The sequence below is a fragment of the Ruegeria arenilitoris genome (genome assembly GCF_013030985.1).
Taxonomy (GTDB): domain Bacteria; phylum Pseudomonadota; class Alphaproteobacteria; order Rhodobacterales; family Rhodobacteraceae; genus Ruegeria; species Ruegeria arenilitoris_B.
The window spans coordinates 1-57,671 of sequence record NZ_WPYP01000007.1 but is presented as its reverse complement, the minus strand read 5'-3'; the positions used below and the strand labels follow the sequence as shown (position 1 = coordinate 57,671).

Sequence of the window (57,671 nt, the reverse complement as noted above, 5' to 3'; positions counted from 1 at the left end):
GGCATCCCTCCGAAAATTGTCGCTTCAACCGCTACGATCAGACGAGCGGCCGACCAATGCAGTGCGCTTTATAATCGCGAAGCTTTCGAATATCCCCCGCAGGGCAACCAAGCCAACGATAGTTACTTTGCTCAGCAAAATGACGATGCCCCAGGGCGTCTTTACATTGGCTTTCTCGGAAGCGCTCTTTCCTCGCACCAAACAGCTTTGGTGCGTGTTACAGGACCACTACTGCAGTTCCCCAACCGTTTTGATCCCAACGACGAAAAGACGGCCGAACATCTCAATCCCTACGGAACCTTGGTTTGGTATTTCAATACGCTGCGCGAGCTCGGCCATGCAGCAACCCTGTGTGCTGGCGACATCCCGGAATACTTAAAACAGCTGTGCGGTCTCGAGAACATTCCTCCTGAAAACCGACGAATGCTCGATGAGCCCGCAGAACTGACCAGCCGCCGCAAAGCTGAAGAGATTCCGGAAATTCTCGATCAGCTTGCAATCGATTGGCGTCGAGGTCAGCGGAACCCTGCCCCGGTGGATATTCTGCTCGCAACCAATATGATTGCGGTTGGTGTTGATATCGACCGGCTCGGTCTCATGCTCGTGAACGGCCAGCCAAAAGGAACGTCGGAATACATCCAAGCCACCTCACGGGTTGGTCGCAAATATCCTGGATTGGTCGTCGTTGCGTATACTCAGACAAAGAACCGAGATCGGTCCCACTACGAGCGTTTCGTCGGGTACCACCAAAGCCTCTATCGTCACGTCGAGCCGACCAGTGTGACACCCTTTTCACCGCAAGCTCGTAGCCGCGGGATGCGGGGCCTTTTGGTTGCTGTAGCGAGACATTTGTGCGGTTTCAGCAACCCAAAAGACATCTTGAACGCAGCCAAGGCATCAAAACTGGATGATGAGCTGAATTGGGTCCTCAGTCGAATCCGAGACATCAACGAAGACGAATTTGAGGATTCTAAAGATCAATTGGAGGAGTGGAGAGAGCTCTGGCGCAAACGTTCCCCGTCAGCCTGGGGAAAAATGGCCGGAAACGTTGAAGAAGCGTCATTGATGTACCCTTTCGGCGGGACATCAGATGATGAGTTGCTGAAGGACGCTTGGCCGGTGATGACATCCATGCGGAATGTGGACGGTAGCAGTTCGGCCAGCATTCTTTCGATTTACCCGGAGCCGGATAAGTAAAATGGCCAAGAATGAATTCAGAACATCCCAAGGGATTGTCCCGTTCGGTGTCGGTGCAATCGTTGATTTTCTTGATGACACGCTGATGATGGCGGGCCTCGATGCTTGGCCCGTGGCGCAACCCGGTACCGCTCTGGACCTGGAGAGATCGACGAAAGTTGTGGACAGTCGCTTGGCACAACGGTTGAGCGCCGAAATGGGGCGTAGAATTTCCCACTTCTACACACCATCGCTTGCGCATGAATCTAACGCGCGAGGTATGGCACCCCAGGAAGACCGCGCACCTATGCCATTTGTTCGATTTCCGCGCTGGCACTATTGCCCGCGTTGTCGGCGGATGAAGGAACTTGATTGGAATACCCAATCAAAAGACGAAAATATGCGATGCAGCAACAAGGAGCGACTTGCGGGAGGACGGGGCAAGACCTGTGGGGAATTGCAAAAGTACGGGCGGCCACGGTTGATACCCGTTCGCTTCGTAGTCGCCTGTGAAAGTGGTCACATTTTTGATTTCCCGTGGGAACGATGGGTTCACCGAGGTCACAACTGTTCTGAAGGAGCAGCGGAACTCTATTTTACATCAACAACCCAACCTGGCACCGCTGGTATCCGTATCGTTTGTCGTACTTGTGGGGAACAGCGGTCTATGGTTGGAGCCTTCAATCGCGGGGTGTTGGCTGACACCTTGAGTGAAGGTTGCCCAGGTGAGAGACCATGGCTTGGCCCCGGCAGCGCAGAGTCCTGCCAACACAGCGCAATGCAAACTATCCAACGCGGTGCTTCAAACGCGTATTTCGCCAAAGTGGCAAAATCAATCCTCATCCCGCCCCATTCTCAACGTGTCATGAAGGTGTTGTCTGACAAGGGGGTATACAACATCCTCGAAGCGCTTCTACCGGATCCGCCACAACCAACCTTAGAGTATCTGGCTAAGAAGAACGGCGTTGAACCGGATGAACTCCTGAAAGGTGCGCTGGCACTTAAGGACGGAACATCGGCCAAAACCGTGGTAACGGAAAATGCCTTTCGCCGAGCCGAATATGATGCGTTCACTGGTCCAAGACCTTCGCCCAGGGACAGGGAAGACTTTGACCTCCGCCCGGTACAGCTAAGGGATTATGGCACTTGGTTTGACGATCACTTTGAGGAGGTTGCTCTTGTAACACGTCTCAGAGAAACACGTGTCTTGCAAGGATTCACCCGATTGCTTCCGCCAGGCGCAAATGAGAATGACCTCGCCCCATTGTCTCTTGGAAGACCAGAATGGCTACCGGGTGTTTCAGTTCGCGGTGAAGGCATTTTTCTGCGGCTTCGGAAAAGCCGGCTTGATGAATGGGCGTCGAGTGAGACGGTGCAGGAACGATTTGAGCAGCTGCGTATTGCCCACAATGCGATTGAAGCAGGAATGGCTCGGGTTGATTTGGAAGGAGGTGTGACCAAGGTACTACTGCACACTTTCGCTCATCTCCTCATCAGGCAACTTGCCTTCGACTCCGGTTATGACAGTTCCAGCATATGTGAGCGCATCTATGCATCGGATGGGCCCGATGGCATGGCTGGTGTGTTGCTCTATACAGCCAGTGGGGACTCGGAAGGAACACTTGGAGGCCTTGTTCGACAAGGTCGACCTGAGTACCTACCTTCAACGGTCGCTGCAGCATTGGAGAACGGAAGATATTGTTCGTCCGATCCGCTTTGTATCGAGAGTGCTGGACAAGGCCTGAATTCCCTGAACTTAGCCGCTTGCCACGCCTGCTCGCTCTTGCCTGAAACAAGCTGTGAAATGTCAAACATGTTGCTCGATCGAGCGATTGTCGTTGGTCACCCCAGTATTTCAAAGCTGGCCTATTTCGAGGAATAGGGCCGAGCATAAACTGGTGGAGAGGCGGGCCTTTCAGTTCTCTGGTTCATTTAGCAGCTCTCGCTATGCTCGATGCCTCAACACTTGCGGTAACCCGACACTGCGGGAGCCGTCGCGCGAAACGAAGTACTACGGGCCTGAAATACCTTGGGCGAGCGCTGTGGCGGCTGCTGACCGGATATCACCGCCGAAGCCGCGCAGAAACCAAGACGAACTGCGTCAAACTGCTTGGCCAAGTCGCCGATACGGCCAGGCCCTTTTGAAAGGGAAGTAAAAACTTTGCAAATCTATTTGGACATCTGGATTTGTGACCCGAGCCAGCGGAGTCAGTAGCTGGCAGCGACATGTTCATGGGTCCAAGCCACATTGTGACTTCCCAAAAACAAGTCATTTCTTCTTTTCAGGATTTCTATAATTCCAGATTTCCAGGGACATTTGCTGCGCTCTTTCAGATGCTTAAGAGGCTTCTTCCGCGTGAATTGCAGATTCCAAGCAATCTTTTGCAGACGAAAAGTAGCTTCTTGCAGCTATTTCTACTGTAGCGGCAGGAGGATCGAGGATGCTTGCAGAATTTTTTGCTCCCTTTCTTTCCCGCTGCACTTAGGCACCACCAACTCCTTTCCACAACGAAAGGAGAGGCATTTTGCAATCACCTAACCAGAAATTCCGTATCTCCGCCTATGCTGCCGAGATAATCAAAATGCACCAGTTTTCCGCAACGACGGCAAAGCTTCTATTTGCGCTGATTTTTCTCCAAAATGAGACGGCAGAGTCTTGGCCAACCATCTTGTTGGAAGGCGAGAAGCCGACAGAACACTTTGTTTTTGTTAATCAACTAAGGGAGCTGTGTTTTCCGGCCAAAACCGGATCAAGCCGTTTCTTGAGGAAGCCAGTTTTTGAATTGGCTACGATGCCTGAATTCTTCGATAACCTGCAGATCTCCGAAAATGGCCGCTTTCTCACGTGGAGATTTACCGAAGTTTTCTTCCACATTATGTCCGACATGGAAGTTTATGCGCTTATCGACGCGAGTGAGATTGGTCACTGTAAGCGAAAGTTCGATGGCGCGCTTTTAGCGCAGATTGCTTTGCATCGAAAGAAACGCAAACCGGCATTTAGCCTGATAGCGCCGAACAAAGATTTCGAAATCGACCCTGATGCAGTGATGCCCAACCTCATACCCAACGAAATCAAACGACAGTTGGGTCCGTCGCTTCAAAATTGGTCAAACGTGACGGGTATCTCGTTCACCGTGCTGCTTGTTCAAGGTGGATCGCGCCCGGGCTACACTGATGTCGTTATCAGAATGCGTCACAAAAAGACCGAGTGGCCCGACGGGCAGTTCCTGAAACAGCCTCCAGGATCTCTTCGGTGGGCTGTTGAACCGCTGCCCCAGGAAACACGCTGACATCGGATTGATTTCGTTTGGAACGGACCGACATAGTCGCGGTTGAAGCCTATCGATACTACTCCCCACCCCCGGAGGGGCCGCCTTTTTTTCTAAAAAAGGGTTAGCGGGTTAACCAATTTTTTCAAAATCCGCACGAAGGCCCTACCTGCATCATATGACAAACAAAAAAGGATATGTCGGTGCGATCAGACAGGTCGCCTTGAAGTGGCCTGACTTTGCAGCGATGGAGCGGCACGGTAACAGAACAGATCGTAGCGGTAGACAACGCAGCATCCGCGATGAAGCACCACTCGTCTGGAATACTCTGGATCTGAAGTCTGCGCGTGAAGTTCACATGTCAAATGTTGCACAGCAAGGGCAAACGGCTGCTCTTCATGTGCTGTGCCAGTTTCCAACCGAATTAGTGAAAGCGGACGAACACGGGCAATACAAGATGCTTATCCACGCCGTTCAGTTCGTGAATAAATTCCATGGTGGTCGTGCTGTCTTTGCAGCCAGAATTGATAGAGACGAAGCTGGCAGACATGTCGTCGATGTTTTTGCGATGCCGACATACGAGCGCACCTACAAAGACGGACGAACCGCGATGCGTGCAAGTGTCTCGAAATTTACGAAAGCGGAAGCAAAGCGGCGCTTCGGTAGAGATGACAGACGTGCTCAGGGAAGCGCACTTCAAGATGCCTGGTTTGAGTATTTGCGTGATGAACTGGGAATTGATGTTCAACGACCGGAACGCAAGAAAACAACAACGAAAGACCGATTGGAACCTGAAGTCTACGGACTCATTCAGGATCGTGAGAAAATTGCCGCTGACGCGCGAAAAGCCGCGCGTCTTGTCAAAGGCGCAGAGCGTCTGGCAGCCAGGTCAGGGCATTTGTTTTCACGCTCTGCCAACAGACTGCAAAAAGAGATTCAGGACTTCGTATTTGATGAAGAAAGGTAACAATGGCACTTATTTTCGGTCGTTTTGACAAAGCCCCAACCGATGTCAGAGAAGCACTGCTTGATTTTGTGGCTGCGGCCACAAAAGACGAGCGCAGGGCCGCGGCGATGTCTATTCTTGACATCGCTGTCGACAAGGAGCCGAACGTCACATCCAAAGATTTAAAACGCGTCGTCAGTGACCTCTTACAAGAGGCAATCATTCTCGGGTTCATCGGAAGAAACGTAAATTTTGTGCAATTATCAGTGCAATTCGAGCACTTCATCACGCCGCGCCCCGGTTGGAACGGTATGCCTCAGGGCTCCGATAAAATTATGACACTGGCTGAGATCAGCGCTCTGCATGTTACTGACAGTCAGAACCAAAGCCGCCACCGTCGACGAGACTTCAACCGTTGAACTTCGGCTTCGGCCTCCTCAGCTCGTCGCTCTGCCTCCTCAGCTCTCTGCTGTAGTTGTTGGATTTTTTCGGCTATTTTCTCTTGTCCCCCGATTTCTTCTGCAAGGAGAACGAGGCTTTCATGAAGCCAATCTTTTTTGAACCCGGCATCCTTCTTTCGCTGCACGAATTCGCGCTGTCTTTCCTTTGCTGACTTTGCTTCTTTCACGTCCTGCTCGGCTTTGATTTTCGGAGGGAGAAGATCTCGAGCCCTCAGAGACAGCACGCCGCCGACCAGTTTCATTCTCGCTTCGGTTACTTCAATCGTTGTCAACCTTCCGTCGCGGATGGCTGCTTCAACTTCTGGCTCCATGTGAATGATTTGTGCAGTCATTGTTGTGTCTCCGTTAGAATAACGCGTTTGGCTAACGGAAGATGGGTCCAACTTTGATTTTCAAAGCGGGTTTGAGTGTTCTTTGAAGGTGTTGGCAACGTGGCACTAAGGAATTCCTTCTTCCAACTTGGTGCGAAAGTTCCTGGCTGCCAAAAATGCTAACAAACCCGTTTTCTGTGATTTTAACTGCGGACCTATTTCCCGACCTCCTGTGAATTGAGGTCGAAAAATGAGCAAAGTGTATGCCAGTCTTTCTCGTGTAAAAAAGATTGAAGCGGTCGAGCAAGCACTTGATTTTGTAGGGGCGATGGTAACTCAGAGAGCGGATGGAGAAACCTACATTGGACTTTATGAAACCCTGGAGCAAGAACTGGATGCGCTGAAGACACAAGACGACACCAAGGCGCGTATCCGTCTGCGATTGGCATCCAAATCTGTCAAGCTGGCGGCTTGACCATGATTTTCTTGTGATAGAGCACTTTTTTCTCCAGTGGCATTTTGTCCCCGTATTCTTCGCGGCCACGGGCTTTCTTAATGGAATGACCCATCAATGCGGCACGCTCGTCATTTGGAATGCCTGCATTTATCATGCGGGTTTCGAAGCTGTGGCGAAGCCCCACAACGGTAATGTCATCGGGCAAAATCTTGTGGGCGTGCAATGCCTTGTTCGCAGCTGCAGAATAAGTTCCCTTGTAACGGTATCTTGGGAAACCTTCAGGGTGCCTAAGGAATGCTTCGAGCGCCACTCCAACCAAAGGGATTTTTCTCTTGCTTGGTTTGTTTTTTATCTCTCTTGCCCACTCACCGGTTTCTTTTCTTATCCAGATGTGAGGTATGGAGGCATTCAGAAAAATTGAATGAGGGGGCAAATCCGTGATTTCCGATTGGCGGGCGCCCGTTTCCACGATCACAAGTGTGATGTCTCTTAGTTCGTCGTTCATGAAATGTAGTGCGTCCGGTGCAATCATTTTTTGACTGATGATTTCGGTCGGCACCTCGAGTTTTCGGCTGTCTTCATCGTCCAATTTTGCAAAGCCTTTCCCCAGATTGTAGAAGGGGGAGTGGGGCATTTCTCGCTCATCAACTCCAATTGAATCATGAAACCGATCCCAAAGGGTATTCAGCAGCCGAAGCTCTTTCTGTGCCGACCTCCCCTTCATATCGCCTTCGAGAACTCGATCTTTCAGCGCGTCTCTGAGGGCGACAGCGTCTTGCCGTAGAATTTCCTGAAAGATCGGGTCATGCCCAAGCAGCTCGACAACCTTTGAAGCTGGGCGTGTCCATTGCGCACACCAAGATTTCTTGGCCCTATGGGCTTTATTGACTACGTCTTCCGGGAAGCGTGTCTCCATGGATGCCGCAACTTCCGTGATGGTCAGCTTTTGCCTCTCAACTCCGCCCAACAAGGAGGTGGCCGCTTCAGAAGTTGGAGTGTCATTGTGTGATATCAGGCTTATCATTCGATCCATTATTGTTTCGGCACCTGACGCGACAAGCTCATCAGCGGTTCGGTATGAAAATGAGCGAGACGTTGATAGTTCTGCTATAGCTTCATAGTGACTACTCTTTTCCGGTGACCTGCCGACGAGACGCGCATCCAGTTCAGCCAAGATTTTCTTTTTCACAAGAGGAAGGCGTGCCTGGGCTTCGTTCTGATCCCCGGTAAACAGACTCCGATGAACTTCCTTCTTTTCTTCGATGTAAGCGTATCGTTTCGGCACACGCATGCGCAGGTGCCATATTCCACCACGTTGGCACATATTCGGTGGGTTTTTGTTCGCTTTTCGTGTCAAATTTACGCTCCACAATTTGCTACACAGAATGCTGCGCCTTGTTTTAGCGAGTAGCCTCAAAAGTGTTTTTAATCAATGACTTATTTCGTTTGCTATATAGTCGCATATTCCGCCCCCGGGCACCATTTTTCAAGTTTAGCATGCTTCGCGTTTGCCTGCCGCGCTGGTCGTATGGCGGTGTTTTCTCTTAGGGCTCTGATTTTGAACTGCAGTGATTTGGTGAGGCAAAACTACTGAGCTCAGCAACGCTAAAAAAGACCAAAGCGTTGAATTCGCCCTGGTCTTGCTAATTTCGTCGGGATGATTGTCAGAATTTCGCTGATAGAAAATCTATGCGGCTGACGCGTTGTAATCGTTTCCTAGAACCGAAGACGGATCGTCTCTCCATTCAGCTATTATATCTCTGATGCCGACGGCCTGCTGTTCGGTCAGGCATTCGTACACAATTGAAATCCTTTCCGCGCCATAGTCGGCGGTTACCGAAAAGCCGATCTTACCTTTTTCTTCGGCAGCCTGCTTTTTAGATTTGTAGTCAGTGGTGTATTTTCCGGATTTGTAAGTGAAAGAAGTGTCCGGCGCTTGGGAATAGAGTGTTCCCAAGTCTGCGTGGCCATATGACGTATGCTTGGGCCAGCCAGGGGCGTCAATTCTGTCACTGTGTAGTGCAATTGTCGTCGCAGGAGACCCTTTTCCAGTATGTTTTTTGTCTATCTTCACACCCCAAGCCAATATTGCGATGAAAGGAATGATCCAAACAGCCCAGAAAATTGGCCAATTATATGATGTTCCGCCATATGGTTCTTTTGTAATCGCGAAAAGAAAGCCTGGTATCCATCCGCCAAGGGTCCAAATGACTAACATTCGTGTAGAAAACTGCATGAGCCCTGTTTCAAAACGGGTGCTTGGCTCAAAGTGGATAATTGCGTGGTCGCCTTTGTTTTCGAGCTCAAACGCCTTTTTTGCCTTCACTGTACCCATCGTATTTCCTTCAGTTACCTGCTTCTCGAAAAGCAAAACACAGCTCATAAGTCAATGAAAGCAATGTGTTAAGAGTGTGTTAATATTCTGTTGTGTAAGTCGCTCTCATGGCCCTGAAGCTCAGTTTCAGTGATCGCTTCAACGCAAGGCCTGGGCGTTCCAATTTGCAAAAAAGCGAAACTAATCTACGATAATGTCGCATAGCGGGGATTGTCGCACGTAGTTCTTGAAGGGCGGCGTTCCGGCATGGTTCAATTTTCGGGCCAACCCGGCGCTGCAAGCCGTTGGCCAAGGAAACGGGGAAGTTTCGCCTTCCCGCTACTGTTCGCAAGGTGCGTCAGTGCCCAGTAGGGTCGCTAAAAAAACAAGCACCACGAATGACCAACATGGAGATATCAGATGAAAAAACTTGCAACGCTTTTGGGAGGTGTATCGATGGCGGTCGCCGGGCCAGCAATGGCTGCGGATATCGTGATCGGTGTGCCGAACTGGCCGTCGGTGAACGCTACGGCGCATATTCTGAAGGTGGCCATCGAACAGAACCTCGGGCTTGAGGTCGAGCTGCAGAACGGGACTAATCCGATCGTATTCGAGGCGATGGATTCCGGCGCCATGCATGTTCACCCCGAGGTCTGGATGCCGAACCAGCAGAACCTGCATGATACCTATGTCACCGACAAAGGCACTGTTGCTTTCAACCCCAACGGCGTTGAGGCGTTTCAGGGCATGTGTGTCGACAAGGCGACTGCGGATGCCAACGATATCCGCTCGATTGAAGATCTGACCAACCCCGATATTGCCGCGCTGTTCGACAGCAATGGCGACGGTCAGGGTGAGGTGTGGATCGGCGCCCCGGGCTGGGCCTCGACCAATGTCGAAAAAATCCGGGCCAAGTCTTATGGGTACGATCAGGTCATGGAACTGACCGAGATTGACGAGACGGTGGCCTATGCCAACCTGGACAACGCGATCAAGGCGGGCGATCCGTGGGTCGGGTTCTGCTATACGCCGCATTACGTGTTTGCCCTGCATGACATGCAGATTCTGGAAGAGCCGGCCTATGACGCGTCCAAGTGGAACGTGTTGCAGCCGACCGACGATCCGGACTGGCTTGAGAAATCCGAGGCCGGTGTGGCCTGGGATCTGGCCTATCTGCACCTGCATTATGCAAAATCCCTTGAGGATGAGTTCCCGGAAGTTGCCCAGTTGCTGGCCAATATGAAGCTGGACACCGACACGGTCTCGGCCATGACCTATGCGCTGGTGATCGAAGGCAAAGAGCCCGCCGCCTATGCCGAGGAATGGGTGGCAGCCAACGAAGATGCTGTTCTGAATTGGATGTCTCAGTGATTGACGCCGACCGGAATTGAAAACCGGACAGGCCGTCGGACATGTCCGGCGGCCTGTTTTGCATCAAAGGGACAAAAATGACCGAAACAGTCGTAAAACTGACGGATGTGTGGAAGATCTTTGGCGCGCGGGCCGAAGAAGCCATGGAAGCCGTGCGGAACGAAGGCATTGGAAAGCCGGAAGTTCTGGAAAGATTCAATTGCGTCGTGGGTGTTCAGGGGGCCACCTTCGAAGTGCCGCGGGGTGAGATTTTCTGCATCATGGGCCTGTCGGGCTCAGGCAAATCCACGCTGGTGCGGCACGTTAACCGCCTGATCGAGCCGACCTCGGGCAAGATCGAGATTCTGGGCCATGACGTGTCGCAGATATCCGAGGCCGAATTGCGCCGCATCCGGGCGCAGCAGATCGGGATGGTGTTCCAGCACATGGCACTGATGCCGCATCGCTCGGTGCGTGACAACGTGGCCTATCCGCTGGAAATTCGCAAAGTATCCAAGTCCAAGCGCTGGGCGGTTTCGGATCACGCTCTGGGTTTGGTGGACCTGACCGGCTATGAAGACCGCCTGCCCAAGGAACTGTCGGGCGGAATGCAGCAGCGGGTGGGGATTGCCCGCGCGCTGGCCTCTGACCCTGAAATCCTGCTGATGGACGAGCCGTTCTCGGCCCTTGATCCGCTGATCCGTCTGCAACTGCAGGATCAGTTCAAGGCGCTGGTGGCACAGCTTCAGAAAACCACTCTGTTCATCACCCACGATCTGGACGAGGCCATCCGCATCGGTCACCGCATCGCCATCATGAAAGACGGGGTGATTGTGCAGATTGGCACGCCGGAAGACATCGTCATGAACCCGGCGGACGATTATGTGCGCGAGTTCGTGCAGGGCATTTCGAAACTGAAACTGGTCAAGGCGCATTCGATCATGGAGCCGATGGGAAGCTATTCTGGTCCGCTCGACGGAGCGCCGCGCGCGGATGAGGGCGCGGATTTGGATCAACTGATCGATCTGGCCGTGAATACCGATATGCCGGTCGTCATCACCGATTCGGGCAGTGACGTCGGCATTGTGACCAAGCCGCGTCTGCTGCGCGGAATTCAGGGGGGCAAAAATGACTGATGCAGCAATGGAAATGAAAGTCACGGCCGCCTCTGATATCGAGGTCGACCGCGAGGCACTGGACCAATCCATTCACGAGTTTACCGGTCCGAACGGAGACTATTACGTCACCGCATTCCACAAGATCCACGATGCCACCAGCGCAATGCCCAACACGTTCAACATCTGGGCGGCGGCGCTGGGTCCGTTCTGGTCGGCGTCGCGGGCGATCTGGGGGATGTTCTGGACCTTTCTGATCCTTGAGATCATCGCCTGGGTCCAGATCGGGCGTGGGGCCTGGGGCAATCCCGGCGCTGATCTGGCCGAACGCGCCGAACGTCAGCAGACACGAGCCAACGAATTATTGGAACGCGCAGCAGCCGCAACCGAACAGGCCGACATAGACCGGTTCAACCGGCTGGCCGAGAATATCCAGAAGGCGGCGGACAGCAGTCTGGCGCAAGCGCAGGCGGCTCAGGCCGAGGCGTCGGGGATCCTGATCACCGGACTTCTGATGCTGCTCGTGTTCAAACTGGCTCAGGGGTTCTACGCAGACCGGGTCTATGAAAAGCAGTATTCGAAATGGCGGATCGATCCGACCAGCACCGAAAGCGGCCGATCCACGCGCAATACGGTTCTGGGCGCGGTTCTGGTGGCCGCGATTGCACCGCTCATCATCTACAAGTTCACGGTGAATGCGTCGCTGGCGATGCTGGATGCCTTTCCGGAACAAGAGGTGTCTGCGTTGATACTGGGTGAGGGCGAGGGCACAATCTTCTCGAACCTCGCCAGTTGGATGGAGGCGCAGATCGACGCCGCCGCCGCGGCAGGGGGCGATGTTTTTGACGGCATTGTCGCCGGTGTCCGATCGGTTCTGGATGCTTTGACGATCGCTCTGATCGGCTCTCCGTGGCCGGTGGTGATGTTGGTTATCTGCGTGACTGCATGGCGGGCAGCAGGTCCGCGCGTGGCGATCTTCACCGCGTCCTCGCTCGCCTATATTGCCCTGCTGGGCTATTGGGATGTGGCGATGGAGACAGTCGCGTTGGTCGGTGCAGCGGTGTTGCTATGTGTGGTGTTCGGCATCCCTCTGGGCATCTGGTTCGGGAAATCACAGCGGGCTTATCGCGCGGCAGAGCCGGTGCTGGACCTGATGCAGACGCTACCGGCCTTCGTCTACCTGATCCCGATCATCGCCTTCTTTGGCACCGGTAACCCGCCGGGCATTCTGGCCACGATCATCTTTGGCATGCCGCCGGTGATCCGTTTGACCGCGCTGGGGATGCGCGGTGTGCCCGAAAGCATCAAAGAGGCGGCGGTCGCCTTTGGTGCTTCCAAATGGCAGTTGCTGAAGGATGTGGAAATTCCGCTGGCCTTGCCCTCGATCATGACCGGGGTGAACCAGACCATCCTGATGTGTCTGTCGATGGTGGTGATTATCTCGCTGATCGGTGGCGGTGGTCTGGGTAAGGAAATCCTCGAGGCACTGCAATACGCCGCCAAGGGGCCGGGTCTGCTGGGTGGTTTTGCTATCCTCTTCTGCGCGATGGTCATTGACCGGATCGTACAGGGGGCCTTCCGGCGGGAAGACGAGAAAATCTGAACATGCACGCCTCCGGTTGTCGCCGGGGGCGTTTTTCTTTGACCGGGGAAGACAATGACCGATCGTTATGAACAGTCCATGATGGACAATCTCTATTGGTGGGGTGTGCCCACCTTGTTCCGCTGCCCCAACGAAGGCCCCGAGGGGCAGGACATCGCGCTGGTGGGTGTGCCGCATTCTACCGGCAACGGCACGACCGAGCGGGATCAGCATCTGGGCCCGCGTGCCCTGCGTCACGTCTCGGCGGTCCAACGCCGGGTGCATTCGGTGTTCGGGATCGATCCGTGGAACAGCGCGCGGATTGCCGATGTGGGCGACGTGCCGTTTCCGCGTGCGAACGACAACGAGGACTGCATCGAACGCATCACCGCCTTTTACAAGGATATCGACGCGGCGGGGGCGAGGCCAGTGTCCGTCGGGGGCGATCATTCGATCACCGGCGGGATCGTACAGGCGTTGGGCAATGGCAAGCTGGCGGGCGGAGGACCAGTCAGCTTTCTGCATCTGGACGCGCATACGGATGTGTTCACCAAGGTTGATCACTTTCTGGGCGCCAAAAAATCGGCGGCTCATTGGGGGGCCTATCTGGCCGATCAGGGGCAAGTCGACCCGACGCGGTCGATGCAGATTGGGCTGCGGGGCCATCCGCGCAGCCTCGATTGGCTGCAGCCCTCTTATGACTATGGCTACAACATCGTCACCATGCGCGAATTCCGCCAGCGTGGGCTACAGGATGTGGTGGCGCAGACGCGCGAGGTTCTGGGCGACCGTCCGGTCTATATCACCTTCGATCTGGATTGCCTCGACCCAACCGTCGCGCCCGCTGTGTCCAATCTGGAACCCGGCGAGAAGGGCTTCGACATTGATGAGGCGGTCGGCATTCTGCGGGCCGCGCGGGGCCTGAATATCGTGGGCGGAGATGTTGTCTGCATGATGCCCACGAAGGATAGTCCGAACAACATCACCGCCCTGACAGCAGCGGCGGTGATGTTCGAGATGATCTCGATGATCGCGGAAAACGTCGGTTAGCGTCGCGCATCCACTGCCTGTGCCAGCACACACAGCAGTTCGAACATCAATGAGATGCCCAGCCACGCAGTGCCGCCCTCGGGGTCGAAGGGCGGTGCGACCTCGACCAGATCGGCGCCGGCCAGATTGATGCCCGCCATCTGGCGAATGACCTGCTGCGCCTGAAAGCTGTTCGGCCCGCCTATTTCGGGCGTGCCGGTTCCGGGGGCATAGGTTGGGTCAACGAAGTCGATGTCATAGGTGCAATAGGTGGGTGCGGTACCCACGATGCTGCGCACTTCGGCCATGACGTCGTTGATGCCGCGGTCGAACAGTTCCTCGATGCGGATGATGCGGATACCCTGCGCCTCACCCCATTCGATGTCTTCGGTGTTGTAGGCGGTGCCGCGAATGCCGACCTGAACAAAGCGTTTTGGGTCCACCAGCCCTTCCTCGACCGCGCGGCGAAACGGGGTGCCGTGGGTGAATTTGTGGCCGCCGAAATAGGTGTCGAACAGGTCGGTGTGGCTGTCGAACTGGATCAAACCCAGCGGGCCGGATTTGGCCAGCGCACGCAGGACGGGCAGGGTGGTCAGGTGGTCGCCTCCGGCCGTCAGAGGGGTGATTCCGCGCTCTGTCAGATCAGCGTAGAAACCGGTCACCCGGTCCAGAGTATCCTGAATATCCACCGGGTTCGGCGCGACATCTCCCAGATCGGCGCAATTGACCATGGAAAAAGGCGCAACCCCGGTCACCGGGTTCATCGCACGGATCATCGTCGAATAATCCCGCAACTGACGTGGTCCATGTCGGGCGCCGGGGCGGTTGGTGGTGCCGCCATCCCACGGGATGCCGACCAGGCCCAGCTCAACCTCGGCAATGCGTTCGTGATCCAGCGTCATGCTCGGCAGGCGCATGAAGGTGGGGATACCAGCAAACCGGGCAAGCTCCATTGCCGAGACCGGCTGAAAAAATGAATTGGTCATGTGGCTTCCCCTTGTTGGTTCTGGCGCGAGCCTAGCGGCAGATCTGTGACTTGGGAATGGTCCGATGGGCTCAGATCAGGATGCGAAAGCGTTTGCGGATTTCAGCGTCCTGCGCATCGCTCAGGTATTGTGGGTGATGGGTGGCCAGAACCTCTTTGGCCTTTGTGCGCGCGGCAGACCACGCGTCGGTTGCACCTTCCTCTTCCCATGTGCGCGGCTCATTCCGGTCGGCGAGGGACGGGTAGAAATAATCCCGCTCCATCGCCTCATAGGTATGGGTGCTGCCAAGAAAGTGACCGTCGCCCAGGACCGACTGGCAGATCGCGTCAAAACCCAGATTTTCCTCAGTCACTTCGATCCCACGCAAGGCCCGATAGGTGTGAGAGTGCATTTCATCGTCCAGAACAAACGCTTCGAAACTGGCCCCCAGCAGAGATGCTGTCATACCTGAACTTTCATAGATCAGGTTGCCCCCGGCCAGCGCGGCGGCCAGAGAGGTCATCCCCTTTTCGGCTCCGTATTGCGCGTCGACGGCTTTGGCGTCGGTCATTGACGCCGCCACGCCCGAGGGCAGGCCCAGCCAGTTGGTGAGCTGCGCTGAGGCGGCGTTCAGAATGGCGGTCTCACCACTACCCCCGGCGAAGGAGCCGGTGCGCAGGTCCACGATCAGGGGCCAGTTGGAGAACACCATCGGAAAACCGGGCTGGATCGCGTTGACCATGACAAGGCTGGCCAGCGTTTCGGCCAGAGACTGCGCCAGAAACCCGGCCAGGGTCGCCGGGGCAGTGGCCCCGGCCTGCGCGGCGGTGATGCAGGACATGGGAATGTTGTGGGCAACGCATTCATAGACCACGTCCACCGCATCCTCTCCATAGCGCAGCGGAGAGATCACCGGGCTGATATGAGCCTTCAAAAAGGGCCGCTTGGCGAATTCGCCCGGTCCACCGGCCACGATATCCAGCATCTCGACAATTGGGGCGACGTTTTCGGCCAGCGTGAACGAAGTGGCCACCGGTTTGGTCGTGTTGCGCACCAGCGCATAAGCCGTGTTGATGTCCAGATCGCGCACATCGGGTACATCGGTCGCCACGCAGCAGCGGGTAAACCAGCTGACATTGGCCAGAGTGTCCTGCAGCCGGGTGAAATCATGCAGATCGATCAGCGTTGAGGGGCGATAGAGCCCGCTGTCGATATCCAACGTCTGCACGGCGGCGCCTCCGGTGCCGAAGTATACGCGGTCTCCACCCACCTGAATGGAGCGTGTTTCGTCCCGGCCGTGGAAGATGAATGTCTTGGCGGCGGAATTGACCAACCGCTCCACCATTATGCGCGGAAAGACCAGCCGATCCTGTTCTCCCGGCTGCGCACCAGCAGACAGCAGATCAGCGGCCAGCCTGTCTGGAACGTTGCCCATGCCAAGCGTCTCTAGCAGGCGCAGGGCGGTGTCGTAGATTTGCTCAAGCTCAGATGGATTCAGTGGTTTGAACGCGCCTCCTTTTTGACCGGGCGGGCAGGGATCAACCACAGGCTTGGCCGCGCGCTGGGCGTGCCGTGCCCGCCGACCGCTTCGTTTGCCACCTTCCGAGGACATCCCAATCCTTTCCCGCTAATCTTCCGGGCACACTAAGCGGCAACTCTGCCCCGCCGCAAAGGGGAACTGCGAATATCAGAATCCTCAATCGCAGTTTCGATTTTGCAATACAGTCACTGCCCCTATTGTCGGCCCGGTCCATTCTTCCGCAAAACTTGTCCCGGACCAGAGGGAGCAGAGCCAATGAAGTCGCGCACCAAAGTTGTTGTGATCGGGGGCGGGATCGCCGGTTGCTCGACACTTTATCACCTGACGCAAGAGGGGTGGACGGATGTGGTTCTGGTGGAACGCAACGAGCTGACCTCGGGCACGACATGGCATTCTGCGGCGCAGGTGACGAATTTCGGCATGAACCAGACGATGGTGGGCCTGAAGTCGCACTCGATCCGGCTGTACAAGGAACTGGCCGAGGACCCGGATTACCCGATCAACTACCACCACGGGGATGGCGGCATCCGTCTGGCCAATACCGAGGCGCAGATGCAGGGTTATCACCATTTTGCCTCGATGGCGCGCGGGATGGATGTGCAGTTCGAGGTGATCGACGCCGAGGAATGCGCCCGCCGCCACCCGCTGATCTCGACCGAGAACCTGATTGGCGGTTTGTGGGACCCTATGGATGGCGACATCGACCCGGCGCAGCTGTGTCAGGCGCTGGCGCGCCGAGCGCGCAAGGCCGGGGCCGAGGTTTATCGCAACACGCCGGTTGTCGGTTTGACCCAGCACGGCGACGACACCTGGACGGTCCACACCGAACATGGCGATATCGATTGTGACATCGTGGTCAACGCCTGCGGGTATCGGGTGAACGAGGTCGGCGCGATGATGGGGGTGCATCACCCTGTCTCGTCCATGGAGCACCAGTATTTCCTGACTGAAGAGATCCCTGCCATCCGGGATGCGGGTCACAGAATGCCCCTGCTGCGGTGCCCGATCAGTGACTATTATTGCAGGCAGGAAAAGAACGGGCTGCTGCTGGGGTTTTATGAACAGGACTGCAAGACTTGGGGCATGGACGGGATCGATCCGAACTTCGTCAATGCCCTGTGCCCAGACGATCTGGACCGGGTGACCGATGTGCTGGAGGGCGCGTTTGCTCGTATGCCGGCGCTGATGGAGGTCGGCGTTCACACGGTCGTCAACGGTCCGATCACCTATACGATCGACGGTGCGCCCTTGGTCGGGCCGATACCGGGCAAACGTAACGCGTTCTGCATCATTGGCCTGCGCGCCGGGTTGGGTGAGGGCGGGGGGCATGGCTGGCTGCTGGCGCAACAGATTGTGCATGGCGAGGCATGTTACGACACGTGGTGCCTGGACCCGCGCCGGTTCACCGGTCATGCGAATGTGGAACTGACGGCGCTGAAAGCCATCGAGGACTATCAGAACGAATTCCGCTTTCACTTCCCGCACGAACACCGCCCGGCCGGGCGGCCAGCCAAAACGACGCCTCTGACCCCCGTTCTGGCCGCCGAGGGCGCGGAGTTCACAGTGGTCAACGGGTGGGAGAGGGTGGAATACATCAAGCCCACCCCTGATTTCTCACCGTCCCTCAGTTTCGATTTTGACGAAACATTCAATCTGGTCGCGGCCGAGGTGGCCAGTGTGCAAAACAGCGTCGGCTTGGCCGAAGTGAACGGGTTCAATCGGATCGAGATCACCGGCGCGGATCGGCATGCTTTTCTGGACAGGATGTTCTGCGGCACCGTCACGCGGCGCGATGGTCGGGTCGGGCTGGGCTATCTGCTCAACCGTCACGGCATGGTCAAGGCCGAGGCGACCGTCGCCAACCTGCCCGCCAGTGACCGGGGGCCGGACCGCCTGTGGTACGGGTCCGCCGCGGCCAGCGAGTTTCACGACATGGATTGGCTGACCCAGCACTTGTGGGCCGACGAGGACGTGCAGTTGCGCAGCCTGACCAATGACCAGACCATTCTGGTGCTGGCCGGGCCCAAGGCGCGCGATGTCCTGTCCGCTTGTGCGCGCGGTGATTGGTCCGCCGAGGCTTTCCCGTGGCTCAGCATGCGCGAGTGCTTCGTCGGGATCGCTCCGGCGACGGTGATGGGCGTCAGTTTCTCGGGCGAGTTGGCTTATGAAATCCATGTTCCCAACGCCTCGCTCTATGCCGCCTATCTGGCGTTGCGACAGGCCGGAGAAGCCCACGGGTTGAAACTGTTCGGTGCCCGGGCGGTGGAGTCCATGCGTATGGAAAAGAGCTTTCTGCATTGGAAGGCCGACCTGATCACAGAGTTTGACCCGTTTGAAACCTGCCTCGAACGCTTTGTAAAAATGGACAAAGGCGATTTCATTGGACGCGAAGCTTTGCTGAAAAGACAGGCTGAGGGGCCATGTAAGAAGCTGGTCGCCTTGCACATTCACGCCACGCAGCAACCTGCCCATCCCGGGGCGTCGCTGATGCAGGGGGAGAAGGTCGTGGGTACGATCACCTCGGGTGACTGGGGGCATCGTATTGGCTTGAACCTTGCGCATGGGTTCGTGCGGCCCGAACTGGCCGATGTCGGGACCGAGATGGAGTTGGATTCCTGCGGCCAGCGCGTGCGTGCGACGGTCATACCGCCATCGCCTTATGATCCAAGCTTTGGCCGTATGAAAGCTTGACCCCTCAGCCAACTTCACCATTGCCGTTTGCATCAATCTTTGCTTGGTTTGTTTCGAAGAAACCGAAACAACGGGTGCGCGGTGTCCAAATCTCTGAGCCTTCGCTGGCTGGAAGTCTTCCGGCTGGTCGCCAAATCGGGATCGATCCAGCAGGTCGCGTCTGAGACGGGGCTGTCGATCAGTACCGTCTCGAACCATCTGCGCAGTCTAGAGGCCGCGCTGGGCGTCGATCTGGTCGATCACGGGCGGCGTCCGATGGGGCTGACCCCGGCGGGCGAGGTGTTTGCGCGTTATGTCCGTGACGGGCTGACGGTGCTGAAACGGGGAGAGGCCGAAATCCGCTCGGGCAACTGGAAACATGCAACGGACCTGCGGCTGGCGCTGATCGACGATTTCGACAACCAGATTGCGCCAGACCTGTTTCGGTTTCTGGCGCACGCCCTGCCGCGTTGCAGCTTTCGCCACTATACGCGCCCCAGTCACGAGATCATCACCCATCTGCAAGAGCATAAGCTGGACGCGGGGGTCGCTACTCGCCCGTCGGATCGCACCGAGGGGTTGGTCGAATACCCGCTGATGCGCGACCCGTTTATCGTGATCCTGCCCAACACGTTCCGCGGCGAACCCGAAGATTTGTTGAAGCCGGACGCGGAATTGCCCCTGCTGCGCTATTCGCGGGACTACATGATCGGCAAGCAGATCGAAATTCAGCTGACTCGCAGCAAATACAATCTACCCAACCGGTTTGAAATGGAGTGCAACCAATCGATCATCGGTCTGGTCGCCGAGGGCAGCGGCTGGGCGATCACGACCGCCGCCTGTTTCCACCGCGCGCAAAGGTTCCATGACAGTGTCCGGGCGCTTCCGTTTCCGGGGCGCAACTTTGTGCGCACCGTGTCCCTGTTCACCACCGAGGTGTATCCCGAGACGACCTCGAAGCTGATCCAGAAGGCAATGGCAAAGCTGATCAGGCAGCATTTCACCGACCCGATGTGCGAGGCGCACTCCTGGTTGAGGGACGATTTCCGCACTATGGAGGCCGAGGCCGCCTAGGCGCTGGTCGGCGGTCCAAGGGATTGACGCTCGACGATATGCGTGGCCAGTTGCGTGCCAGTGTTCGGGGTCTGGTTTTCCAACATATCAATCAGCGCCAGCGCCGCCCGGCGGCCCATTTCCCGGTGTGGCACATGTACGGTGGTCAGCGCAGGTGAGGCGATCCGGGCCAGTTCGATATCGTCAAACCCGGTAACCGACACGTCCTTTGGTACCTTCAGCCCCATTTCGCGCGCCCGGTGCAGCGCACCGACAGCCAGCACGTCATTGCCGCACAGGATCGCTGTGGGTCGGACGTCCTGTGACATCAGCCTGGAAAACGCCTCGGCGCCGTTTTCGATCTGATAGGGGGTTTCAAGGATCGTCAGATTCGACGATGAAAGCCCGTTCTGCCGGACCGCGTCCCTTATCCCCTCGATCCGCAGACGTGCCCGATCATTGCCGGCGGTGATGCCGGAAATCACGCCGATCCGTTTGTGGCCCAGCTCGATCACGCGGTTCGCCAGCCCGGCCATCGCCGCGCGATTGTCAAAACCGACCGAGGCAACCTGTGCCTCTGCCAGAAATGACCACGCGATCATCACCGGGATGTCGCGGCGCGCGAGGTCCTTATAAACCTTCGGATCGCGGTCATGGCCGATCAGCAACACCCCATCCGCACCGCGCGCGACCAGTGTCCGTATCTGCTCTGCTTCAAGGTCGGGATCGTAGGCCGAACTCGAAACCAGCAGCGTGTAACCGTGCTGATGGAGTTCTTCCTGAAAAGCTTGCAGACCGCGCGCGAAAATTGCGTTCTCCATGGTGGGAATGATTGCGCCGATCGTCCAACTCCGCTTGGCCGCCATCACCCGCGCGGCAAAATTCGGTGTGTATCCCAGCCTGTCCACCGCCGACAAAACGCGCTGACGCGTCGCCTCAACCACCCGGTCAGGATCATTCAGACAGCGCGATACGGTCGCCGTCGAAACGCCTGCCAGCTTGGCGACATCATCCAGTGTGGGTACGGATCGAAGTTTCGACATTTTCAAACCTGAGATTTGCTTTTGCCAATAAGTGTAAGCTCAAGTGCCGCCTAAGAAAAGTGTAGATGTAAGCGCTTGCATTTTTGATGTAAGCGCTTACAAATTTCGATGAACCGAATCCGGAAAAAGGCCAGAAAATAGGAACCGCTGCCCATGCCTCGTGACTATTTGAAAAAAGCGACTTTGACGGCGCAATCCCATGCCTCTGAAGTGCACGATTCGGTAAGGACCATCCTTGCTGATATCGAGGTGGGGGGTGATGCAAAGGCGCTGGAATACGCGGCCAAGTTCGACAAGTTCGACGGCAATGTCCTGATGACTCAGGCCGAGATCGACGCCGCCATCGCCCGGGTTCCAGAGAAGCTGAAGGCCGATATCCGCTTTGCCCATGACAATGTGCGCCGCTTTGCCGAAACCCAGAAGGCAACCGTGGCCGATGTGCAGACCGAGATTGTTCCGGGTTTTGTCGCCGGTCAAAAGGCAATCCCGGTGGACGCGGCGGGCTGCTATGTGCCCGGTGGGCGCTATAGCCACACCGCCAGCGCGATTATGACTGTCACCACCGCCAAGGTCGCCGGGTGCCGCCACATCACCGCCTGTTCCCCGCCGCGCCCGGGTGAGGGGGTCGCGCCTGCGATTGTCTATGCCGCGCATATCTGCGGGGCCGACAGCATCTTGGCCATGGGCGGGGTGCAGGGCGTGGCCGCGATGACCTATGGCCTGTTCGGTCTGCCGCGCGCCAATATCCTGGTGGGTCCGGGCAACCAGTTCGTGGCCGAGGCCAAGCGCATTCTCTACGGCAAGGTTGGCATCGACATGATTGCAGGCCCCACCGACAGCCTGATCCTGGCCGACAGCAGTGCGGACGCCCTTGTGGTGGCCACCGACTTGGTCAGCCAGGCCGAACACGGCTACAACTCGCCCGTCTGGCTGGTGACCGATGACCGAAATCTGGCGCAAAAGGTGATGGAACTGGTGCCAAAGCTCATCGACGATCTGCCCGAGTTGAACCGCGAAAACGCTGCCGCCGCGTGGCGCGACTATGCCGAGGTGATCGTTTGTTCGGATCGTGAGGAAATGGCCACCTGTTCGGATGAATACGCCCCCGAGCATCTGACAGTGCAGGCCGAGGACCTGGATTGGTGGCTGGAGCGGCTGACCTGTTACGGTTCACTGTTTCTGGGGGAAGAAACCACCGTGTCTTATGGCGACAAGGCCACCGGCACCAACCACGTTCTGCCGACCTCGGGGGCGGCCAGTTATACGGGGGGGCTGAGTGTCCACAAGTATATGAAGATCGTCACCTGGCAGCGGGCCACGCGCGAAGGATCAAAGCCCGTGGCTGTTGCAACCGCCCGTATTTCCCGGCTGGAAGGCATGGAAGGTCACGCCCGCGCCGCGGATGTGCGTCTGGCAAAGTACTTCCCCGACGAACAGTTTGATCTGCAGGCAGATGGGTGAGCACCGGATGCCCTTGAACCAGACTGCAGGGGTGCCTTGGGCCGGAATCATGCCGCAATACCTTGCGGGAAATCACTTTTATCGGCACCGTATACCTTTACGGCCGAGGATTTCCGACAGACCGCGCGGGTTATTTTGAAGGCTGTCTGTGGGCCGAGGTCCGACAGAAACGGAGGGACTCATGTATAAGAAAATTCTTGTTCCCATGGCGCTGGATCACGGAATTTCGCAGCACACGCTGGAAGTGGCCCGTGCACTATCGGCGGCGGACAGCGAAATTGTTGCGCTGCATGTCTACGAGATGCCACAGGGGTCGGTCAGTGCCTATCTGGACAAGGACGCTGTAGCCGACGGGTTTCGCGCTGCGGCCAGTTTGCTGCGCGAAAAGACCGAGGAACTGGAGGGCATCCAGCCCGAGATCGTCAAGGGCCATACTGCCCGGACAATCATCGACTATGCCAACAACATGGACTTTGACTGCATTGTCATCGGCTCGCACAAGCCGGGGCTCAGCGACTATTTCCTGGGCTCGACCGCATCGCGTGTGGTGCGCCATGCCGGCTGCGCCGTGCATGTGCATCGCAGGATCTGAACCTACAATCGCGCCCCGGCGCCCCAAGCAGGATGGACAGACCGGATATGAATATAGACAAGAAGATCACGGACGATCTGGTCGCAAACGATATCTCGTTTGTTACCACTGTCCCGTGCAAACAGCTGGCCGGAGTCATCGACGAAATCGACAAGCGCGATGGCATCTATCACATCCCCTCGAACAAAGAGGACGAGGGCATGGGCCTGTGCGCGGGGGCGTGGATGGGTGGTAAGCGCCCCGCCATCATCATGCAGAACACCGCCATCGGCGTGACCATCAACACGCTGGCGACGTTGATCCAGTACTACCGGATGCCACTGCCCATGCTGATCTCTTATCGCGGAGAGCTACGTGAACCCATCGCCTGTCAGGTGGAAATGGCAGTGCATACCAAGGCTCTGCTGGCGCAACTGAACATCCCGACCTATCACTTTCACCATCAGTCGGATGTGGCCGAGCTGGATGCGATCCTGAAATACACTTTCATGTGCAACAAGCCGGTCGCCGTCCTGACCGACGCCAATTTCTGGGGAGGCTATGGCGACCAATGATCCGTTCTGAAATCCTGAAGGAAATCGCCCCGATCCTGCGTGATCAACTGGTGGTCTGCAATATCGGCATCCCCAGTCAGGAGCTGCACGCCATCGACGATCAACCGACCAATTTCTACATGTTGGGCACTATGGGTCTGGCCTCGTCTATCGGTCTTGGGCTGGCGCTGTCGCAGCCGAAGCCGGTGATCGTGATTGATGGGGACGGGTCCGTGCTGACCAACCTGGGCACGCTGCCGACCATCGCGAACAATGTGGCCGACAACTATATCCTGTTGATCATCGACAACGGCTCTTACGGGTCGACCGGGGACCAGCCGACCTATGCGGGGCGGAAGACCTCGCTGGCGAAAATGGCCGCGGCCGCAGGCTGTGACCGCGTGATCGAATGCCCCGCCGAAGACACCGGGAGGGTGCTGCAAGAGGCGCTGGACGCCCGGCAGATGACCGTGATCGTCAGCAAGTGCGAAAGCGGCAACGCCAAGATGCCGCCGATCACGATGGACCCGGTGGTGATCCGCGACCGGTTCATGAAGGCCGTTCAGGCGTGAAGAAATCAAGGCGCGGAAATGATGCTTCTTCCGCGCTTTCAGGGACGTTTACCGCGCCTGTTCCAATAGCCGACCGAACCCTAAGACGGGCTCTTTGAAGTTTGATAGCTGCAGCGCCTGAAACAGCATTGCCTGATTTGAGCTGATCACCGGTTTGCCGACCGTCTCTTCCAGCTGGGCCAGAACCTCGATGCTGCGCATGTCGGTGCAAGACAGAACCAGCGCGTCGGCCTCGGGGTGATCTGCCGCGCGGCCCAATTCGAAAACCGCCTCGGGGTCCAATGCGCCTTGGCCTTCATTGTCCAGTGCCTCGGTTACCTCGGAGCGCTGGATGGTCTCGAAACCCAGCTTGGCCAGAAATCCGACCGCCATATTATTGATTGCCGGAACATAAGGCGAGGCGAACCCGATGCGTCGGGCACCCAGCGTCGTCAATGCATGAACCAAAGCCCCGGCCGCAGTGACCGTTTTGGCCCCGCTTGCGGTACTGATCCGTGCAGCCAGTTCGCGGTCAAACTGCGGGCCGTGGGTCAGGGTGGCCGAGGTGCATCCGTAGAAGACCACGTCCGGCTTTGCCCCCATCAGCAGGCGCAGGGGCTCGTCCAGATCGGCGGCCCCAAGATCGTGCATTTGGGCCTCGTCCGGGATCTTATCTTCGTCATACCCGCCCATTCGGGCCACGTGCAGCGAAACACCCGGCGGGGCCATCAACGCCAGATCGGGTTCAAGATTGGTGTTGGTAAAGGGGACAAGTACCCCGAACCGGGCGCGGCCTCGGGACGTGCTCATGGCTGACCCTCCTGTTTCCATTGTGTCAGGATTTCTATTGCTGTGTTCATTGCATCCAGTGACCCGACGGTCATGCGCAGTGTATGCGGCAGACTCGCGCCGCCCTGTGGGCGCAGGAATACACCTTCGGAGCGTAACTTTCGGTCGGCACTTGCCGCAGCCTCGGGGCTGCCCAAGTTCAACAGCAGGAAGTTGGTGAAACTCGGATAGGTGGTGAAGCCCGCGTCCCTCAGGCCGGTAGCGGCCTGATCGTGCAGAGCAGCCGTCATCTCGCAAGTCTCACGCATATAGGCGTCGTCTCGCACCGCTGCTGCGGCGGCGATTTGAGCGCTGGCAGGGATGTTGTTGGGGTTCATCACCTTGCGCACCTCTTCGGCAATGACCGGCGGGAACAGCCCCCAACCGACGCGGAACCCGGCCATGCCGTAGGCCTTGGAAAAGGTGCGCAGAACGACCGTGTTGCCGGCCGCGATCATATCGAAACACATCTCGCCCAGATGGTCTGAGAATTCACCATAGGCCTCGTCGACAACCAGCAGGATGTCGGGCCGCAGTCCTTGCCGTAGTCGAATGAGGTCGGATTTGGGGATACGCGTTCCGGTCGGGTTGCCCGGGTTCGCGACAAAGACGATACCGGTGTCCGGCTGGACCGATGCCAACAGAGCATCAACGCTGACGGTGACATCCATTTCCCGGGCGGTGTCGAACCGCGCATCCGCCATGCGCGCCGCCGTCTGAAAGAAGGGATAGGCATGGACCGGGGCCAGCACCGCCCGATCTGGCCCCGAAAACACGCGGGCCAGGCAACCGATCAGGTCGAGCGATCCGTTGCCGCACAAGATCCCATCCGCATCGATCCCATGCAGGTCGGACAGGGCGTTTCGCAGGTCCGTCCAGTCCGGATCGGGATACAGCATCGACGTCCCCATGGCATGCGCCGCCGCCCCAATTGCCTTGGGGCTAGGTGGGCGCAGGCTCTCGTTCTGGGACAGCGAAATCAGGGTTTTGCCCTCGGGCGCGCTCAGGTCAGCCAGCGCATAAGGCGACATGCGCGCGATATGTGGGTGCGGGCGGGTCATGTCTGTCTCTGGTACTGGGCTCGGGCCATGTCCTGCGTGACCAGCCCCGCGCGCAGGTCATTCTGCACCGCGTCGTCCGAGCGTTCCTCGGGCGGACCAAACCCGCCCCCACCAGGCGTTTCGAACGTCAGCGTTTCACCGGCCTTGATCCGAACCTCGCCTTTGCCTGGCAGTTGGCGGTTGCCGGGCTGCACGGTGATACGCCCGGGCGCGCCGTCCAAACCGCCGTCACGGCCCTTGGCTGGGTTCTTGATCCGCTCGACCGACAGGAACAGCATCAGGTCCTGAGCCTTGGATGCGCTGAGTTCAATCTGCTGCCCCAGCCCGCCCCGCAAACGCCCGGCGCCACCGGAATCCGGTCGCAACTCGCGGCGGTGAAACAGTACCGGCGCGACGGCCTCTGTGGTTTCGACCTGACTGCCCCAGACGCCGCTGGGAAATGCCGTGGCCGACAGGCCATCCAGCCGGGGCCGGGCACCTGTACCGCCGTTGAACACTAGCTCAAGGGCAAAGAGATCATCGCCGCGGTCAACCGCCTCGGGCGCGTGGCGCAGAGGCAGGTCGTACATGCAGGATGCCCCCTCGGCCGGAACTCTGTCGGGCAGGGCTTGTGACAGGCAGCCATAGACCAGATCGGGTGTCATCTGCCCCAGCGTGTGCCGCATTGCAACTGGGGCCGGGGGCTGTGCGTTCAGGATACAGCCCTCGGGGCCGGTCACCCGGAACGGGTCGAGCGAGCCTGCATTGTTCGGGATATCCGCCCCGATGATGCAGCGTAGGGCAAAGACGGAATAGGCCGTGGCATAATTCAGCGGCACGTTGATCCCCTTGCCGACGCAAGCCGCGGTGCCGTCGAAATCCAGCAGCAGGTGGTCGTCTGCTATGGTGAGGGCGGCGTGCAGCTCGATCTCGTCATCATATCCATCAACCTTCAGCACGCGCCGCCACGTGCCCTTGGGCAAGGCCGCGACGGCTTCAAGGGTGCCACGTCTGGAGGTGTCGATGATATAGTCGGCCAGCGCATTCAGGTCGGTGATGCCAAACTCCTGCATCATCTGTACCAGCCGTTCGGCTCCGGCCTCGCAACAGGCGATCAGAGCATAAATGTCACCTTCATTGGCGATGGGCTCGCGCGAGTTGGCTTTGACGATGTCCAGCAGCAGCGCGTTGACTTCGCCTTGACTGACCAGTTTGCAGGGTGGGATCAGCAATCCTTCGTCATAAATATCGGACCCTTCGGGCCCCATGCCCAACCCACCCAGATCGACCAAATGCGATGTGCAGGCGGTGTAGCCAATCACCGTGTCCTGAAAAAACACCGGCATCATCAGCAGAAAGTCGTTCAGATGCCCCGAGGCGATCCACGGGTCGTTGGTCATGTAGATATCGCCGGGTTTCATCTCGCTCTGGGCAAAGCGGGCGCGCAGGGTTTTGACCGCCTCGGCCATGGTGTTGATATGCCCGGGCGTGCCGGTGACGGCCTGCGCCAGCATCCGGCCTTGCGCATCAAATATCCCGGCCGAGATGTCACCGCATTCACGCACGATCGGGCTGAAGGCGGCGCGGATCAGCGCTTGCCCCTGTTCCTCGACCACGGCCAGAAGTCGGTTCCACATCACCTGCAGGCGTGTATCTGACTGGATCATGCTTCCTCCTCCTCTTGCCGGGTCAGCCAGATATTGCCCTGGCCGTCGACGCTGGCGCTGAAATCGGCGCTGACGAATGTTGTTGTCTGGGCCTCGACGATCAGTGCCGGACCGCTGAGGGCCACTCCGGGCGTCAGGTCAGAGCGGTTGAACACGCCCGCCGGACGCCGGGCGCCGGTGACGTCGCACAGGATTTGCCGGTGTTCGGTTGCCGTGGCGGTGTGTTCCGCCGGAGCGTCAGGATAGGCCTCATGTGCGGGGGCGGGGGAGGAAACTGACAGCCCCCAGTTCAGGATTTCTACGGTCATGCCGGGCACGATCCGGCTGAATTGGCGGCTGTATTCCGTTTCAAATGCCTTTCGTAGCGCGTCAAGGTCTGAGGTGGCCAACGCGCGGTCGGGCAGGCGGATTTCGATCTCGTGACCTTGCCCGTGATACCGCATATAGGCGACCCGGCGCTGCAGCAGAGCACCTTCGGCTGCTCCGGCACGGACGACCTGTTCCGCCTCGGCCTGCATGGCGTCGAAGAACCGGTTCAGGCCCTCGATATCCAGATTGTCCAACCGGGCATAGCGTGAACGGATAACCTCGTACGACACGGGCGCGAACAGGAAGCCGACCGCCGAGCCCACACCCGGATCACGCGGGATCAACACACGTAGCATCTGGGCGCGTCGGGCCACGCGGGTGGCGTGCAGCGGACCGTTGCCTCCGAACGCGATCATCAACCGGTTGCTTAGGTCCTTGCCGGATTCGACCGCGTGCATCCGGCCTGCACTGGCCATGCTTTCATCGACAATTTCGCTGACCGCAAATGCGGCCTGATCGGGGCTGAGGTTCAGCGGATCGCCCACATCCTGCGACATCGCCTGTTGTGCCGCACCCTGATCGATCTGCAACCGCCCTTCGGCAAACCGCCCCGGTTCGATCAGGCCCAGCGTCAGGTCGGCATCGGTGACCGTTGGCTTGTCGCCGCCCTTGCCAAAGGCCGCGGGGCCGGGATCTGATCCCGCGCTGTGCGGACCGACCTGAATGCGGCCCAGGCGATCGACGCTGGCGATCGAGCCGCCCCCCGCTCCGATCTCGATCATCTCGATCACCGGAATGCGCACCGGCATTCCTGACCCCTTGATGAAACGCTCGGCCCGCGAAATTTCGAACTTGCGCGCGGTCTGGGGGTGAAAGTCGTCGATCAGGCACAGCTTGGCGGTGGTACCGCCCATGTCAAAGGACAGCACGTCGGCCTCACCCGTGGCCTCGGCGATGCGGGCGGCCAGAACGGCCCCCCCGGCCGGGCCGGATTCGACCAGTCGGATCGGCAGCCGGGCGGCGGTGTCCAGTGTGGTCATGCCGCCCCCCGCCGTCATCATCAGGATCGGGCAGGCCAGCCCCATTTGCCGGAATCGGGTTTCAAAATCCTGCAGATACCCAGCCATCAGGGGCTGCACATAAGCGTTGGCAATTGTGGTGCAGAGCCGGTCAAACTCGCGCGCTTCGGGGCTGACCTCATGGCTGAGCGAGATGACAAGATCTGGCATATGCCGCGCCAGAAGGCTGCGCAGCGCCAGCTCATGCGCCGGGTTGGCATAGGAGTGCAGCAGGCAGATGGCGACGGCCTCGACCTCAAGGGCCAGCAATTCCGAGACCAAAGGCGCGATACCGGCCTCATCCAGCGGCTCCAGCTCTTGCCCGCTGGCATCCATGCGCCCGCCGATCGTCAGTGAATGGGTGCGCGGCACGATCAGGTCGGGTTTGACCAGATCAATCGCGTACTGGCTATAGCGCCGCTCATATGCAATTTCGAGGATGTCGCGGAACCCGCGCGTGGTGACCGTGGCCGTGACGGCCCCACGGTGTTCGATCAGCGCATTGGTGGCCAGAGTGGTGCCATGGATGAACCCGGTCACCTGACGCCAGTCGGTGTCGGCAACCTCAAGCACATGCGTGGCACCGGCAACCGCGCCAAGGGCAGGGCGGTGCGGTGTGGTGGGTGTTTTGGTGGTCGCCACCACCTGAGACGCGCTGTCCAGCAGCACGGTATCGGTGAACGTGCCGCCGATGTCGATTGCCATACGCAATCCAACTGTTTGATTCATAAGGGTATCAGCCTGAAAGGGTGGAACAGACCCGAAGGCGGGTCAGGTGAAAACGGACTGTTCCCCGCGGGTCAGGCGACCAGATCGCACCCGGTTTCGCGACGCATCATCGGTTGTCGAAGGTTGGCTGTCACAGCTTCAGTTCCCCGTCGTCTGAGTGCCACGACATTGAGTGAGGAAGGACCCTTCCGTCAACACCTCATTCGAGGGATGCGCAGGTTTGGTGCAAATTCCAAGATATGATAATACATAGGGCGCGGCGCATCCCACTCTGAAATGTTTGGAAATTTCATCACAAGGGGGTAAGTCATGAAACTCAATCATTTTACACTAAGCATTCTGGTTGGTGCGGGCCTGATACTGGCGGGGCTGTCTCCGGCGCTGTCGCAGGACCGCGAGGAAAGTCAGGGCATGGTGCTGTTGCGCGGGCTTCCGACACTGGACACCCGCCACAGCATCGCAATCATCGAACTGGACCCGGAATCGGATCGGTTCGGAGAGATTCTCAGCGAGGTGGAACAGCCCGAGATGGTGCATCCGCTGCACCACCTCTACTACAGCCCCAATGGCCGGCTTTATTCCACCGGGCTTGATCCGTCCTGTAGCCTGGCCGAGGTTGGGCTGTCGCGCGATGCGGGCGGTGCGCCGGTGATTTCCGGCTTTGACTGTCTGGACACGCAGGGGCAGATGGTTGGCGAAGATATCATGTGGGCCAACTCGAACGGTCAGGAATACATGTTCGTGACCTTCCTGGGCGGAACCGGCGGGGATGACGGAGGCTCGGTCGGTGTGTTCGACGCCCAGACCAACGAGGTCGTCAAGGTTATCGAAGCGCGCAAAAGTCAGGTGGGCGAGGGCGCGCCCTACATCATGTACCCGCACGGGATATCGGCCTTTGATGACCGAATGGTGGTGACGTCGACGGTGCATCCGGACCTGGCCACCGGTGTCGGCAATGTGCTGACGATCATCGATCTGAACACGCTGGAGCCCATCGAAAACATCACGGTCGAAAAGGAAAAGCCGTTGAACTTCCCGTCCTCTCCGGTCGAGGTGCTGTTTGCGCGTCCTGACATGCACCCGGATATCAAACCGGCCATTCTGGCCAACACCATGTTTGGCTTCGAGACGTGGAAGGTGCCCTATGACGCCAGTTCCAAGACCTTTGGTGAGGCCGAGGTGATTTATAGCGGCGTTGCCAATGAAACCGCCGTTCCGCTGGAATTCTATGGCACCGAGGACGAGCTGTTCATCTCACATGCTCTGCCCGGCGTGGTAAAACGCTATGATCTGGCAGCCCTGCCCGAGCTGGTCTCCAGCGGCCCGGATATCGTGGCCGATCCGGGGGCGCATCATATGATCTTTTTCACCTCGGCCTCGGGCCGTGATCTGATTGCCATTCAGAACAACCTGCTGAACCTGGGCAATAGCGCTGACAATGACCCGACGGATGTGGATTTCATCGCCGGTCTGAACAGCCACACGATCTCGGTCCACGATCTTGAAACCGGTGAGCGTCTGGCCACGGTCAATATCAAGGATCGGTACAACAAGGGGATAGAGAACCTCGAAGGCCTGTTCGGATCGGGCTTTGTCCACCACCACTAGCGGCCCGGAGGGCGTTATGCGCTGGGTGCTTCTGATCCTCGCCGCTGCAGGTCTTGCGGTGGCGGGGTGGGCGGCTTGGGATCGCACGCGTCACCCGGTGGCGACGCCAATAGCCGATTTCTCGGCGCCGTTTGTGTTCGGTCGCTTTGCCGTACCGCCCGACAATCCACTGACCGAAGAGGCGTTCGCGCTGGGCCGACACCTGTTTTATGACCCGATCCTGTCGGGCAACAATCAGGTGTCCTGCGCCACCTGCCATGTGCAGGCGCTGGCCTTCACCGATGGGCGCGCGAAATCGCCGTCCCTGTCAGGGGGTGAGCTGGAATTCAGCGCCATGAGCCTTGCCAATCTTCTTTGGGGGCAAGAGAGGTTTTTCTGGGATGGCCGTGCGGCCTCGCTTGAGGAACAGGCGTTGATACCGATCCAGCATCCGGATGAGATGGGGCAAGATATCGACGCCCTGATGGCCGAGCTTGAGGCATCCGGCACTTATCGCCGTATGTTTCGTCAGGCCTATGGCGCAATCACGCCGGAAAACATGGCCAAGGCGCTGGCCACCTTCATGCGGATGCTGATTTCGTCCGGGTCGAAATATGACAGATATCTGCGCGGCGAAGCCCGCCTGACCGCGCAGGAGGAACACGGGCGCAAACTGTTCATGGCGCATCCCGACACCAAGGTTTCGCTGCGCGGCGGCAACTGCATCGACTGCCACAGCCAGTTTCTGACCTCGGGGTTTCGCGATGCGCTGGACGGGTTTTCCAACAACGGCTTGGACCCGGATGAGACCCTGCCTGATGGCCTGATGGCGGTGACGGGAAACCCGGCGCATAAGGGGTTTTTCAAGGTTCCGACCCTGCGCAACATTGCCGTCACCGCGCCCTACATGCATGACGGCCGGTTTGAAACGCTTGAGGACGTCATGGCCCACTACAATGACGGCATCGTGGTCAGTGACACGCTCAGCCCTCTGATCCTAGAGGCCGACAACGCACCCGAGGCCGCAAAGGGCACGGTCGGGCTGCGTATGACGCCCGAGGAAATACAGGCCATCATCGCCTTTCTGCACACGCTGACGGATGAGGCGTTTCTGACCGACCCGAAGTTTTCCGACCCGTTCGACGGAGGTTCCTGATGAGACCGATCCTTGGAGTACTGGCCGTAGCAGCCCTGATCGCGGGGTGGTTCCTTCTGAGCTCCGGACAGCGGAGAACCACTCCGGTCACGCTGACCTTTCACGCGCATATGGGGGATGAGCCTCTGGTCTATGATCAGTTTGTTTATGACAACCCGGGTGGGGAAGGGCAGTTCAGGGTTCGGGATTTCAGGTTCTACATCAGCAACCTGTCTCTGGCGCAGGGTGAAAAAACCTATGCCGAACCGGACAGCTATCACCTGTTGCGCTTTGATAATGAGGACAGGACGCACTCGATCACTCTGCCCGAGGTGCCCCTGAAATCCGTCGATACCGTGCAATTCCTGATCGGGGTTGATCCTGCGGCGAATGGCTCGATTGAGGTGCGGGGCGATCTGGATCCCAACAGCCAGATGGCGTGGAACTGGGAGGTCGGATACAAATTCGTGGTCGTGGAAGGCGCGCTTAAACAGGGGGATGACGTGTCCCCGCTGGTCTATCATGTCGGGTTTTCCGAAAACGCCCGCGAGGTCGAGTTCATGTTGCCGCCGGACGTTTCTGCGAGCGACGATCCCGAGGTGCACCTGATCGTCGATCTGGCGAAGTTCTTCGATGGGACAGCGCAGATTGACATGCAGGCTCTGCCGTCGGTCAAGTTCAACCGAACCGATGCCGAGATGCTGGCCGACAACTACGCCATCATGATCACTCTGGCCTTCTGAGGCGGGCCATTTTTAGGAAAATTCAGCAGTTCAGGTTGAAAACGCCCTCGACGGCGGGGGTGTGATCGGTGATTGTTTGGCGATTGACCGGGTGGAAAAAGACCGCTCTGTCAGAGGAATAGACTGAACGCCGTGAAGGCTGACATAAGTTGCGTCGAAAAGACCAGCGAAGGGAGATGAAGATGAAAAAGTTTCTAGCAGCCGCTGCGGTTTCCGCGCTGTGCGCCACCGGCGCTTTGGCCGAGGTCAAGGTTGGCATGATCACCACGCTTTCGGGCGGTGGTGCGGGGCTTGGCATCGACGTGCGCGATGGGTTCATGCTGGCGATCGCGCAATCGGGTCGCGATGACATCGAAGTCGTTATTGAGGACGACCAGCGCAAACCCGACATCGCCGTGCAACTGTCCGACAAGATGATCCAGTCCGAGCGGGTTGATGTGATGACCGGCATCATCTGGTCCAACCTTGCGATGGCGGTTGTGCCTGCGGCCGTGAACCAGAACGTGTTCTACCTGTCGCCCAATGCCGGCCCGTCGCCTTTGGCCGGGAAGGGCTGTCATCAGAACTATTTCAACGTCGCTTGGCAGAACGACAACCTGCACGAGGCCGCAGGTGCCTATGCCAACGGTGCGGGTTACAAGAACAGCTTCATTCTGGCCCCGAACTACCCGGCAGGCGTGGACGCGCTGACTGGGTATAAGCGGTTTTTCGAGGGTGAACTTGCCGGTGAGATCTATACCGAGCTGGGGCAAACCGACTACGCCGCCGAGATCGCGCAAATCCGCGCCAGCGATGCGGACAGTGTGTTCTTTTTTCTTCCGGGCGGCATGGGAATCTCCTTCCTGAAACAATATGCCGACAGCGGTATCGACAAGCCCGTGGTCGGCCCGGCCTTCAGCTTTGATCAGGGCATCCTGCAAGCGGTCGGTGATGCGGCGATGGGAGTGGTAAACACTTCGCAGTGGAACAAGGATATCGAAAACCCGACCAACGCGGCGTTTGTCGAAAGCTTCCAGGCGGAATACGGTCGTCTGCCCTCGCTTTACGCCAGCCAGGGCTTCGACACCGCCAACCTGCTGCTGTCTGCGCTGGACAAGGCCGATCCTTCAGATGCGAGGGCCTTCCGCAACGCGCTGCGTCTGGCCGAGTTCGACAGCACCCGCGGCGATTTCAAGTTCGGCCCGAACCACCACCCGGTTCAGACGATCTATGCCCGCGAAGTGATCAAAGAAGGTGACGTCTTCACCAACAAGATCATCGGTGTCGCTCTGGAAGACCATTTTGATGCCTACGGGGCAGAATGCAAAATGTAATTGACCATCTGCCTGCCCCGGCCAAAGGGGCGGGCAGACCGCCGGAGTTTCCATGTCCTCGATCCTGATTATCGAGCAGATCCTCAACGGGCTGCAGTTCGGCGTCATGCTGTTCCTGATGGCGGCTGGCCTGACGCTGATTTTCGGTGTGATGGGTCTGATCAATCTGGCGCACGGCTCGCTGTATATGGTGGGGGCTTTTGCGGCCGCTGCCGTGGCGGGGGCCACAGGGTCTTTCCTGTTGGCGTTGGTTGCCGCACTGGCCGCTGCGGCGCTGGCCGGGGCGATTGTCGAGATGGTGGTGATCCGACGGCTGTATAACGCGCCGCATCTGGATCAGGTGCTGGCGACCTTTGCCCTGATCCTGATCTTTTCTGAAGGAACACGCTGGGTCTTTGGTTCCTTTCCGCTGTTTCTGGACATTCCCGATGCGCTGTCGGGGCCGGTTACTCTGCCGGGTGGCATCGAATATCCTCTCTATCGCCTGACCCTGATCGGCATCGGGCTGGCCGTGGCCGTGGGCCTCTGGGCGCTGATCGAGCGCACCCGGCTGGGCATCCAGATCCGCGCAGGTGAGAATGACCGCGAGATGATTGCCGCGCTGGGCGTCGATATCTCGAAACTCTACACACTGGTCTTTGCGTTGGGTGCGGCGCTGGCCGGGCTGGCGGGCGCTCTGGTTGGCGCGATCCAGTCGGTTCAGGTGGGGATGGGCGAGCCGGTGCTGATCCTGGCCTTTGTGGTCATCGTTATCGGCGGTATTGGCTCGGTGCGCGGGGCGTTCATCGGCGCGCTGCTGGTTGGGCTGACGGATACGCTGGGCGGGGTGTTCCTGCCCGAAATGTTCAAGCTGTTCATGGACAATGGCGCGGCGCAAAAGACCGGCTCGGCGCTGGCTTCGATGGGGATCTACGTGCTGATGGGGCTGGTGTTGATCTGGCGGCCCACCGGCCTGTTCGGAGCACGCGCATGAGGTTGAACGAAAGGTACCTCAACGCGCTGGTAATCGCGGGTTTGCTGGTGTTGCCGCTTTGGGCGGTCTTGGCGGATCAACCGTTCACGATCACGCTGGTGACACGGGCGGTGATCCTTGCGCTGGCGGCGGTGGGGCTGAACATCATCCTGGGGATCGGAGGTATGGTCAGTTTCGGCCACGCCGTCTTTTTCGGGATCGGAGGCTATGCGATGGGCATCCTCGCCTATCACGCGCAGACCTATACCGCGCTTGATCTGGGGCTGTTCACTACCGATGGCACCAAATCCATGCCGGTGATCTGGCTGGTGGCCATGATCCTGTCGGCGCTGGTGGCGTTCTTCATCGGGTTGTTGTCCCTGCGGACGTCCGGCGTGTATTTCATCATGATCACGCTCGCCTTTGGGCAGATGTTCTTCTACTTCGCAATATCCTGGGCGCAATATGGCGGTGAAGACGGGCTGTCGATCTATGTACGCAACGGATTTCCCGGCCTGAACACGCTGGTGCCGATCCAGTTCTACGCCATCTGCTTCACTCTGCTGTGTGTCGTGCTGTTTCTGTTTGCGCGCCTTCAGGCGTCGCCATTTGGGCTGGCGCTGAACGCTGCCCGGCAGACGGCCACGCGGGTCGAGACCGTCGGTTTGAACCCGATGCGGCTGAAACTGCTGGCCTTCGTGATCTCGGGCGCGATCACCGGGCTGGCGGGGGCATTGTTTGCCGACCTGAACCGCTTTGTCTCGCCCTCGATGTTCAGCTGGCAGCTGTCCGGAGAGCTGATCGTGCTGATCATCATCGGCGGGGTTGGTCGCCTGATGGGGCCGGTCATCGGAGCCTGCGTCTTTGTCGCTTTGGAGCATTTCCTGGGCGAACTCACCGATTTCTGGCACGTCTATCTGGGTGTGGCCCTACTGTGCATCGTTCTGTTCGCCCGTGGTGGCCTGATCGGCCTGCTGACCGGGAAAGAGGGCGCGCATGTCTGATCCTGTTCTTGCTACGCTGAACCTGAACAAGAGCTTTGGAGCGCTCAAGGCCACCGACGATGTCTCTATTGATCTGAGGCCCGGAGAAATCCACGCCATCATCGGCCCGAACGGTGCCGGCAAGTCGACATTGATTCAGCAGGTATGCGGTGGGCTGACACCAGATTCAGGGCAGGTTCTGCTGAATGGTCAGGATGTCTCGGGCTATTCTACACAGGCACGGGCGCAGGCCGGGCTAGGGCGTACCTTCCAGATTTCGCAGCTGTGTATGGAGGATACGGTACTGGAGAACGTAGTGCTGGGCGCAATGGGCTCGGAACGCGTGGCGTGGCGGTTCTGGCGGCCCGCGCTGAAACGGCCCGAACTGCGCGACAGGGCCGAGGCCGCGCTGGAACGCGTGGGTCTCAGCGATGAGCGCGACACGCGCTGCGCCAACCTCAGCCACGGCCAACGGCGGCAGTTGGAGGTCGCGGTGGCCCTGACCCTGTCACCCAAAGCCTTTGTCATGGACGAGCCGATGGCTGGTCTTGGCGCCGAGGGATCGAAACGGCTGACAGGGTTTCTGGACGGATTGCGGCAGGAAGCGCCCATTTTGCTGGTCGAACATGACATGGATGCCGTATTCGCGCTGGCCGATCGGATCAGTGTTCTGGTTTACGGCAAGGTCATCGCCACCGGTACGGCCGATGAAATCCGCACCAGCCCCGAGGTGCGAGACGCCTATCTGGGGGATGCGGCATGACCCTGCTGCGGCTTGAAAACCTCACCGCCAGTTATGGCGACAGTCAGGCGCTGTTCGGCGTTGATCTGCAGATGGCGCAGGGCGAGGTGACTGCTCTGATGGGGCGCAACGGGATGGGCAAGACCACCACGGTCAAGGCGATCTGTCGGATGATCCGGTCGCAGGGCACGCTGATGCTGGACAGTCAGGATCTGCACACGCTGCCCAGCCATAAGGTAGCCCGCAAGGGGGTAGGGTTGGTGCCCGAAGGCCGCCGCTGCTTTGCCGATCTTACCGTGCGCGAAAACCTGACCGCCGCCGCGCGGCCCGGTGACTGGACCCTGCGCCGCGTGACTGAGCTGTTTCCCCGGCTGGGAGAGCGGAAGGGCCAGCGCGCCGCCTCGCTGTCGGGTGGAGAGCAGCAGATGTTGGCGATTGGCCGGGCGCTGATGACCAATCCACGCCTGCTGATACTGGACGAAGCCACCGAGGGCCTTGCGCCGATCGTCCGGCAGGAGATCTGGGCGGCTTTGAACCGCCTGCGGCAAGAGACAAATGTGGCGATCCTGCTGATCGACAAATCCCGCAAGGAACTGTCGGCGGTGTCTGACCGGGCCGTTATTCTTGAAAAAGGGCGAACAGTCTGGTCCGGCGCCATGACGGACCTGACCCCCGATATTTCTGAGAAGTATGTAGGCGTCTAATCGTGCGCTTCAGAACCGGTAGGTGGCCCCGATGAGTGGCCCGGACTGATCAAACGAATAGTTGCCGCCGTCAATGTCGTGATCAAATGAGATATAGCGATACCCGCCCCGCAGCAACCACCTGTCATTGATGGCATAATCCGCCGTCAGCAGAACGGACCAGGTTTCGCTGCCGCTGCGGAACCCTCCGTAATCGATATAGCCGGTTCCGGACCACGCGTCGGTGAAGAAATACCGGGCGCGTACCCCTACCACCGGATCGAACCAACTGGCATCGGCAGAGCTGGTTTGCGGGGGCGCCCCGCCCGGGGTCAGGGTGAATTCTGTGTCGGTGCTGTACCATCTGAAGCCGCCCGCCAGATCAATCTTTACGGATCGGTCATTGCGCACCCGGTATCCCAACAAAGCAGTCAGAAACTGCGTCTTGACCGAGGTCTCTAGTTCTGACCCCGCCGGACCGAGAGCCGTATTGCCGAAGGTCAGGTTGGTGTAATTGTAATCGGCCAGCACACTCCATTGCCCGTTTGTTGCGGCCATGGTGCCCATGAAGGCAAAGTCCAAATTCTCCAGCGCGTCGGAAAAGCTGAGCGTCCCCTCAAGCGTGCCGGACGCAGTTTCAATGCTCGTTTCGGTCTCGGGCATGTACAGATAGATTGTGGCCTCGTATGACCAATCGGACTGCTGCGCAGAAGCCATCGTTGCCGCTGAAACAAACACAGCCGCTGCCGCGCAGCCCTTCAATCTTTGCTTTAGTGCCATTCCGTCCCTCCGTTTTATTGTTGCCTGTGTTTCCTAGATCCTGCGGGGTCAAGCCGCTACGGTATCAGGTGTTTCCGCGCGCGAGCCCACGCGATTGATGTCGGTGTTCGGGAAGAACTCGGACCAGACGTGCCAGAAGATGCCAGCGCGCAGAGTTTCTACCCGGTGCAGTTGCCCCTGATCTGACATGCCCCAGAAATCGCAACGCGTAACGGGTTTGCCGCTGTCATTATACCAGACCCCAAGGCTTTCGTATTTTGGGTCCAGACTGACAACGACATCGCGCCCGCCGACGGTGGCATTGACGATCCAGTTGTTGTCAACGACGAAATCATCGGTCCAGCAGGCGGCGTCTTTGCCGATGGTGATCCCCCAGACAAGGGTCTTGTTCGGCAACCGGCCGTCCGAGCGGTCCATGTTGTCCATCACCGGCGCGTCTTCCTGATGCTGGCGACCGATGCCCCAGCCAAAGGTGATCTCGGTCGCCATGTCCAGCAGCCGCAGCAGAGGGTTGGAGGAAGGCATGTTCAGAAACACCTCACCCTCGGGGAAGGCCTTCTGGAATCCGCGGAAGGTCATCCGATAAGTCGGCCAGGGTTTCATCTGCGCTTCGGGACGTCTGGGGCAGGCAGGACCGTCGGCATTCGGGTTGCGGTCGGCCTCGCGGAAGCCATAGATGTGCTGGATTGGCTCGCCGGATTCATTGTCGCGCAGGATCAGGTTGTTGCCGTGCTGGGCCAGAACCTCAAGATCCAGCCGTTTGCCTTCAATCCGGGGGGCGTAGCCCTGCCCAAGATTGGCCATCGCGCAATAGGTCATGACCACATCTTCGCCGCCCAGCCCGTCCACATCGCCCGCCAGATGCGGCCGCATGATCTGCGCATCGGGGTGCGCACGGGCGTGGCCGTTGTTCTCGATAACGACGACCGGCGCGGTGGGGCCGACATATTTCTGTGCCTCGCTGATGGGAAAGAAGGCGGCATCATTCATCTGGTTGCGCAGGCCCAGATGCACCCAGACATAGGGAAAACCGTACAGAAACAGAACCAAAAGCGCAGAAACGATCCACAGCCAGAACGGCCCGCCACCCAGAATGAAATGCGCCAGTGTCGCGATGGCAAACGCGCCCAGTCCGACGCCAATCAGGCGGTACTCGTGCCGGATGAAACGCACCATGTTCTGGCGTTTCACCTTCAACAGCATCTGCGAGATGTCTCCCAGATCGCGGAAATAGACAAACCCGATCCCAAGCGAGACGATCATGCCAAGAACGAAGAGTATATTGCCGACCATATGTGCCTCCTGATCCGGGTTCTATTGCTGCGGAGAGGCGCGTTTGATCATGAACGCCTCGACCGCCTGTTGCGTTTCGGGGCGGATGTTCTCGATCCCCTCATAAGGCACGCCATAGGCGGGCGTGGTGTCGGGATATTTCTCTTTCCGCGCCATGTGACGCCCGAGGATGCGTACGAACTCCTGACCGCCCCACGCGCCGACTTCGGTGGACACCGAGTATTCCTCGCGCGTGTCGCGATAGAGGTCGAAGAATTTGGCCACGATCGCATTTTCGCCAGGCCCTGGCAGTTTCAGCTTGAGTTGGTCCTTAACGATCGCCTCGGGTTTGTTGACTGAATAGATGATCACGTGATCGCGTCGCGCCTTGGATTCATCGGCAAACAGCAAGGCGGCGGACTGGTCCACGCCGTCCACCAGCCGGTCGCGCGGGATATACTGATCCGCTCCGGCAAAGCGGGACAGGGTCGTATACAGGTCCGAGACATGGATGATGCTGTTCAGCAGGCCGTCGGCCTCAATCATGCCAGGCCAACGGATGAAGGCATCGACGCGGATACCACCCTCGGTCGTGTCGCCCTTGCCTCCTGCGTAGATCAGCGGGGTAAAGCCGGATTGCGGCGCGTATTTGGTGAAATGGCCATTGTCGCCCATCACGACGACCACCGTGTTGTCCGCCAGCCCAAGCTCATCCAGTCGCGTGAACAGATCACCCAGCCATTGATCCAAAAGCTGCATCTTGTCCACGTAGAGACCGCCATTGGCGCTTTCCGGCCCGGATCGCCCTGCGCGGGTATTGTCCAGCGGGATCATCGGCCAGTATTGCAGGAAGAACGGCGCGTCTCCACCAGCGAGGCGTTCCAGTTCCTCAAGCGTCTTGTCCTGAAACGCCTGGTTCATCTCGTCATATTTGGCGGCGTTCCAGCGTTCACCGGGTTCCATGCGGATCTCGCGGATGGGGCCACCGGTTTCGCCCTCGATCACGGTCATCATCGCGGCAGAGTCCGGTCGGAACCAACCGTCCAGTGTGTATTTGTCGTCATAGTCGCGGATCGCGACCGAAACCTGTTCCTTGATCGCGTCGTCGTTGAAGATGGTCAGCTGACCCTGTTGGTGAACCGCGTGTTGGGCATAATCAAAGCCCTGGTTCATGGCCCAGCTTTCAGCAATGTCGCCCATATGCCATTTGCCCACATGGCTGGTGGCATAGCCTGCCTGTTTCAGCACTTCGGCCAGTGTCACCTCATTACCGGGCAAGCCAAAGCCCGCAATATCGACGGTGGTGTCGCCCATGCCCATCCGCACCGGCAACCGCCCGGTCATCTGCGCCACACGGGTCGGCGTGCAGGAGGGTTCGGTATACATCCGCACCATCCGCATGGCCTGGTCCGAGAAATCGTTGATATTCGGCGTCTCATATCCCCGCACCGCGTTTAACTCGGGGATGCCCATGTCGCCAAACCCCATATCGTCAATCAGCACGCTGATGATGTTCGGGGACTTGCCCCCATTGCTGTCCCGAAACGCGGCCAGGGCCTCATCAACGGCTGCGTCATCCTGTGCCCATTGTTCACCGTGCTGGGCCTGAAGGATGTAAAACTCCGCATCGTGCTGAATGGGATTTTCCTGTGTCAGGGCCGGTGCGGCCGCAAGACTCGTCGAAAGCGCAATCCACCAGTTCAATTTCATTCCGTGTCCCTCCCCATTGTCAGACCGGCTCGCTGATGCCGCAAGATGATCTCACATTGAAACATTATGATGTTTACAGGAAAATTTCTACGGAAACTGCAGCGTTGCCGGCTTCCAAGCCTGTTGCGGGCCCGAAGGAGGACCACAACCGCGACGTGAAACCGCGCGGTTGTGGAAAGGTTGGTGGGAAGGGGTCGCTTAGGCGGCGACCTCTTCCATTGGCAGTTTGCGTGGATATGGATCGCCGCTCTTGTACGACCCTGCGGCCGTGAACAGCACATCGGTGGACGAGTTCAGCCCGGTTTCCGCGGAGTCTTGCAGAACGCCGATGATAAAGCCGATGCTGACCACCTGCATGGCGGTTGCGTTGTCGATGCCAAACAGGCTGGCGGCCATCGGGATCAGCAACAGCGACCCGCCTGCTACGCCCGAGGCTCCGGTCGCGGCAATCGATGCGATGACGCTCAGGAACAGGGCGGACAGGAAATCGACCTGAATGCCCATGGTGTGCACAGTCGCCAGTGTCATCACCGTGATGGTGATCGCGGCACCGGCCATGTTGATCGTGGCGCCGATGGGAATGGTGACCGAATAGGTCTCCTCATCCAGGTTCATGCGGCGGCACAGTTCCATGTTGACCGGAATGTTGGCGGCCGAACTGCGCATGAAGAACGCGGTAATGCCGGATTCCCTGAGGCAGGTGAAGACCAGCGGATAGGGGTTTTTGCGGATACGCAGGAACACAATCAACGGGTTCACGACCAGCGCCATGAACGCCATGCAGCCGATCAGAACCAACAGCAGATGACCATAGCTGGCAAGGGTCACAAAGCCGGTTTCGGCAATGGTCGAGGCCACGATGCCAAAGATACCGATGGGTGCGATCCGGATGATAACAGACACGATCTTGGTGATCGCGCTGTCCAGATCCGACATCAGCGTTTTGGTCGAGTCGCTTGCGTGGCGGAAGACCAGCCCAAGGCCGACGGCCCAGGCGAGAATGCCGATATAGTTGGCCTGGGCCAGTGCATTCACCGGGTTGTCCACGATTTTCAGAAGGATGTTCTTCACCACCTCGGCCAGACCGTCAGGGGCGTCCATCAGCTCGGGCGTGCCGGTCAGATGCAGGGTGACCGGGAACATATAACTGGCCACCACCGCAACCAGCGCAGCTGCAAAAGTGCCGAGGATGTACAGCAGAACTACAGGCCCCATGCGGGCCTGACTGTCTTTCTTGTGGTTGGTGATTGCAGCGCAGACAAGGATCAGCACCAGCACGGGCGCGACGGCTTTCAGCGCGTCGACAAAGAAATCACCCAACAGACCAACAGCCGAACCAGCAGCAGGCCAAAGGGTGGCGAGAAGGGCACCGGCCACAAGGCCGATGATGATTTGCGTAACCAGGCTACCGCGTAGAATAAAATTCATCGGGACCATCCTGTTTGACTGAGGGCCTGCCGGGGAATGGATTCTCCCGATCAGGCACGGTTAAGTTGCAAGATTGGGCGCTATATGGGCACTTTGGATCCAATTTAAACATCTGGACTTAACAAATAAGTCCAGATGAGGTTTTGAACCTAGCGTTCAGCCGTTTCGCACGGCCTGACTTTGGGGGATTCCGTGGACACCCGTTTCAGACTCCATGTGCAGGTCTGTACGGTCAGGCCGGGAAGGTTTGGCACCTGATCCGAGGCCCAAACGCTGGTGACCGAAAAACTGAAAGGTGTATCCGTGGCGGCGGGAAATATTCGGGCCAGTTCCTTTGATGGGAAGGTACCTCCGCAGGCTTCGAAATACCCGCTGACCAGTGTGCCATCAGGTGCCAGCGCAACCGAACCGGTGTAGAGCGAATACTCGGCCCCAAGCTCTTGCTTGTCGGTGTAGAGCAGGTCGATCGAAATGCGATCCCCGTCCTGAACTATTCCGGCGCGCATCGGGTCAGCCCAGCTAGACGGCACGCCGCCCGTGGTGCTGTCGCAGGCATACATGCCTTCATACTGGCCGGTCAGCGAAAAACTGTCTGCATGTGCCGGTGCAAACCCGCTGGCCACAAGAAGGGTGATGGCTGTTCTTCCAAGAATGTGTTCCGAGGGCATAATAGGCTCTCCTCTCCGATGCGGACAGGGATTGCGCCGTCACAAAATATCCGAGTGCTTCTCAATCACCTGGCCAAAATGATGCCGCCAGAGGTCCACGCCAAGCGTGCCGCTGCGATCCAGCGAAGATCCGACGACCGTATCCGCAATTATGGTCGGTTGCAGGCCCGCGTCAAACAGGGCGAACCCTGCGGCCAGAACACAGGTGTCGGCCTGAATGCCGCAGACCAGAACGCGGTCGACCTTCCAGCTGTGAAACTGATCGATCACTTCGGGCGGCGGGCCGTAGCCGTATTTCAGAACGGTGCGATCCGCCTGAACAAGGCCGTCATCGACCGAGCGGGGCTTCCATCCCAACTGTCTGAAAAAGGGCACTTTCGCTTCGTCATTGCGTTCAACCGTGGCGATGGACGGAAAATGTGATGCCAACAGCTGGCTGCGTTCGACCAGCCAATCCGGCGGGTCAAAGCTGGGTTGAACATCGACGACCAGTACTGCCTGTTTCAATGCGTGCCTCCGACGTTACTTACACCGCCTGATGAACCTCGATGATATTACCCTCGGGGTCGTGGAAGAAGAGCTGATGCCATTCTTTTGCGAAGGCGGTGCCATAGTCCGAATAGGGAATGCCATTGTCGTCCAGCAGCTTCTTGAACGCCTCAATGTCGTCGGTGCGAAAGGCGATATGGCCGCGCTCGACCGGGTTGATCGTCTCACCGTGTTTGAAGGCAACGTCGAGGTTTCTTTCGGCCAGATGCATCTGCATTCCGCCATCGGTCGCGAAGCGGATTTTACCGCTATAGCCCTTGTCTTCGGTTGCATCGGGGCGGGGGAAATTCTCAATCGGGACATCGGCCAGCCCAAGGACCTGCGTGTAAAACCGGTGCAGCCGGTCGACATCCTCGGACACAAAGTTGATGTGGTGGAATTCGAGCTTCATGCGAGTCCGGCCTTTTGGTTGATGTGTGGCGTCAGAAAATCCCAAGAACCCGCGACAGGCAAGCCCTGCGTCAAAGGGTTTGATATGGCAGGGAAATGCGCAGGTGGACGTGCCCAGAAAACCGTTGCGCCAGTGCAGGGATGCGGGGATAGTTAAGGTATTACAAGCTCCCGAGGGTCTCATGAAACCTTCTGCTCTGTTTGTTTGCGCATTTATCCCCCTGTTTCTGCCGGCCCCGGCAGCGGCCCAGTCCGACGCGCCGCCCAGTGTAATGGTCGCGCCGGTGACACTGCAGGACCTGCAGAAACAGGACCGGCTCGTTGGCCGTGTCGTGGCGGATCAAAGTGTCGATCTGCAAGCCCGGGTCGAAGGGTTTCTGGAAGAGGTCAATTTTACCGAAGGCGGGACGGTCGCCAAAGGCGATATTCTATTCCGGATCGAAAAGAAGAAATACGCCGCCAGTGTGACCAGTGCGCAAGCGGCGCTGAAAAGCGCGCAGGCCAGCGCGCAGTTGGACAAGGCGGCGTTGGACCGGCAGCAGGAGTTGTTCAACAAGGGCGATATTCCGCAGGCTGTTTTGGATACCGCTCTGGCGACCTATGCCGCCGGACAGGCCGCTGTGGATGAGGCGCAGGCCGATCTGAAGATCGCGCAGATTGATCTGGACTATACTGAAATCCTCAGCCCGCTTGACGGACGTATCGGGTTGTCGGCAGTGGATGCGGGTAATCTGGTCAGCTCGGATACCGGCGTTCTGGCAACGGTCTCCAGCATTGATCCGATACTGGTCAGCTTTTACGTCAGTGAGCCGGTTCTGCTGCAAGAACGTCGCAAAGGGCGGATCACGCCGGGTGACATCAAGCTGACCACGGGCATCGAACTGGCCGACGGCGAGGCCTATCCCACCCCGGGCAAGGTGACCTTTGTCGGTGACAGCGTCAGTCAGGACACCGACACGATCGAGCTGCGCGCCAGCTTCGCCAACCCTGACGGAGTGCTGATCCCCGGCCAGTTCGTGACCGTCCGCCTGACGGGGTCCGAAGACCCCAAGGTGCTGACCGTGCCGCGCAACGCGGTGCAGTTCGACAAACAGGGGTATTTTGTCTTCACAGTCGACGGCGACGGCAAGGTCCATCGGCAGAATATCGAGATCGGCACCCAGACCGCGATCCGGACGCAAGTCACATCCGGGCTGTCCGAGGGCGACCGCGTGGTGGTGCAGGGGCTTCAGAAAATACATGAAGGGCTGGTCGTGAAAGCGGTCGACAGTCAGGGTTAGGGGCCGGTTTGATCGCGCGCTATTTCATCAACAGGCCACATTTCGCAGCTGTCATTGCGATCCTGATGGTTCTGTTCGGTGCGGTCTGCGTGCGCCTGATCCCGATCACCGAATACCCCCATATCACGCCGCCGCAGATCTACGTCGATACTTCGTATCCAGGGGCGGACGCGCAGGTCATTCTGGAATCCGTCGCGACCCCGATCGAAGAGCGTGTGAACGGCATTCCGGGCATGTTGTCCCTGTCCTCCAAAAGCTCGAATGACGGCAGCTATATGCTGAACGTGTCCTTTGAGCTGGGCACCGATCCCGACGTGGCGGCTGTTGAGGTGCAAAACCGTATCGCGCTGGCCAGTTCCGAGTTGCCCTCGGCGGTGTTGCAGCAGGGGGTCGAGGTGACCAAACGGTCGGGCAACATGATCATGGTGATCAACCTGACCTCGCCCGACGGGTCGCGGGATGAGCTGTTTCTCAGCAATTTCGCCGCCGATTTCCTGCATGACCCGTTGCAAAGGTTGCCGGGCGTGGGGTCGGTCTCGCAATTTGGTCAGTTGGAATACAGCATGCGGGTTTGGATCAACCCGGTCCGCATGGCGGCGCTGAACATCACCGCTGCGGAGGTGGCGGATGCTATCAAGGACCAGAACGTCATCGCCGCCGCGGGGCAGGTCGGGGCACCTCCGTTTGCGGAAGGGCAAACCGACTTTCAATTCAAACTGCGCGCCGAAGGCCTGCTGCGCGATGCTGAGGAGTTCGGGCGGATCATCGTCGCCTCGGACCCCAGCGGTTCCGTCACTCGGTTAGAGGATATCGCCCGGATCGAGCTGGGCGCGGCGACCTATTCCGGCTCGACCAAACTGAATGGCAAGGACTCGGCCACTGTTGCGGTTTATCAGGAAAGCACGGCCAACGCGCTTGAGATTTCCGACACCCTGCGCGCGTTGATGAAGGAGTTGTCGGCGAAGTTCCCCGAAGGGGTCGCGTACGAAGTCACCTATGACGTCACCGACGCGGTGCGAGTGTCGATTCGCGATATCATGACCACGCTGGCCCTGACGGCGGGGCTGGTGATCGGCGTGACCTTCCTGTTTCTGGCCAGCCTGCGTGCCACCATCGTGCCAGCCATTGCCATACCGGTGTCTCTGCTGGGCGCAGTAGCGCTGATCTATGCAATCGGCTTCAGCGCCAACATGATCACCCTGTTCGCGTTGGTTCTGGCTATTACTCTGGTGGTGGATGACGCAATCATCATCATCGAAAACGCCGAACGTATCCTGCGGGACGAAGGCTTGGACCCGCGCGAGGCGACGCTGAAAGCGATGTCTCAGGTCAACCGGCCGATCATCGCCACGACCTTTGTTCTGGCGGCGGTGTTTGTGCCGGTGTGTTTCTTCCCCGGCGTGACCGGCACGATCTATTTTCAGTTCGCGCTGACGATCATCTTTGCCTTTGTCCTGTCGGCCGTAAATGCTTTGACCCTTGCGCCTGTGCTCTGCGCCATGATGCTGAGGACCGACAGCAAACCCATCGGGCCGCTGGCGATTGTTCCGGCGGTGATCGTTTGGGTACGGCGTCAGTACCTGCGTCTGGTTTCGCTGATGCTGCGCTATATGGCGGTGTCGTTGGTGGTGTTTGCCGGTGCTGTGGGTCTGACGGTGTACCTGTTCAAAACCGTGCCCACAGGCTTGATTCCGCAGGAAGACAACGGCGTTCTGATGGCGTCGATGGAGCTGCCCGACGGGGCCTCGCTGCAACGCACGCAGGCGTTCATGGACAAGGCGGGCGCGCTGATCGAACAGACACCGGGTGTTGAGGACGTCACCGTTGTATCCGGACACTCGATGCTGGCCGGAGGACGCCCCAACGCGGGTATGGTCATCGTCACGCTGACTCCTTGGGATCAACGCACCAGTCCGGATCTGCAGTGGTACGCGATCATGCACCAACTTGAGCGCAAGCTGGCCGCGCTGCCCGAGGGGGTTTCGTACGTGTTTCCCTTCCCGACCATTCACGGGCTGGGCTCGACCGGGGGGATTTCGGTTGAGTTGCTGGACCTCGGCAATGGTGATGGGGCGCAACTGGATGCGGTGATGAACGGCTTTGTCACCGCCCTGAATGCCGCGCCCGAGTTTTCCCGGGCGCACGGCAATTTCTCGGCCCAGAGCCCGCAATACAAACTGTCCGTCGACCGCGACCGGGCCGAGACTCTGGGCGTTAGCGTGGCCGATATCTTCACCGCGTTGCAGGCCAATCTCAGTTCGTATTTTGTGGACAACTTCATACTGAATGAACGCGTCTACTGGGTGGTGATTTCCGCCGATGCCGAATTCCGTCAGACGCTGGACGATGTGGACAACATCTATGTCAAAAACATCGCCGGAGAGTCTTTGCCGCTGCGCAATTTTGTCAGCAACGAACCGGTTCTCGCGCCGGATACGGTGCCGCGCTACAACCTGTTCACGGCGGCCTCGGTCAGTGCGCAACTGGCGGATGGGGTCAGTTCCGGCGATGGTATCACCGCCATGCAGGCGATAGCCGACAAAACCCTGCCCGATGGGTTCCGGATCGACTGGTCGGGCGTCACACAGCAAGAGGTCAAAGCGCAGGGGCTTGTGCCCTATATCATGCTGTCGGCACTGGTGCTGGCCTACCTGTTTCTTGTGGTGCTGTATGAAAGTTGGATCCTGCCGTTTTCAATCATCACCTCAGCCGTCTTTGCGCTGCTGGGCGCGCTGATCCCGCTGGCGCTGCTGCCCTTCGTGAACAGCAACATCTTTGCGCAGGTCGGGATGGTACTGCTGATCGGGCTGGCCGCAAAAAAGGCGATCATGGTGGTCGAGTTTGCCAACCAGCAACGCGAAGGCGGTGCCAGCATCCGCGAAGCGGCCCTGAAAGCGGCGGAAATCCGGTTCCGGCCCGTCACAATGACCGGCCTGTGTTTCATCGTGGGTGTTCTGCCCCTTGTTCTGTCCAGCGGGGCAGGGGCGGCGGCGCGGGTCTCGGTGGGCTACCCGGTTCTGTTCGGCATGATCCTCGACAGTACGCTGGGGTTGTTGATGATCCCGGTACTCTATGCAGCGTTCCAGTGCCTGCGGGAATGGCTGGTCAGTCTTGGGCAGGTGCGCCGCAAGACCTGAAAATTGTTGCAGTCTTTCAGGGTTTGCCGGATGCTGAGCGGCACCGGAACCGAGGCGGGCCCAAGCAACATGTCGCTGCAAGACCCCTTTACGGACCTGAAAATCGAACGGCAGGACAGCGGGTTTTACAAGGGCTACAACCTGCCGATCGCGCTGGTCAGCAAGATCGCTGTGTCGCTGCTGGTGCTTTGGGCGTTGGTCTGGCCGCTGAGCGCAAACGACACGTTGCGGTCGTGGAAATCGGGCCTGTTGAGCGAGTTCAACATCTTCTACGATCTGTCGGTTGCGCTGTTCGCCTTCTTTCTGATCGTCATAGCGATCATCCCGGCAACGGGTCGGAGGCGGCTGGGGGGTGATGACGAACGGCCCGAATTCACCAACTTTTCATGGTTTTCGATGATGTTCGGGGCCGGGCTGGGAGTTGGATTGATGGTCTATGCCACCGCCGAGCCGCTGGGCCTGTGGGAGACCAACCCGCTGACCGTCTCGGGCGAGGTCGCCGCCAAAAGCCAAGAGGCGATCAAGGGGGCTTATCGATACACGTTCCTGCACACCGGGTTTCACGCCTGGGCCATCTATGTGGTCACAGGGCTGAGCCTGGCCTATTACGCCTATACCCGCGATATGCCGCTGACGATCCGCACCGCGCTGACGCCTTTATTGGGGGAGTATTCCAACGGCATCGCGGGGCATGTGATCGACATTCTGGGTGTTGTGGCCACGATCCTCGGGGTGGCGGTGACCATCGGATATGGGGTGTCGCAATTGGTGGACGGAGCGTTTCTGATCACCCGTGCGGAATGGCTGATGGACGGAGTGATGAGACCCTCGACCGCTGGGCTGATCGTGGCTCTGGCGACCGTGATGCTGATGTCGACCCTGTCAGCGGTTTCGGGTGTGGGGCGCGGGGTGAAATACCTGTCGAACCTCAATCTGGTCCTGTCGCTGGTCCTGCTGACGGTGTTCATTGTCTTCGGCTCGTTTGTGTTCGCCCTGACGACTTATGGGCAGGCGTTGGTGGACTACATCATCAATTTCATCCCGCTCAGCCTGCAGGCCTATGGCCCGATGTCCGAGGCCGAGTTCGCCTCGGCCCTGCCGCCCGAGGCTGCCCCTTTCGTGGCCGAGCTGTTTCCCGGCGCGACCGATGCCTGGGGCACCCGCGACAGTTTTCTGGCCGGGTTGGGTGACGAGGCCGCTGCTCTGCCGGATGCCGCGAAACACGCTGCCTATGAGGCCGGAACTCCGGGGCGCTTGTTCGGCTGGCAATCGGGCTGGACCACGTTCTACTGGGCGTGGTGGATTGCATTTTCCCCGTTTGTCGGCCTGTTTCTGGCCCGCATCTCACGCGGGCGCACAGTGCGCGAGTTCATCCTGGGCGCGGTGATCGCGCCGTCGCTGGTCTGTTTCGCCTGGATGACTATTCTGGGCGGATCGGCAATTGATCTGGAACTGAACGGAGGCGCCAATGGCGCGATCCTGTCGGCCTCGACCACGGCGACTTTGTTCGTGACCCTCAGCCAGATGATCTCGGGCCATATGTTGGTGATCGTCAGTTTCATGTGCGTGGTGCTGACGATGACCTTTCTGGTCACCTCGGCGGATTCCGGAATATTGGTGATGAACACGATCATGTCCGGCGGGGCCGAGGAAACCGGGGTCACGCATCGCATCCTGTGGGGCGGTTTGCTGACGCTGGTGATCGGGACATTGCTGATTGCGGGCGGCGGAGGGCTTGAGGCGCTGACCAATTCAATGATCATTGGCGCGCTGCCCTTCAGCGTTGTCCTGCTGCTGATGTGTGTCGCGCTGGGCAAGGCCATGATCAACGACCTGCGGCGTGCACGTTATGACGAAAGCCCCTCTGAACGTTAAGCTCACTTGAGGTTTACTTTATCTTTCCACCTGTGCTTGCGCCCTCGGATATGGCGATCTTTGCGTGTCAGCCGAAACAGGGGCGGGTGTTGGACAAGGCCCACATCGGCGCACTGCGGCATTGGCACCGGGAGGCCGCTCCGCGCGTCAAAGAGGCTGGGTTCGATATCATCTATGTCTATGCGGGCCACGGGATGACGCTAGCCCAACAGTTCATGCTGCCCCATCTGAACACGCGCAGCGACGAGTATGGCGGATCGCTGGAGAACCGCGTGCGCCTGACCCGTGAGCTGTTGGAAGACACGCGCGATGCCGTTGGTGACACCTGCGCCGTGGCCTTCCGGTTCGGGATCGATGAGATGCTCGGCCCCGACGGGATGCAGGCGGCCGAGGACGGCCGGGCCGTGGTCGAACTGTTGGCCGATCTGCCCGATATCTGGGACGTGAACGTCTCGGACTGGGCCAACGAATCCGCGACCACCCGGTTCCAGCCGCAGGACAGGTATCAGAATGACCATCTGTCTTACGTCAAACAGGTGACCGACAAGCCGGTTGTGGGGGTCGGGCGGCTGACCTCGCCAGACGTGATGCAGTCGATGCTGCGCAAGGGGATTGTTGACCTGATCGGTGCGGCTCGTCCGTCGATCGCCGCCCCGTTCATCCCGCGCAAGATTCAGGAAGGCTGCATCGACGAAATCCGTGAATGCATCGGCTGCAACATCTGCGCCGCCTCGGACGGGTCGGGCATTCCGATCCGCTGCACCCAGAACCCCACCATTGGCGAGGAATGGCGGCGCGGCTGGCACCCCGAACGGATCGCTCGACGGGGGCAAGCGACGCAGACTCTGGCGGTTGGCAGCGGCCCCGCCGGTCTTGAATGCGCCATGCAACTGGCGCGGCGTGGGTACGAGGTCACGTTGGCCGAAGGCGCGATGGATTTTAGTGGGCGGGTTTTGCGGGAAAGCCGTTTGCCGGGGCTGGCCGCATGGCGCCGGGTGGCTGATTATTGGTTGAACGACCTGCGCCAGCGCGCCAATGTCCGGATGTTCGCAGAAAGCACGCTGGATGCGGATCAGGTGTCGGAACTGGGCATCGAACATGTGTTTCTGGCCACCGGAGCCGCATGGCGCGCCGACGGTGTGGGTCGCAATTCGCGCCGCTCACCACCGCTGATCGAACTGGGGGCGGATATCCGATGCAACCAAACTTTGGGCCGCATTGCGCCGACTGCGTGACCACGGCCTGCGTCTATTCCGGGCGTGTGTCGCAGGTCGAATGCGAGGTGACCGTTTTGGTGACCGAACGGCAGCGTAACACTACCCTTTATGATCAGTTGCAGAGCAGGGGGTTGAAGACGCTTGAACTGATCTGCGCCGCTGCCACGCCTGGCCTGATTGCCGATGCGGTTTTCGATGGCCGCCGCGCTGCACGCATCGCGCAGCAGCAGGCCAGTACCGGAAATGAGGCGGTTCATGGTGGACTGACCGAGGACCTGCCGTCCAACGCTGCGCGGGAATATTACATCCATGCCCGGGGTGAGCGTGAGGGCAAGGACGACATGCACTGTACAGCCCAAAGCGTGTATTTCACCAACTCTGGTACTGCGGTCACGACCTTTGACGCGCAGACCAAATCCTATCGCCCGTCTACCCTGTGCGATATTTACGATTTCACCCGGCCGCCCGGTCAGCTTCGGGGCCTGGCCGTTCATCACTGATCTGCGCAGCGGATCGTTCACAGGCAGCAGTGGAGAGCAGGCCTTGATCGGGGCCGCCGCCGTGCAGATGGGCAATTTCTACGGCCTGCCGACCTCGGTCGGGGCGGGATGACAGATGCCAAGCTGCCAGATGCGCAATATGGTTTGAATAGGCGCTGACCTTTTCTCTGGCCGCCCATGCCGGGCCAACCGGGTGTGCGAGTTCGGCGGAATGCTGGGCAGCCGGAGTTAGGGCGCAATGCGGCCTGGGCCTATCTGAGCTGGAACCAGATCGAAAAGGCGGCGCCGTCAGTGGCGGGCAGCAGGGAAACATCTCCGCCATGCGCGCGCAGTGTGTTGCGGACGATGGCCAGGCCCATGCCGGTCCCGCCCTGATCGCGTTTCGTGGTGAAGAACGGGTCAAACACGCGGGCCGCGTTGCCGGCAGAGATCCCGTGCCCATCATCACGAACCGTCAGGCCAACCTGCGTCTCATCGGCCGCGGCTGAAAGTTGCACGGCCTGCGCGCCATGTTCCGATGCGTTGCTCAGCAGTTGCCGCAGCACGACCTGCAGACCTTTGGGGCCAATCGGGATTGTCACATCACCACCGTCGATCCGCAGATTGAGGGCAGGGAAGTCGCTGCTCAACCCGTCCTGCAGTTCACTCAACGAGGTCACCCCGTCATGACGTGACTCGCGTGCACGGGCGACCTGCCGCATGGCATCGATCTGATGCTCCATCTGCACGCCCGCACTGGCGATCTGATCAACCAGACGCAGGTTCTCGGCCGAGAGTGTTTCGTCATCACGCAGCAGTTCCGTCGCCGCGCGGAGGGTTGCCACCGGGGTTTTCAGCTCATGCGTGACATGGTCCGAGAAACTGCGGATCGTCGTCTCGCGGTTGCGCAGGGTCTCGGCCATGTCGATGACGCTTTGTGCGGTGGTGCCAAGTTCCTGAGTGCCGAACCGCGCAGGCGGCGACAGGGGGTCGGCGGGGTGCCGGACGACCTGAGTGGCGAAGCGTTCCAGCGCAAAGATCGGTCGCAGCAACAACCGGACCAACAGCCAGCCCAGAACCCCGGTGGCGGCGGTAATGATCAGCGCCAGCAATACGGCGGCGTTGCGATAGCCCAGTTCCGGCCCCAGATAGCGAAACGCCACCAGACCGCTCAGCGACAACAGCAACGTGCCGCACAGGGCGCCGCCCAATACAAAGGCAAGACCCGGGCGCCACTTGCGCCTCATGTCGCGGCACCCTGAATGCGGATGCCGACGCCGTGCACAGTCTCGATCACGCCTGAACAGCCCGCCTGCGCCAGCTTGCCCCGCAAGTTTCTGAGATGGCTGTCCAGCGTGCGGTCCGAGACCTGAGACAGAGCGCCCCAGACCGCCTGTATCAGCTGCGCCCGGCTGAGCACCTGACCGGGGCGTTCGATCAGCGTGGCCAGCAAGGTGAATTCGGTCGCGGTCAGGGGCACTGTGGCCTCATCCAGCCTGCAAATATGCGCGCCGGGATCCAGCGTGATCCGGCCGTGGGACAGGACCGCATTGCGGCGCGGCCCGGCCGAGCGTTTCAGGATCGCACGCACCCGCGCCACCAGCTCTCGCGGGCTGAAGGGTTTGGTGACGTAGTCGTCGGCGCCCATTTCCAGGCCCAGAACCCGGTCAATCTCATCATCTCGCGCGGTCAGGAACAGGATCGGTACTTCGGACCGGGCGCGGATGCGGCGGCACACCTCGAACCCGTCCATCTCGGGCAGGCCGATATCCAGAACGATCAGGTCCGGTGCTTCGCGGGCGGCGTGGGTCACTGCGATCTGGCCGTCGCTGGCGGTGACCACCTGAAATCCCGCGCGTTGCAGCGCCAGACTTACCAACTCGCGCAGGCGGGGGTCGTCATCAACCAACAGGATTTTCATTGCGCCTCGCTTTGCGTGTTTGCTGCAAGATAGCCATTCACGCGCGCGGTGCGAAAGTCCCATTCGCGCCAGTTCGGATCGGTTGGGTCGGGATGCACACAGCTTTGCGCCCAGTCCGGGATATGCGGGATCGGTTGCAGCGCGACCTGTGTCGACATCGCTTTGGCCGCAGTATGCCCAAGGCTGCACAGATAGAGCCAATCCGTCGGGGTCGTGTTGTCCGAGTCCGATGCGCGCGACAATGTGTCGGTTGCGATCAGGGCGGCGAAATTGATGAACGCGCAGGCGTAGAGCGTCACGGCACTCAACGCGGCGACCCGCAGCACCAGCCAGGCCGAGGACCGACCCTGTTGTACCTGCCACGCCACCATCGCCAGCCCGATCGCGACCAGACCCATCCAGATCACCGCATAGACGCGCAGATAGGTCAGGCCATAGGAATCGATATACAGGTCCAGCCGGAACGCGGCCGACAGGATCAGCAGCACGTTTTGCGCCAACCACAGCAGCAGAAGGGATTTCAGCGCCGGGTTTTGCTCCGAAAACGGGCGCGCCACCAGTGCGAAACTTCCGGCCAGCAGGGCAGTCGCCAGCAAGGGGTAGGCACCGCGATGGGCATAAGTGGCATAGCTCATGCCGTCGGGCAGAGACGCGCCGCCGAACAGGATCGAGAAATCCAGTACGCTCTGCACGGCCAGCATCAGGTTGAACAGAACCAGTGCCCGGAAGACCGACCCGGCATTCAGAAAACGCGGAGCATTCCAGCCGGGTAGTGTCAGCGCAATCGCTTCGTCGGGGGCGGGGGAGGTCAGGACCGGCCAGACCAACAGCGCCAACCCGGACCAGAACATTGCACGTCGGAGCAGTACGAACAGATCGAAATCCACCCGAAGCATTCGTACCAGCATATGTTCGAGAACAGGGTTCGCACTGATCAGCAGGGCGCTCAGAACCATTACGCCGCCAAGCGGAAACGCCCAGTTGCGAAGGAACGTGCGTACCGAAGTTCCGCTGAAAGAGCTGTGAGAGGCAGCCCGAGTGCGCGAGTCCCGGATGTGGGCCGCTAAGGCCACGACACCAGCGGTCGGAAGCCTTTTTATCAGACGGAGAACGGCGCTTGCCAGCCATGGCAGGCTTTCGCGTGTCTTGATCCCAGGCGGTATGCGCAGCAGGGCCACGGCACAAAGCAGCCCGACGGTGAGGAAGGTCAGCGACAGAAGCTGCACATGTTCCAGAATGGGTAGGGTGGCCAGCAGCAGCACTCCGGCAGGGGTCCACTGCTTGTTGCGGGCCGGGCTTTCGAAACTAACCGCCGCAAAGATACCCCATGCGAAAAGGGCTAACGAAAGCCCGGGACAATATCCCCAAAACAGAAAATCCCCCAGCAGAACAAGAAGGATCAGCGCGGCAAATCGGGGAAATCGGCGGATATGGTCCAGTATGTTGCCCGGTGGCGCCGAAGGGGGCGCCTGGTCAATCGATGGGCCGCTTTCGCTGGCCAGCCACCAGCCGTCATGGGCAAGGGACCGGGGCAATCCACGGATGATGAGTTCTTTGGGCATGTCGTTCTCCTGCTCGAGTTTCCCCGAAGGTGAACGCGCGGGCTGCAGATAATCCGCACCAGTTGTGCAGATTTCGTGCAGATATGCAGAATACTGCCTTTTGCCTTAGTGCGTGTGGCGGTGCCCCGACAATTCCCCGGCAAAACGCTGGTTTCGGACGTCTGCGGTGGTCAGGTTGTATTGCGCCCGAAACGCCCGCCCCAATGCAGCGGCGGATGAAAACCCGGTCGCCGTGGCAATTTCGGATTGCGGCATGTTTGTGTGTTGCAGCAGGCTGTGGGCGCGCTCCAGCCGAAGCTCTCGATACGTGATCAGAAGCTTGACGCCCGTTTTGCCCAGAAACCGCCGCTGCAATTGGCGGGTGGATGCGCCAACAGCCTGAGACAGATCTGAGATCTTCAACGGGTCTTCCACGTTGTTCAGCATTGCCTCTATTGCATGCCGTACCATCGGATCGGCCCCGGACCGTTGGATCAGGCGGGTCGCAAGCTGGCTGGAACAGCTGCGTTCCGGCTCGGTCAGACCGATATAGCCGCGCAGGGTATCGGCCAGATGCTCTCCGTGATCCAGTGCCACACAGTCCGACAACAGCCGGAGAGCGCTCAGCTTGGTTGCGGCGCTGTGCGTGCGGTTGTCAGGTGACCAGTGCGTGTTGCTGTGGCAGTCAGAAAGCCCAATTTCCTGTGCCGCAGCGGCGAAGTTGGGATGGATGGCAGCGGTTGTTTCTGCGGCCCGCCCGGCCTGCGCCAACAGCAGCACCGCGCCGCCAACCAATATGGACCGCGGCGCCAGATTCAGTATCTGCGATATCCGGGCTTTGTTGGTGCTGTCACAAGGCCAGGCTTTGTGAATGTCGCCCCAGAAAATCGCCGTGCGTCCCGCCCAATAAAGCGGGGCGCCCGCTGAGCCGGTTGCAGAGCATCGGACATTCACGACGTAGATGTGGTCTTCGACCAGATCGTTCAAAGCGTCGAAAAACTCGACAATCATCTCAGCCGATGCTTTTGCCTTGGGATCATTCAGGAAAACGTCGATATACCGTGTTCTTTCAGACGCTCTGTTGGCCGGCCGTGCTTGGTCGTTTCCGAGGACATAGTGTTTCATCGTTCCTCCAACTGCCATTCATGGGGTCGTCCCCCGCCGGTTTCCCGGCGGGGGTGTTTTTCACTCGGCGGCGTCTTGGTATGCGTCCATTGGGGGGCATGTGCAGACGAGG

Annotated in this window: 51 protein-coding genes and 1 pseudogene (1 of these 52 running past the window's edge); 31 read left to right on the top strand and 21 right to left on the bottom strand. The window is 59.0% G+C overall.

The window, feature by feature from the left end:
• The 6 genes and pseudogenes from GOX88_RS14620 to GOX88_RS14595 form a co-directional block, all read left to right on the top strand.
• Positions 1-1,197, top strand: the 3' portion of a protein-coding gene (locus tag GOX88_RS14620; protein ID WP_170403259.1) for a helicase-related protein. The gene continues 2,079 nt to the left of window position 1, outside the view; the window shows 1,197 of its 3,276 coding nt (coding positions 2,080-3,276); the start codon falls outside the window, past its left edge; it ends in the stop codon at positions 1,195-1,197.
• A gap of 1 nt (position 1,198) precedes the next feature.
• Positions 1,199-3,058, top strand: a complete 1,860-nt coding sequence (gene drmB / locus GOX88_RS14615) for a DUF1998 domain-containing protein (protein ID WP_170403256.1) — start codon at positions 1,199-1,201, stop codon at positions 3,056-3,058.
• 93 nt (positions 3,059-3,151) lie between these two features.
• Positions 3,152-3,294: pseudogene (locus GOX88_RS14610) on the top strand (IS5/IS1182 family transposase); the annotation flags it as partial.
• 407 nt (positions 3,295-3,701) lie between these two features.
• Positions 3,702-4,466: a hypothetical protein gene (locus GOX88_RS14605; RefSeq protein ID WP_170403253.1), complete on the top strand. Its 765-nt coding sequence runs from the start codon at positions 3,702-3,704 to the stop codon at positions 4,464-4,466.
• 157 nt (positions 4,467-4,623) lie between these two features.
• Positions 4,624-5,412, top strand: coding sequence for a hypothetical protein (locus GOX88_RS14600; RefSeq protein ID WP_170403251.1), 789 nt, complete (start codon positions 4,624-4,626; stop codon positions 5,410-5,412).
• A gap of 2 nt (positions 5,413-5,414) precedes the next feature.
• Positions 5,415-5,810: a hypothetical protein gene (locus GOX88_RS14595; RefSeq protein WP_170403248.1), complete on the top strand. Its 396-nt coding sequence runs from the start codon at positions 5,415-5,417 to the stop codon at positions 5,808-5,810.
• Here GOX88_RS14595 and GOX88_RS14590 read toward each other — a convergent pair.
• Positions 5,768-6,184, bottom strand: a complete 417-nt coding sequence (locus GOX88_RS14590; protein WP_170403245.1) for a hypothetical protein — start codon at positions 6,182-6,184, stop codon at positions 5,768-5,770. The two genes, GOX88_RS14595 and GOX88_RS14590, sit on opposite strands and share 43 nt — an antisense overlap.
• A gap of 229 nt (positions 6,185-6,413) precedes the next feature.
• Here GOX88_RS14590 and GOX88_RS14585 point away from each other — a divergent pair, with 229 nt between their 5' ends.
• On the top strand, positions 6,414-6,638 hold the full coding sequence (locus GOX88_RS14585) for a hypothetical protein (protein WP_170403242.1): 225 nt from the start codon (positions 6,414-6,416) through the stop codon (positions 6,636-6,638).
• On the opposite strand, the gene GOX88_RS14580 is transcribed toward GOX88_RS14585, so the two are convergent.
• Both GOX88_RS14580 and GOX88_RS14575 read right to left on the bottom strand, forming a co-directional pair.
• Entirely contained in the window at positions 6,622-7,977 is a 1,356-nt protein-coding gene (locus GOX88_RS14580) for a DUF6538 domain-containing protein (RefSeq protein ID WP_217354239.1), read from the bottom strand. The two genes, GOX88_RS14585 and GOX88_RS14580, sit on opposite strands and share 17 nt — an antisense overlap.
• A gap of 330 nt (positions 7,978-8,307) precedes the next feature.
• The gene (locus GOX88_RS14575) at positions 8,308-8,955 is read right to left on the bottom strand and encodes a hypothetical protein (RefSeq protein WP_170403237.1); all 648 of its coding nucleotides are present in this window, start codon (positions 8,953-8,955) and stop codon (positions 8,308-8,310) included.
• Between the two features lie 399 nt (positions 8,956-9,354).
• On the opposite strand from GOX88_RS14575, the gene GOX88_RS14570 reads away from it, so the two are divergent.
• From GOX88_RS14570 to GOX88_RS14555, 4 genes are all read left to right on the top strand, one after another.
• Positions 9,355-10,305 carry an ABC transporter substrate-binding protein gene (locus tag GOX88_RS14570; protein WP_170403235.1) on the top strand — a complete coding sequence of 317 codons (951 nt, stop codon included), beginning with the start codon at positions 9,355-9,357 and terminating at the stop codon, positions 10,303-10,305.
• Between the two features lie 77 nt (positions 10,306-10,382).
• Positions 10,383-11,420 (top strand): quaternary amine ABC transporter ATP-binding protein, encoded by a 1,038-nt coding sequence (locus tag GOX88_RS14565; protein WP_170403232.1) that lies wholly within the window; start codon positions 10,383-10,385, stop codon positions 11,418-11,420.
• A complete protein-coding gene (locus GOX88_RS14560; protein WP_170403229.1) occupies positions 11,413-13,002 on the top strand; it encodes an ABC transporter permease in 1,590 nt (529 codons plus the stop codon). The genes GOX88_RS14565 and GOX88_RS14560 overlap by 8 nt, the downstream gene beginning before the upstream one ends.
• Before the next feature lie 54 nt (positions 13,003-13,056).
• Complete coding sequence (locus tag GOX88_RS14555; protein WP_170403227.1) at positions 13,057-14,031, top strand: arginase family protein; 975 nt, start codon at positions 13,057-13,059, stop codon at positions 14,029-14,031.
• Here GOX88_RS14555 and GOX88_RS14550 read toward each other — a convergent pair.
• Positions 14,028-14,996: an agmatinase gene (locus tag GOX88_RS14550; protein ID WP_170403225.1), complete on the bottom strand. Its 969-nt coding sequence runs from the start codon at positions 14,994-14,996 to the stop codon at positions 14,028-14,030. The genes GOX88_RS14555 and GOX88_RS14550 overlap by 4 nt on opposite strands.
• A 70-nt stretch (positions 14,997-15,066) precedes the next feature.
• Complete coding sequence (locus GOX88_RS14545; protein WP_170403222.1) at positions 15,067-16,587, bottom strand: trimethylamine methyltransferase family protein; 1,521 nt, start codon at positions 16,585-16,587, stop codon at positions 15,067-15,069.
• A gap of 183 nt (positions 16,588-16,770) precedes the next feature.
• Here GOX88_RS14545 and GOX88_RS14540 point away from each other — a divergent pair, with 183 nt between their 5' ends.
• Positions 16,771-19,206 (top strand): GcvT family protein, encoded by a 2,436-nt coding sequence (locus GOX88_RS14540; RefSeq protein WP_170403219.1) that lies wholly within the window; start codon positions 16,771-16,773, stop codon positions 19,204-19,206.
• Positions 19,207-19,287: 81 nt separating this feature from the next.
• Positions 19,288-20,259, top strand: a complete 972-nt coding sequence (locus GOX88_RS14535) for a LysR family transcriptional regulator (protein ID WP_170403216.1) — start codon at positions 19,288-19,290, stop codon at positions 20,257-20,259.
• Here the strand turns inward: GOX88_RS14535 and GOX88_RS14530 are convergent.
• The gene (locus GOX88_RS14530; protein WP_170403213.1) at positions 20,256-21,281 is read right to left on the bottom strand and encodes a LacI family DNA-binding transcriptional regulator; all 1,026 of its coding nucleotides are present in this window, start codon (positions 21,279-21,281) and stop codon (positions 20,256-20,258) included. The two genes, GOX88_RS14535 and GOX88_RS14530, sit on opposite strands and share 4 nt — an antisense overlap.
• Before the next feature lie 153 nt (positions 21,282-21,434).
• Between GOX88_RS14530 and hisD the strand changes: the two genes are divergently transcribed.
• The 4 genes from hisD (at position 21,435) to comE (ending at position 24,439) form a co-directional block, all read left to right on the top strand.
• Positions 21,435-22,742: a histidinol dehydrogenase gene (gene hisD, locus GOX88_RS14525; protein ID WP_170403210.1), complete on the top strand. Its 1,308-nt coding sequence runs from the start codon at positions 21,435-21,437 to the stop codon at positions 22,740-22,742.
• Between the two features lie 181 nt (positions 22,743-22,923).
• Positions 22,924-23,334 (top strand): universal stress protein, encoded by a 411-nt coding sequence (locus GOX88_RS14520; RefSeq protein ID WP_170403207.1) that lies wholly within the window; start codon positions 22,924-22,926, stop codon positions 23,332-23,334.
• Between the two features lie 47 nt (positions 23,335-23,381).
• Positions 23,382-23,888 (top strand): sulfopyruvate decarboxylase subunit alpha, encoded by a 507-nt coding sequence (gene comD / locus GOX88_RS14515; protein ID WP_170403724.1) that lies wholly within the window; start codon positions 23,382-23,384, stop codon positions 23,886-23,888.
• The gene (comE, locus tag GOX88_RS14510; protein ID WP_170403205.1) at positions 23,885-24,439 is read left to right on the top strand and encodes a sulfopyruvate decarboxylase subunit beta; all 555 of its coding nucleotides are present in this window, start codon (positions 23,885-23,887) and stop codon (positions 24,437-24,439) included. Before comD ends, comE begins: the two co-directional genes overlap by 4 nt.
• 48 nt (positions 24,440-24,487) lie before the next feature.
• Here comE and GOX88_RS14505 read toward each other — a convergent pair whose 3' ends face one another.
• From GOX88_RS14505 to GOX88_RS14490, 4 genes are read right to left on the bottom strand one after another with little or no spacing between them, the layout of a single operon-like run.
• Positions 24,488-25,228: a maleate cis-trans isomerase family protein gene (locus GOX88_RS14505; RefSeq protein ID WP_170403202.1), complete on the bottom strand. Its 741-nt coding sequence runs from the start codon at positions 25,226-25,228 to the stop codon at positions 24,488-24,490.
• Positions 25,225-26,307: a pyridoxal phosphate-dependent aminotransferase gene (locus GOX88_RS14500; RefSeq protein WP_170403199.1), complete on the bottom strand. Its 1,083-nt coding sequence runs from the start codon at positions 26,305-26,307 to the stop codon at positions 25,225-25,227. Before GOX88_RS14500 ends, GOX88_RS14505 begins: the two co-directional genes overlap by 4 nt.
• A complete protein-coding gene (locus GOX88_RS14495; RefSeq protein ID WP_170403196.1) occupies positions 26,304-27,953 on the bottom strand; it encodes a hydantoinase B/oxoprolinase family protein in 1,650 nt (549 codons plus the stop codon). The genes GOX88_RS14500 and GOX88_RS14495 overlap by 4 nt, the downstream gene beginning before the upstream one ends.
• Entirely contained in the window at positions 27,950-30,025 is a 2,076-nt protein-coding gene (locus GOX88_RS14490) for a hydantoinase/oxoprolinase family protein (RefSeq protein ID WP_254443339.1), read from the bottom strand. The genes GOX88_RS14495 and GOX88_RS14490 overlap by 4 nt, the downstream gene beginning before the upstream one ends.
• 333 nt (positions 30,026-30,358) lie before the next feature.
• Here GOX88_RS14490 and GOX88_RS14485 point away from each other — a divergent pair, with 333 nt between their 5' ends.
• From GOX88_RS14485 to GOX88_RS14450, 8 genes are all read left to right on the top strand, one after another.
• Positions 30,359-31,657: a hypothetical protein gene (locus tag GOX88_RS14485; protein ID WP_170403190.1), complete on the top strand. Its 1,299-nt coding sequence runs from the start codon at positions 30,359-30,361 to the stop codon at positions 31,655-31,657.
• A 16-nt stretch (positions 31,658-31,673) separates the two neighbouring features.
• Positions 31,674-32,792 (top strand): cytochrome-c peroxidase, encoded by a 1,119-nt coding sequence (locus GOX88_RS14480; RefSeq protein ID WP_170403188.1) that lies wholly within the window; start codon positions 31,674-31,676, stop codon positions 32,790-32,792.
• Entirely contained in the window at positions 32,792-33,514 is a 723-nt protein-coding gene (locus GOX88_RS14475) for an MbnP family protein (RefSeq protein WP_170403184.1), read from the top strand. Before GOX88_RS14480 ends, GOX88_RS14475 begins: the two co-directional genes overlap by 1 nt.
• Before the next feature lie 182 nt (positions 33,515-33,696).
• On the top strand, positions 33,697-34,827 hold the full coding sequence (locus tag GOX88_RS14470) for an ABC transporter substrate-binding protein (RefSeq protein ID WP_254443338.1): 1,131 nt from the start codon (positions 33,697-33,699) through the stop codon (positions 34,825-34,827).
• A gap of 52 nt (positions 34,828-34,879) precedes the next feature.
• A complete protein-coding gene (locus GOX88_RS14465; RefSeq protein ID WP_170403178.1) occupies positions 34,880-35,800 on the top strand; it encodes a branched-chain amino acid ABC transporter permease in 921 nt (306 codons plus the stop codon).
• Positions 35,797-36,783 carry a branched-chain amino acid ABC transporter permease gene (locus GOX88_RS14460; RefSeq protein WP_170403175.1) on the top strand — a complete coding sequence of 329 codons (987 nt, stop codon included), beginning with the start codon at positions 35,797-35,799 and terminating at the stop codon, positions 36,781-36,783. Before GOX88_RS14465 ends, GOX88_RS14460 begins: the two co-directional genes overlap by 4 nt.
• On the top strand, positions 36,776-37,525 hold the full coding sequence (locus tag GOX88_RS14455) for an ABC transporter ATP-binding protein (protein ID WP_170403172.1): 750 nt from the start codon (positions 36,776-36,778) through the stop codon (positions 37,523-37,525). Before GOX88_RS14460 ends, GOX88_RS14455 begins: the two co-directional genes overlap by 8 nt.
• On the top strand, positions 37,522-38,208 hold the full coding sequence (locus GOX88_RS14450) for an ABC transporter ATP-binding protein (protein WP_170403169.1): 687 nt from the start codon (positions 37,522-37,524) through the stop codon (positions 38,206-38,208). The genes GOX88_RS14455 and GOX88_RS14450 overlap by 4 nt, the downstream gene beginning before the upstream one ends.
• 9 nt (positions 38,209-38,217) lie before the next feature.
• On the opposite strand, the gene GOX88_RS14445 is transcribed toward GOX88_RS14450, so the two are convergent.
• From GOX88_RS14445 to GOX88_RS14415, 7 genes are all read right to left on the bottom strand, one after another.
• The gene (locus GOX88_RS14445; protein ID WP_170403166.1) at positions 38,218-38,967 is read right to left on the bottom strand and encodes an outer membrane protein; all 750 of its coding nucleotides are present in this window, start codon (positions 38,965-38,967) and stop codon (positions 38,218-38,220) included.
• A gap of 48 nt (positions 38,968-39,015) precedes the next feature.
• Complete coding sequence (locus tag GOX88_RS14440) at positions 39,016-40,260, bottom strand: DUF3179 domain-containing (seleno)protein (RefSeq protein ID WP_170403163.1); 1,245 nt, start codon at positions 40,258-40,260, stop codon at positions 39,016-39,018.
• 21 nt (positions 40,261-40,281) lie between these two features.
• Positions 40,282-41,949 (bottom strand): sulfatase-like hydrolase/transferase, encoded by a 1,668-nt coding sequence (locus tag GOX88_RS14435; RefSeq protein WP_170403160.1) that lies wholly within the window; start codon positions 41,947-41,949, stop codon positions 40,282-40,284.
• Positions 41,950-42,147: 198 nt separating this feature from the next.
• Complete coding sequence (gene sstT, locus GOX88_RS14430) at positions 42,148-43,377, bottom strand: serine/threonine transporter SstT (RefSeq protein ID WP_170431340.1); 1,230 nt, start codon at positions 43,375-43,377, stop codon at positions 42,148-42,150.
• Positions 43,378-43,526: 149 nt separating this feature from the next.
• On the bottom strand, positions 43,527-44,045 hold the full coding sequence (locus GOX88_RS14425) for a hypothetical protein (RefSeq protein ID WP_170403154.1): 519 nt from the start codon (positions 44,043-44,045) through the stop codon (positions 43,527-43,529).
• A gap of 39 nt (positions 44,046-44,084) precedes the next feature.
• Entirely contained in the window at positions 44,085-44,552 is a 468-nt protein-coding gene (locus GOX88_RS14420) for an isochorismatase family protein (RefSeq protein ID WP_170403151.1), read from the bottom strand.
• A gap of 19 nt (positions 44,553-44,571) precedes the next feature.
• The gene (locus GOX88_RS14415) at positions 44,572-44,985 is read right to left on the bottom strand and encodes a VOC family protein (RefSeq protein ID WP_170403148.1); all 414 of its coding nucleotides are present in this window, start codon (positions 44,983-44,985) and stop codon (positions 44,572-44,574) included.
• A 181-nt stretch (positions 44,986-45,166) separates the two neighbouring features.
• Between GOX88_RS14415 and GOX88_RS14410 the strand changes: the two genes are divergently transcribed.
• From GOX88_RS14410 to GOX88_RS23465, 6 genes are all read left to right on the top strand, one after another.
• On the top strand, positions 45,167-46,264 hold the full coding sequence (locus GOX88_RS14410; protein WP_170403145.1) for an efflux RND transporter periplasmic adaptor subunit: 1,098 nt from the start codon (positions 45,167-45,169) through the stop codon (positions 46,262-46,264).
• An 8-nt stretch (positions 46,265-46,272) separates the two neighbouring features.
• Positions 46,273-49,401 (top strand): efflux RND transporter permease subunit, encoded by a 3,129-nt coding sequence (locus GOX88_RS14405; protein WP_170403142.1) that lies wholly within the window; start codon positions 46,273-46,275, stop codon positions 49,399-49,401.
• 69 nt (positions 49,402-49,470) lie between these two features.
• Entirely contained in the window at positions 49,471-51,276 is a 1,806-nt protein-coding gene (locus GOX88_RS14400) for a BCCT family transporter (protein WP_170403140.1), read from the top strand.
• Between the two features lie 89 nt (positions 51,277-51,365).
• Positions 51,366-52,511, top strand: coding sequence for an NAD(P)-binding protein (locus tag GOX88_RS14395; protein WP_254436282.1), 1,146 nt, complete (start codon positions 51,366-51,368; stop codon positions 52,509-52,511).
• Positions 52,472-52,993 (top strand): hypothetical protein, encoded by a 522-nt coding sequence (locus tag GOX88_RS23470; protein ID WP_254436281.1) that lies wholly within the window; start codon positions 52,472-52,474, stop codon positions 52,991-52,993. Before GOX88_RS14395 ends, GOX88_RS23470 begins: the two co-directional genes overlap by 40 nt.
• Positions 52,893-53,105, top strand: coding sequence for a trimethylamine methyltransferase family protein (locus tag GOX88_RS23465; protein ID WP_254443337.1), 213 nt, complete (start codon positions 52,893-52,895; stop codon positions 53,103-53,105). Before GOX88_RS23470 ends, GOX88_RS23465 begins: the two co-directional genes overlap by 101 nt.
• Before the next feature lie 139 nt (positions 53,106-53,244).
• Here the strand turns inward: GOX88_RS23465 and GOX88_RS14385 are convergent, their stop codons facing one another.
• The 4 genes from GOX88_RS14385 to GOX88_RS14370 all read right to left on the bottom strand — a co-directional run bounded on the left by GOX88_RS14385 (position 53,245) and on the right by GOX88_RS14370 (position 57,559).
• Positions 53,245-54,219, bottom strand: coding sequence for a sensor histidine kinase (locus tag GOX88_RS14385; protein ID WP_170403137.1), 975 nt, complete (start codon positions 54,217-54,219; stop codon positions 53,245-53,247).
• Entirely contained in the window at positions 54,216-54,893 is a 678-nt protein-coding gene (locus GOX88_RS14380) for a response regulator transcription factor (protein ID WP_170403134.1), read from the bottom strand. The genes GOX88_RS14385 and GOX88_RS14380 overlap by 4 nt, the downstream gene beginning before the upstream one ends.
• Positions 54,890-56,455: a DUF4153 domain-containing protein gene (locus GOX88_RS14375; RefSeq protein ID WP_170403132.1), complete on the bottom strand. Its 1,566-nt coding sequence runs from the start codon at positions 56,453-56,455 to the stop codon at positions 54,890-54,892. Before GOX88_RS14375 ends, GOX88_RS14380 begins: the two co-directional genes overlap by 4 nt.
• A gap of 105 nt (positions 56,456-56,560) precedes the next feature.
• Positions 56,561-57,559 (bottom strand): helix-turn-helix domain-containing protein, encoded by a 999-nt coding sequence (locus tag GOX88_RS14370; protein WP_170403129.1) that lies wholly within the window; start codon positions 57,557-57,559, stop codon positions 56,561-56,563.
• Positions 57,560-57,671: the final 112 nt, after the last annotated feature.

Excerpts from the sequence above, each read along its gene's own strand:
- GOX88_RS14500 (WP_170403199.1), bottom strand. The coding sequence starts at position 26,307 with ATGACCCGCCCGCACCCACATATCGCGCGCATGTCGCCTTATGCGCTG.
- GOX88_RS14465 (WP_170403178.1), top strand. The coding sequence starts at position 34,880 with ATGTCCTCGATCCTGATTATCGAGCAGATCCTCAACGGGCTGCAGTTC.
- GOX88_RS23470 (WP_254436281.1), top strand. The coding sequence starts at position 52,472 with ATGCAACCAAACTTTGGGCCGCATTGCGCCGACTGCGTGACCACGGCC.
- GOX88_RS14565 (WP_170403232.1), top strand. The coding sequence starts at position 10,383 with ATGACCGAAACAGTCGTAAAACTGACGGATGTGTGGAAGATCTTTGGC.
- GOX88_RS14585 (WP_170403242.1), top strand. The coding sequence starts at position 6,414 with ATGAGCAAAGTGTATGCCAGTCTTTCTCGTGTAAAAAAGATTGAAGCG.
- GOX88_RS14425 (WP_170403154.1), bottom strand. The coding sequence starts at position 44,045 with ATGCCCTCGGAACACATTCTTGGAAGAACAGCCATCACCCTTCTTGTG.
- sstT (WP_170431340.1), bottom strand. The coding sequence starts at position 43,377 with ATGAATTTTATTCTACGCGGTAGCCTGGTTACGCAAATCATCATCGGC.
- GOX88_RS14590 (WP_170403245.1), bottom strand. The coding sequence starts at position 6,184 with ATGACTGCACAAATCATTCACATGGAGCCAGAAGTTGAAGCAGCCATC.
- GOX88_RS14400 (WP_170403140.1), top strand. The coding sequence starts at position 49,471 with ATGTCGCTGCAAGACCCCTTTACGGACCTGAAAATCGAACGGCAGGAC.
- GOX88_RS14495 (WP_170403196.1), bottom strand. The coding sequence starts at position 27,953 with ATGATCCAGTCAGATACACGCCTGCAGGTGATGTGGAACCGACTTCTG.
- GOX88_RS14490 (WP_254443339.1), bottom strand. The coding sequence starts at position 30,025 with ATGGCAATCGACATCGGCGGCACGTTCACCGATACCGTGCTGCTGGAC.
- GOX88_RS14375 (WP_170403132.1), bottom strand. The coding sequence starts at position 56,455 with ATGCCCAAAGAACTCATCATCCGTGGATTGCCCCGGTCCCTTGCCCAT.
- GOX88_RS14505 (WP_170403202.1), bottom strand. The coding sequence starts at position 25,228 with ATGAGCACGTCCCGAGGCCGCGCCCGGTTCGGGGTACTTGTCCCCTTT.
- GOX88_RS14595 (WP_170403248.1), top strand. The coding sequence starts at position 5,415 with ATGGCACTTATTTTCGGTCGTTTTGACAAAGCCCCAACCGATGTCAGA.
- GOX88_RS14570 (WP_170403235.1), top strand. The coding sequence starts at position 9,355 with ATGAAAAAACTTGCAACGCTTTTGGGAGGTGTATCGATGGCGGTCGCC.
- GOX88_RS14520 (WP_170403207.1), top strand. The coding sequence starts at position 22,924 with ATGTATAAGAAAATTCTTGTTCCCATGGCGCTGGATCACGGAATTTCG.
- GOX88_RS14560 (WP_170403229.1), top strand. The coding sequence starts at position 11,413 with ATGACTGATGCAGCAATGGAAATGAAAGTCACGGCCGCCTCTGATATC.
- GOX88_RS14475 (WP_170403184.1), top strand. The coding sequence starts at position 32,792 with ATGAGACCGATCCTTGGAGTACTGGCCGTAGCAGCCCTGATCGCGGGG.
- GOX88_RS14455 (WP_170403172.1), top strand. The coding sequence starts at position 36,776 with ATGTCTGATCCTGTTCTTGCTACGCTGAACCTGAACAAGAGCTTTGGA.
- comE (WP_170403205.1), top strand. The coding sequence starts at position 23,885 with ATGATCCGTTCTGAAATCCTGAAGGAAATCGCCCCGATCCTGCGTGAT.
- GOX88_RS14460 (WP_170403175.1), top strand. The coding sequence starts at position 35,797 with ATGAGGTTGAACGAAAGGTACCTCAACGCGCTGGTAATCGCGGGTTTG.
- GOX88_RS14415 (WP_170403148.1), bottom strand. The coding sequence starts at position 44,985 with ATGAAGCTCGAATTCCACCACATCAACTTTGTGTCCGAGGATGTCGAC.
- GOX88_RS14410 (WP_170403145.1), top strand. The coding sequence starts at position 45,167 with ATGAAACCTTCTGCTCTGTTTGTTTGCGCATTTATCCCCCTGTTTCTG.
- GOX88_RS14555 (WP_170403227.1), top strand. The coding sequence starts at position 13,057 with ATGACCGATCGTTATGAACAGTCCATGATGGACAATCTCTATTGGTGG.
- GOX88_RS14485 (WP_170403190.1), top strand. The coding sequence starts at position 30,359 with ATGAAACTCAATCATTTTACACTAAGCATTCTGGTTGGTGCGGGCCTG.
- GOX88_RS14480 (WP_170403188.1), top strand. The coding sequence starts at position 31,674 with ATGCGCTGGGTGCTTCTGATCCTCGCCGCTGCAGGTCTTGCGGTGGCG.
- GOX88_RS14370 (WP_170403129.1), bottom strand. The coding sequence starts at position 57,559 with ATGAAACACTATGTCCTCGGAAACGACCAAGCACGGCCGGCCAACAGA.
- GOX88_RS14470 (WP_254443338.1), top strand. The coding sequence starts at position 33,697 with ATGAAAAAGTTTCTAGCAGCCGCTGCGGTTTCCGCGCTGTGCGCCACC.
- GOX88_RS14530 (WP_170403213.1), bottom strand. The coding sequence starts at position 21,281 with ATGTCGAAACTTCGATCCGTACCCACACTGGATGATGTCGCCAAGCTG.
- GOX88_RS14385 (WP_170403137.1), bottom strand. The coding sequence starts at position 54,219 with ATGAGGCGCAAGTGGCGCCCGGGTCTTGCCTTTGTATTGGGCGGCGCC.
- GOX88_RS14545 (WP_170403222.1), bottom strand. The coding sequence starts at position 16,587 with ATGTCCTCGGAAGGTGGCAAACGAAGCGGTCGGCGGGCACGGCACGCC.
- GOX88_RS14450 (WP_170403169.1), top strand. The coding sequence starts at position 37,522 with ATGACCCTGCTGCGGCTTGAAAACCTCACCGCCAGTTATGGCGACAGT.
- GOX88_RS14440 (WP_170403163.1), bottom strand. The coding sequence starts at position 40,260 with ATGGTCGGCAATATACTCTTCGTTCTTGGCATGATCGTCTCGCTTGGG.
- GOX88_RS14600 (WP_170403251.1), top strand. The coding sequence starts at position 4,624 with ATGACAAACAAAAAAGGATATGTCGGTGCGATCAGACAGGTCGCCTTG.
- hisD (WP_170403210.1), top strand. The coding sequence starts at position 21,435 with ATGCCTCGTGACTATTTGAAAAAAGCGACTTTGACGGCGCAATCCCAT.
- GOX88_RS14445 (WP_170403166.1), bottom strand. The coding sequence starts at position 38,967 with ATGGCACTAAAGCAAAGATTGAAGGGCTGCGCGGCAGCGGCTGTGTTT.
- comD (WP_170403724.1), top strand. The coding sequence starts at position 23,382 with ATGAATATAGACAAGAAGATCACGGACGATCTGGTCGCAAACGATATC.
- GOX88_RS14540 (WP_170403219.1), top strand. The coding sequence starts at position 16,771 with ATGAAGTCGCGCACCAAAGTTGTTGTGATCGGGGGCGGGATCGCCGGT.
- GOX88_RS14550 (WP_170403225.1), bottom strand. The coding sequence starts at position 14,996 with ATGACCAATTCATTTTTTCAGCCGGTCTCGGCAATGGAGCTTGCCCGG.
- GOX88_RS14575 (WP_170403237.1), bottom strand. The coding sequence starts at position 8,955 with ATGGGTACAGTGAAGGCAAAAAAGGCGTTTGAGCTCGAAAACAAAGGC.
- drmB (WP_170403256.1), top strand. The coding sequence starts at position 1,199 with ATGGCCAAGAATGAATTCAGAACATCCCAAGGGATTGTCCCGTTCGGT.
- GOX88_RS14435 (WP_170403160.1), bottom strand. The coding sequence starts at position 41,949 with ATGAAATTGAACTGGTGGATTGCGCTTTCGACGAGTCTTGCGGCCGCA.
- GOX88_RS14380 (WP_170403134.1), bottom strand. The coding sequence starts at position 54,893 with ATGAAAATCCTGTTGGTTGATGACGACCCCCGCCTGCGCGAGTTGGTA.